This is a genomic window from Hyphomicrobium sp., from assembly GCF_036262015.1.
Lineage (GTDB): Bacteria > Pseudomonadota > Alphaproteobacteria > Rhizobiales > Hyphomicrobiaceae > Hyphomicrobium_C.
The window spans coordinates 1-55,388 of record NZ_DATAJR010000004.1 but is presented as its reverse complement, the minus strand read 5'-3'; the positions used below and the strand labels follow the sequence as shown (position 1 = coordinate 55,388).

General features: G+C 63.2%; 55 protein-coding genes and 1 tRNA gene (1 of these 56 running past the window's edge). 32 read left to right on the top strand and 24 right to left on the bottom strand.

The window, feature by feature from the left end:
- From rfbD to VHO05_RS01225, 4 genes are all read right to left on the bottom strand, one after another.
- Positions 1-803, bottom strand: partial view of a dTDP-4-dehydrorhamnose reductase gene (rfbD, locus tag VHO05_RS01240; protein WP_329644791.1) — the 5' portion only. Its footprint begins 79 nt before the window's first position; 803 of the gene's 882 nt are visible here — the first part of the coding sequence; the start codon lies at positions 801-803; its stop codon lies beyond the left edge, outside the window.
- Positions 804-938: 135 nt separating this feature from the next.
- Positions 939-1,322 (bottom strand): hypothetical protein, encoded by a 384-nt coding sequence (locus VHO05_RS01235; protein ID WP_329644790.1) that lies wholly within the window; start codon positions 1,320-1,322, stop codon positions 939-941.
- A 159-nt stretch (positions 1,323-1,481) separates the two neighbouring features.
- Entirely contained in the window at positions 1,482-3,077 is a 1,596-nt protein-coding gene (locus tag VHO05_RS01230; protein WP_329644789.1) for an NAD(P)/FAD-dependent oxidoreductase, read from the bottom strand.
- 50 nt (positions 3,078-3,127) lie between these two features.
- On the bottom strand, positions 3,128-3,412 hold the full coding sequence (locus VHO05_RS01225; RefSeq protein ID WP_329644788.1) for a hypothetical protein: 285 nt from the start codon (positions 3,410-3,412) through the stop codon (positions 3,128-3,130).
- Positions 3,413-3,634: 222 nt separating this feature from the next.
- On the opposite strand from VHO05_RS01225, the gene VHO05_RS01220 reads away from it, so the two are divergent.
- On the top strand, positions 3,635-4,030 hold the full coding sequence (locus VHO05_RS01220) for a nuclear transport factor 2 family protein (RefSeq protein WP_329644787.1): 396 nt from the start codon (positions 3,635-3,637) through the stop codon (positions 4,028-4,030).
- A 151-nt stretch (positions 4,031-4,181) separates the two neighbouring features.
- Here VHO05_RS01220 and VHO05_RS01215 read toward each other — a convergent pair whose 3' ends face one another.
- Positions 4,182-5,078 carry a branched-chain amino acid aminotransferase gene (locus VHO05_RS01215; protein ID WP_329644786.1) on the bottom strand — a complete coding sequence of 299 codons (897 nt, stop codon included), beginning with the start codon at positions 5,076-5,078 and terminating at the stop codon, positions 4,182-4,184.
- 171 nt (positions 5,079-5,249) lie between these two features.
- On the opposite strand from VHO05_RS01215, the gene VHO05_RS01210 reads away from it, so the two are divergent.
- The 5 genes from VHO05_RS01210 (at position 5,250) to VHO05_RS01190 (ending at position 9,829) form a co-directional block, all read left to right on the top strand.
- Positions 5,250-5,843: a MarR family winged helix-turn-helix transcriptional regulator gene (locus VHO05_RS01210; RefSeq protein WP_329644785.1), complete on the top strand. Its 594-nt coding sequence runs from the start codon at positions 5,250-5,252 to the stop codon at positions 5,841-5,843.
- 2 nt (positions 5,844-5,845) lie between these two features.
- On the top strand, positions 5,846-6,568 hold the full coding sequence (locus tag VHO05_RS01205) for a response regulator transcription factor (protein ID WP_329644784.1): 723 nt from the start codon (positions 5,846-5,848) through the stop codon (positions 6,566-6,568).
- Between the two features lie 196 nt (positions 6,569-6,764).
- Positions 6,765-8,102, top strand: coding sequence for an ATP-binding protein (locus VHO05_RS01200; protein WP_414653681.1), 1,338 nt, complete (start codon positions 6,765-6,767; stop codon positions 8,100-8,102).
- Positions 8,103-8,114: 12 nt separating this feature from the next.
- Positions 8,115-9,374, top strand: a complete 1,260-nt coding sequence (locus tag VHO05_RS01195) for an MgtC/SapB family protein (RefSeq protein ID WP_329644782.1) — start codon at positions 8,115-8,117, stop codon at positions 9,372-9,374.
- A 164-nt stretch (positions 9,375-9,538) separates the two neighbouring features.
- Positions 9,539-9,829, top strand: coding sequence for a hypothetical protein (locus VHO05_RS01190; RefSeq protein ID WP_329644781.1), 291 nt, complete (start codon positions 9,539-9,541; stop codon positions 9,827-9,829).
- Positions 9,830-10,220: 391 nt separating this feature from the next.
- Here VHO05_RS01190 and proC read toward each other — a convergent pair whose 3' ends face one another.
- From proC to VHO05_RS01175, 3 genes are all read right to left on the bottom strand, one after another.
- On the bottom strand, positions 10,221-11,045 hold the full coding sequence (proC, locus tag VHO05_RS01185; protein ID WP_329644780.1) for a pyrroline-5-carboxylate reductase: 825 nt from the start codon (positions 11,043-11,045) through the stop codon (positions 10,221-10,223).
- A gap of 45 nt (positions 11,046-11,090) precedes the next feature.
- The gene (locus VHO05_RS01180; protein WP_329644779.1) at positions 11,091-11,588 is read right to left on the bottom strand and encodes a YbjN domain-containing protein; all 498 of its coding nucleotides are present in this window, start codon (positions 11,586-11,588) and stop codon (positions 11,091-11,093) included.
- A gap of 427 nt (positions 11,589-12,015) precedes the next feature.
- Positions 12,016-12,291 (bottom strand): accessory factor UbiK family protein, encoded by a 276-nt coding sequence (locus VHO05_RS01175; protein ID WP_329644778.1) that lies wholly within the window; start codon positions 12,289-12,291, stop codon positions 12,016-12,018.
- Between the two features lie 236 nt (positions 12,292-12,527).
- On the opposite strand from VHO05_RS01175, the gene lgt reads away from it, so the two are divergent.
- From lgt to VHO05_RS01150, 5 genes are all read left to right on the top strand, one after another.
- Entirely contained in the window at positions 12,528-13,379 is an 852-nt protein-coding gene (gene lgt / locus VHO05_RS01170; RefSeq protein ID WP_329644777.1) for a prolipoprotein diacylglyceryl transferase, read from the top strand.
- On the top strand, positions 13,376-14,488 hold the full coding sequence (locus tag VHO05_RS01165) for a class I SAM-dependent methyltransferase (RefSeq protein ID WP_329644776.1): 1,113 nt from the start codon (positions 13,376-13,378) through the stop codon (positions 14,486-14,488). Before lgt ends, VHO05_RS01165 begins: the two co-directional genes overlap by 4 nt.
- Positions 14,489-14,535: 47 nt before the next feature.
- The gene (gene pgeF, locus VHO05_RS01160) at positions 14,536-15,309 is read left to right on the top strand and encodes a peptidoglycan editing factor PgeF (RefSeq protein WP_329644775.1); all 774 of its coding nucleotides are present in this window, start codon (positions 14,536-14,538) and stop codon (positions 15,307-15,309) included.
- A 200-nt stretch (positions 15,310-15,509) separates the two neighbouring features.
- Entirely contained in the window at positions 15,510-16,592 is a 1,083-nt protein-coding gene (locus VHO05_RS01155; protein WP_329644774.1) for a hypothetical protein, read from the top strand.
- Positions 16,593-16,775: 183 nt separating this feature from the next.
- The gene (locus tag VHO05_RS01150; RefSeq protein WP_329645417.1) at positions 16,776-17,708 is read left to right on the top strand and encodes a ribose-phosphate pyrophosphokinase; all 933 of its coding nucleotides are present in this window, start codon (positions 16,776-16,778) and stop codon (positions 17,706-17,708) included.
- Positions 17,709-17,773: 65 nt separating this feature from the next.
- Here VHO05_RS01150 and VHO05_RS01145 read toward each other — a convergent pair whose 3' ends face one another.
- Complete coding sequence (locus tag VHO05_RS01145) at positions 17,774-19,996, bottom strand: TonB-dependent receptor (protein ID WP_329644773.1); 2,223 nt, start codon at positions 19,994-19,996, stop codon at positions 17,774-17,776.
- Between the two features lie 411 nt (positions 19,997-20,407).
- Here VHO05_RS01145 and VHO05_RS01140 point away from each other — a divergent pair, with 411 nt between their 5' ends.
- Positions 20,408-20,749: a YidB family protein gene (locus VHO05_RS01140; protein ID WP_329644772.1), complete on the top strand. Its 342-nt coding sequence runs from the start codon at positions 20,408-20,410 to the stop codon at positions 20,747-20,749.
- A 448-nt stretch (positions 20,750-21,197) separates the two neighbouring features.
- A complete protein-coding gene (locus VHO05_RS01135) occupies positions 21,198-22,067 on the top strand; it encodes a hypothetical protein (RefSeq protein WP_329644771.1) in 870 nt (289 codons plus the stop codon).
- Positions 22,068-22,084: 17 nt separating this feature from the next.
- On the opposite strand, the gene VHO05_RS01130 is transcribed toward VHO05_RS01135, so the two are convergent.
- Positions 22,085-22,582 (bottom strand): septal ring lytic transglycosylase RlpA family protein, encoded by a 498-nt coding sequence (locus VHO05_RS01130; protein ID WP_329644770.1) that lies wholly within the window; start codon positions 22,580-22,582, stop codon positions 22,085-22,087.
- 357 nt (positions 22,583-22,939) lie between these two features.
- Here VHO05_RS01130 and VHO05_RS01125 point away from each other — a divergent pair, with 357 nt between their 5' ends.
- From VHO05_RS01125 to VHO05_RS01115, 3 genes are all read left to right on the top strand, one after another.
- Positions 22,940-23,560, top strand: a complete 621-nt coding sequence (locus tag VHO05_RS01125; RefSeq protein WP_414653650.1) for a class I SAM-dependent methyltransferase — start codon at positions 22,940-22,942, stop codon at positions 23,558-23,560.
- Between the two features lie 107 nt (positions 23,561-23,667).
- Positions 23,668-24,024 carry a metalloregulator ArsR/SmtB family transcription factor gene (locus tag VHO05_RS01120; RefSeq protein WP_329644768.1) on the top strand — a complete coding sequence of 119 codons (357 nt, stop codon included), beginning with the start codon at positions 23,668-23,670 and terminating at the stop codon, positions 24,022-24,024.
- A complete protein-coding gene (locus VHO05_RS01115; RefSeq protein ID WP_329644767.1) occupies positions 24,011-24,529 on the top strand; it encodes an SRPBCC domain-containing protein in 519 nt (172 codons plus the stop codon). The genes VHO05_RS01120 and VHO05_RS01115 overlap by 14 nt, the downstream gene beginning before the upstream one ends.
- A gap of 27 nt (positions 24,530-24,556) precedes the next feature.
- Here the strand turns inward: VHO05_RS01115 and VHO05_RS01110 are convergent, their stop codons facing one another.
- Positions 24,557-26,095 (bottom strand): P-loop NTPase, encoded by a 1,539-nt coding sequence (locus tag VHO05_RS01110; protein ID WP_329644766.1) that lies wholly within the window; start codon positions 26,093-26,095, stop codon positions 24,557-24,559.
- A 230-nt stretch (positions 26,096-26,325) separates the two neighbouring features.
- On the opposite strand from VHO05_RS01110, the gene VHO05_RS01105 reads away from it, so the two are divergent.
- From VHO05_RS01105 to VHO05_RS01095, 3 genes are all read left to right on the top strand, one after another.
- The gene (locus tag VHO05_RS01105) at positions 26,326-26,940 is read left to right on the top strand and encodes a TRAP transporter small permease subunit (RefSeq protein WP_329644765.1); all 615 of its coding nucleotides are present in this window, start codon (positions 26,326-26,328) and stop codon (positions 26,938-26,940) included.
- Between the two features lie 44 nt (positions 26,941-26,984).
- Positions 26,985-28,919: a TRAP transporter large permease gene (locus tag VHO05_RS01100; protein ID WP_329644764.1), complete on the top strand. Its 1,935-nt coding sequence runs from the start codon at positions 26,985-26,987 to the stop codon at positions 28,917-28,919.
- A 288-nt stretch (positions 28,920-29,207) separates the two neighbouring features.
- Positions 29,208-29,963 carry a SprT family zinc-dependent metalloprotease gene (locus VHO05_RS01095; protein ID WP_329644763.1) on the top strand — a complete coding sequence of 252 codons (756 nt, stop codon included), beginning with the start codon at positions 29,208-29,210 and terminating at the stop codon, positions 29,961-29,963.
- Between the two features lie 66 nt (positions 29,964-30,029).
- Here VHO05_RS01095 and VHO05_RS01090 read toward each other — a convergent pair whose 3' ends face one another.
- A complete protein-coding gene (locus VHO05_RS01090) occupies positions 30,030-33,635 on the bottom strand; it encodes a mechanosensitive ion channel domain-containing protein (protein WP_329644762.1) in 3,606 nt (1,201 codons plus the stop codon).
- 150 nt (positions 33,636-33,785) lie between these two features.
- Positions 33,786-34,463, bottom strand: coding sequence for a L,D-transpeptidase (locus VHO05_RS01085; protein WP_329644761.1), 678 nt, complete (start codon positions 34,461-34,463; stop codon positions 33,786-33,788).
- A 273-nt stretch (positions 34,464-34,736) separates the two neighbouring features.
- Here VHO05_RS01085 and VHO05_RS01080 point away from each other — a divergent pair, with 273 nt between their 5' ends.
- Positions 34,737-35,096, top strand: coding sequence for a hypothetical protein (locus VHO05_RS01080; protein WP_329644760.1), 360 nt, complete (start codon positions 34,737-34,739; stop codon positions 35,094-35,096).
- 15 nt (positions 35,097-35,111) lie between these two features.
- Here VHO05_RS01080 and VHO05_RS01075 read toward each other — a convergent pair whose 3' ends face one another.
- On the bottom strand, positions 35,112-37,211 hold the full coding sequence (locus VHO05_RS01075; protein WP_329644759.1) for a penicillin-binding protein 1A: 2,100 nt from the start codon (positions 37,209-37,211) through the stop codon (positions 35,112-35,114).
- Positions 37,212-37,341: 130 nt separating this feature from the next.
- Positions 37,342-37,623, bottom strand: a complete 282-nt coding sequence (locus VHO05_RS01070) for a hypothetical protein (protein WP_329644758.1) — start codon at positions 37,621-37,623, stop codon at positions 37,342-37,344.
- Between the two features lie 141 nt (positions 37,624-37,764).
- Here VHO05_RS01070 and VHO05_RS01065 point away from each other — a divergent pair, with 141 nt between their 5' ends.
- Both VHO05_RS01065 and VHO05_RS01060 read left to right on the top strand, forming a co-directional pair.
- A complete protein-coding gene (locus VHO05_RS01065; protein WP_329644757.1) occupies positions 37,765-38,256 on the top strand; it encodes a DUF4112 domain-containing protein in 492 nt (163 codons plus the stop codon).
- A gap of 189 nt (positions 38,257-38,445) precedes the next feature.
- Positions 38,446-38,790, top strand: coding sequence for a hypothetical protein (locus VHO05_RS01060; protein ID WP_329644756.1), 345 nt, complete (start codon positions 38,446-38,448; stop codon positions 38,788-38,790).
- A 6-nt stretch (positions 38,791-38,796) separates the two neighbouring features.
- On the opposite strand, the gene VHO05_RS01055 is transcribed toward VHO05_RS01060, so the two are convergent.
- Positions 38,797-40,341, bottom strand: coding sequence for a DUF2779 domain-containing protein (locus VHO05_RS01055; protein ID WP_329644755.1), 1,545 nt, complete (start codon positions 40,339-40,341; stop codon positions 38,797-38,799).
- Positions 40,342-40,585: 244 nt separating this feature from the next.
- On the opposite strand from VHO05_RS01055, the gene msrP reads away from it, so the two are divergent.
- The 3 genes from msrP to msrB are packed head-to-tail and all read left to right on the top strand — an operon-like array spanning position 40,586 to position 42,592.
- Positions 40,586-41,533 carry a protein-methionine-sulfoxide reductase catalytic subunit MsrP gene (gene msrP / locus VHO05_RS01050; protein ID WP_329644754.1) on the top strand — a complete coding sequence of 316 codons (948 nt, stop codon included), beginning with the start codon at positions 40,586-40,588 and terminating at the stop codon, positions 41,531-41,533.
- A gap of 16 nt (positions 41,534-41,549) precedes the next feature.
- Positions 41,550-42,203, top strand: a complete 654-nt coding sequence (msrQ, locus tag VHO05_RS01045; RefSeq protein WP_329644753.1) for a protein-methionine-sulfoxide reductase heme-binding subunit MsrQ — start codon at positions 41,550-41,552, stop codon at positions 42,201-42,203.
- Between the two features lie 2 nt (positions 42,204-42,205).
- Positions 42,206-42,592, top strand: a complete 387-nt coding sequence (msrB, locus tag VHO05_RS01040; RefSeq protein ID WP_329644752.1) for a peptide-methionine (R)-S-oxide reductase MsrB — start codon at positions 42,206-42,208, stop codon at positions 42,590-42,592.
- 153 nt (positions 42,593-42,745) lie between these two features.
- On the opposite strand, the gene VHO05_RS01035 is transcribed toward msrB, so the two are convergent.
- Together VHO05_RS01035 and VHO05_RS01030 are read right to left on the bottom strand one after the other, a co-directional pair.
- Positions 42,746-43,330: a YcgN family cysteine cluster protein gene (locus VHO05_RS01035; protein WP_329644751.1), complete on the bottom strand. Its 585-nt coding sequence runs from the start codon at positions 43,328-43,330 to the stop codon at positions 42,746-42,748.
- Between the two features lie 32 nt (positions 43,331-43,362).
- A tRNA-Leu gene (locus tag VHO05_RS01030) sits at positions 43,363-43,449 on the bottom strand.
- 251 nt (positions 43,450-43,700) lie between these two features.
- Here VHO05_RS01030 and VHO05_RS01025 point away from each other — a divergent pair.
- The gene (locus VHO05_RS01025) at positions 43,701-44,105 is read left to right on the top strand and encodes a Spy/CpxP family protein refolding chaperone (protein ID WP_329644750.1); all 405 of its coding nucleotides are present in this window, start codon (positions 43,701-43,703) and stop codon (positions 44,103-44,105) included.
- 115 nt (positions 44,106-44,220) lie between these two features.
- Here VHO05_RS01025 and VHO05_RS01020 read toward each other — a convergent pair whose 3' ends face one another.
- The 4 genes from VHO05_RS01020 to VHO05_RS01005 all read right to left on the bottom strand — a co-directional run bounded on the left by VHO05_RS01020 (position 44,221) and on the right by VHO05_RS01005 (position 47,659).
- Complete coding sequence (locus VHO05_RS01020) at positions 44,221-44,571, bottom strand: hypothetical protein (RefSeq protein ID WP_329644749.1); 351 nt, start codon at positions 44,569-44,571, stop codon at positions 44,221-44,223.
- An 80-nt stretch (positions 44,572-44,651) separates the two neighbouring features.
- A complete protein-coding gene (locus VHO05_RS01015; protein WP_329644748.1) occupies positions 44,652-45,056 on the bottom strand; it encodes a hypothetical protein in 405 nt (134 codons plus the stop codon).
- 124 nt (positions 45,057-45,180) lie between these two features.
- Complete coding sequence (locus VHO05_RS01010) at positions 45,181-47,184, bottom strand: protein meaA (protein ID WP_329644747.1); 2,004 nt, start codon at positions 47,182-47,184, stop codon at positions 45,181-45,183.
- Positions 47,185-47,278: 94 nt separating this feature from the next.
- Entirely contained in the window at positions 47,279-47,659 is a 381-nt protein-coding gene (locus VHO05_RS01005) for a hypothetical protein (RefSeq protein ID WP_329644746.1), read from the bottom strand.
- 322 nt (positions 47,660-47,981) lie between these two features.
- Here VHO05_RS01005 and ccrA point away from each other — a divergent pair, with 322 nt between their 5' ends.
- Both ccrA and VHO05_RS00995 read left to right on the top strand, forming a co-directional pair.
- Positions 47,982-49,283 carry a crotonyl-CoA carboxylase/reductase gene (gene ccrA, locus VHO05_RS01000; RefSeq protein ID WP_329644745.1) on the top strand — a complete coding sequence of 434 codons (1,302 nt, stop codon included), beginning with the start codon at positions 47,982-47,984 and terminating at the stop codon, positions 49,281-49,283.
- A 42-nt stretch (positions 49,284-49,325) separates the two neighbouring features.
- Complete coding sequence (locus tag VHO05_RS00995; RefSeq protein ID WP_329644744.1) at positions 49,326-51,023, top strand: acyl-CoA dehydrogenase family protein; 1,698 nt, start codon at positions 49,326-49,328, stop codon at positions 51,021-51,023.
- A 9-nt stretch (positions 51,024-51,032) separates the two neighbouring features.
- Here VHO05_RS00995 and VHO05_RS00990 read toward each other — a convergent pair whose 3' ends face one another.
- Positions 51,033-51,269: a hypothetical protein gene (locus VHO05_RS00990; protein ID WP_329644743.1), complete on the bottom strand. Its 237-nt coding sequence runs from the start codon at positions 51,267-51,269 to the stop codon at positions 51,033-51,035.
- 300 nt (positions 51,270-51,569) lie between these two features.
- On the opposite strand from VHO05_RS00990, the gene VHO05_RS00985 reads away from it, so the two are divergent.
- Positions 51,570-52,469, top strand: a complete 900-nt coding sequence (locus VHO05_RS00985; RefSeq protein WP_329644742.1) for an SDR family oxidoreductase — start codon at positions 51,570-51,572, stop codon at positions 52,467-52,469.
- 54 nt (positions 52,470-52,523) lie between these two features.
- Here the strand turns inward: VHO05_RS00985 and VHO05_RS00980 are convergent, their stop codons facing one another.
- Positions 52,524-53,291, bottom strand: coding sequence for an SDR family oxidoreductase (locus VHO05_RS00980; RefSeq protein WP_329644741.1), 768 nt, complete (start codon positions 53,289-53,291; stop codon positions 52,524-52,526).
- Between the two features lie 107 nt (positions 53,292-53,398).
- Here VHO05_RS00980 and VHO05_RS00975 point away from each other — a divergent pair, with 107 nt between their 5' ends.
- From VHO05_RS00975 to VHO05_RS00965, 3 genes are read left to right on the top strand one after another with little or no spacing between them, the layout of a single operon-like run.
- Positions 53,399-54,043 carry an HAD-IA family hydrolase gene (locus VHO05_RS00975; protein WP_329644740.1) on the top strand — a complete coding sequence of 215 codons (645 nt, stop codon included), beginning with the start codon at positions 53,399-53,401 and terminating at the stop codon, positions 54,041-54,043.
- A 27-nt stretch (positions 54,044-54,070) separates the two neighbouring features.
- Positions 54,071-54,751 carry a helix-turn-helix domain-containing protein gene (locus VHO05_RS00970; protein ID WP_329644739.1) on the top strand — a complete coding sequence of 227 codons (681 nt, stop codon included), beginning with the start codon at positions 54,071-54,073 and terminating at the stop codon, positions 54,749-54,751.
- 2 nt (positions 54,752-54,753) lie between these two features.
- Positions 54,754-55,188 (top strand): cupin domain-containing protein, encoded by a 435-nt coding sequence (locus VHO05_RS00965; protein WP_329644738.1) that lies wholly within the window; start codon positions 54,754-54,756, stop codon positions 55,186-55,188.
- The last annotated feature ends 200 nt before the right edge of the window (positions 55,189-55,388 follow it).

Below are 55,388 nucleotides of genomic sequence, written 5' to 3'. Positions count from 1 at the left end.
TCGAACTTCTCGCAATCGAGTTCCGAATTGAGCGGGCGCGGCGCGACAGCCGGATATTCGCTGCTTGTTATGGGCTCGATCAACCTGGGTAGGGCGTTCGGCGCTTGGATGACGATCTCGCGGGCAAAATCATGCCAGGACGCCGTGCCTGATCCTGCGGCGTGGTATGTGCCCCACGCGGGCTCCATCTCCGATGTGCCGATGCCGCGCGCCACATCGAGAATCGCGGACGCCAGATGTGGCGCGTAAGTTGGGTTTCCGTGCTGATCGGCGACAACACGCACGATCTCCCCGCGATCGGCGGCTTCCAGAATTTTCTCCGCGAATGTCCCTTTGGCAGGACTGAACACCCATCCGGTGCGAATGATGATGTGACGGGGATTTGCCCCCCGGACGGCGCGCTCCCCTTCGAGCTTGGACCGGCCAAAGACCGTCGCGGGGCAGGTCTCATCGGACTCGATATAGGGCGAGGGCTTCGCGCCGTCGAAGACGTAGTGCGTTGAAAGGTGGATGACCGGCACGTTGCGGCGTGCTGCTGCGCGCGCCAAAAGCGCCGCGCCATCGCGGTTGAGCGCGAACGCCGCATCCTCGTCGGCCTCGGCCTGATCGACGGCGGTATAGGCTGCCGAGTTGATCACGATATCCGGCGAGATGTCGCCAAACGCCCGCTCGATGGAGCGGGGGTCGCGCACATCCAGTGCGGGACGGCCTGCCGCGAGCGCTTTGATCTCGGGGCGAGACGGCGCCGCTTCTATCAATGCGCGAGCCACTTGCCCGCGCCAGCCGGCAATCAACAATCGCATGTTCGGCCCTCAATGCTGGTGGCGCATTCCAACAGTTGGCCAGACGCGTGGCAAACTCAGGGCGCCATGGGGTAGAACATGGTGCCCGTTTATCATCATTGCTCTAATCGCAGGGCTTTGCTGCCCTTGGTCGATCTAGGCGCAGACGGGGAATCTGATCGTGTTGTTGCCGTCAGGCGCGATGTTTGCCGGCGCCTGCCGCATCGACTGCGGAACAACCGGTCCGCCCAGGGCGCTGCTGACGATTTCCTGATCCAGGCCATGCTCAAGGCATTCGTGGGCCAACTCGTGAGCGTACCGCACCAGGGAATCGTGAACCGCTGCCTGAAACGAGGCTACGAAAACAGCGCGGGCGCGACTGCCTGAGATGAACCCATCCGACGTCGCGAGATCAATCGTATATTCCGAACCCGATACGCGCGTGACTCCAAGGATGAGACTGCGCACGGCTCTAAGCTCGCGCTCGAATTCAAACGCCAAGTCCCGCTTCATTGCTACGTAAAGTGCCAGTTTTCCCATGGTGGGCCCCCTGCCGGAAAACGCCGTGCAAGGATGAAGTTCGACTTATTCGCTTTACGAGAGGTTAAGGCCCCTTTTCGATTTCTTATTTTTACTCATTAGAATCATAATGTTGGTCTATCGATCCACCGTCCTTCAACGTTCATCCGCGCTTCTCTGTCACCACCACCCCTTGAAATCACGAATGATTTCGCGCGCTGCGTTGTGTCCGGGCACGCCGGTGACACCTCCGCCGGGATGAGCACCAGATGCGCAGAGATATAGTCCAGGAACCGGCATCCGGTAGTCCGCGTGGCCCAGAACGGGGCGCATGGAAAAGAGCTGATCGAGCGAGAGTGCGCCGTGGAAAATGTCGCCGTCGATCATGCCAAAGCGCTGCTCGATATCGAGCGGCGAGAGAATCTGTCGACCCAGAACCGACGTTTTGAAATTCGGCGCGTAGCGCGTCACGGTCTCGATGACGAGATCGGCGAAAGCTTCCTTTTCCGTGGGATCGGACCAGGACCGGGGCGCAGGTAAGTGCGGGGCCACGTGTTGGACGAAGAGGCTCGCGACATGCCGTCCGGGCGGAGCCAGCGTCTCGTCCAGCGTGGACGGGATCAGCATTTCGACCACAGGTTCCCTCGACCAGCCGTCGCGGCGTGCGTCGAGGTAGGCACGCTCTAGGTAGTCCAGCGTCGGGCCGATGACGATGCCCGATGCAAGGTGATCCGTACCCTCGCGATTTGGGCGGCACGTGAAGTCCGGCAGCTCAGACAGAGCGACATTCATGCGGAAGGTGCCCGACCCCGATTTTAGGCTCGCGAGGCGCTTGTGGAGCGCGGGCTCCGCAACGCCTTCCGGCACCAGGCGCGAAAACAGGAGCTTGGGCGGCACGGCGGCCGCGACTGCGCGGGCTTGCACCACCTCGCCGTTTGCAAGCACCACACCTGTGGCGCGGCCGTTCTTGATCGCCACTTCGCGCACGGCGACGTTGGTGCGGATTTCTGCGCCCTTCTCGCGGGCTGCGCTGGCAATGGCCGCGCTGATCGCGCCCATGCCGCCGACCGCATGGCCCCACATGCCCGCCTTGCCGTTCACCTCACCGAAGCAATGATGCAGCAGGACATAGGCGGTACCGGGTGTGGAAGGCGCCGCATACGTTCCGACGATGCCGTCGAATGCGAATGCGGCCTTTACGGTCTCATTCTCGAACCAGCGCGCGAGGAAGTCGGAGGCGCTTTCGGTGAACAGCGCAGCGAGGTCCCGTTGCGCTTCACGAGGCAGCGCCAGGATCGAACGCGAGAGGCGCGCGCCTTTCCAGAGTTCCAGCAAACCACCGCCTGCGTTGGGCGGCGTTTCCAACACGAGCCGCTTCAAAACGCCGGCGGCTCTATCAAGCGCCGCGTCGTACTCGGGAAGTCGCGCGGCATCGCGCTCGGAGAATGCCGCAATCGCCTTCTGCCGTGCCGCAAGGCCGTAAGGCATCAACAGAGCGCGTCGCTCGTCGACAGGCCAGAAATTCGCCACGGGGCGAAGAACGATGCGCAGACCGTGGCGATGGAGGTCGAGGTCGCGAATGACTTTCGGATTGAGCAGGCTCACTGTGTAAGCCGCCACCGAGTTCCGGAACCCAGGATGAAACTCCTCGGTGAAGGCTGCGCCACCCACGTTGGCGTTTTTTTCCAGCACCACGACCTTGAGTCCGGCCGCAGCCAGATAAGCTGCAGCAGTCAGGCCGTTGTGGCCCCCACCGATGATCGCAACGTCATGCAAAGCTGGTCGTCCTCTCGAAAGCACTGTTCCGGCAGAGGACTACATCCAGGTTAACCCCAGGTGCAAACGGACTTGTAACAGCGTTTGCGCACCCCACTGATCGTGCAGCTCGAGGCGACGAAGCGGCAGACGCGGCAACTGTAGGACGACAGGCATCCGCGATAGCTGCCGCCCTTGGTATAATTGCAGGTAACGATGGTCTGGCAGTCGCGGCCGGGATTGATGGCGCCGCCGGGGCCTTCCTGAGCCTGACCAGGACCGGCAGCCAGTGTGGACGCACCGAAGACGACCAGGAAACTGGCGAGGCCAATCAAAGCTTTGCGCGCTGTCGTCATGGCATTGACCGCGTAGCTCGATGCACGTTGCCAACTTTCTGCCACTTTTTGCCGTCTGGCAACGGATGAATTGGCCGGTCAGGTCAAACCGGCGGGTGGACGTTCGTTCCGAGGCGGAGGGGGACGAAATCTGACTGGCGCTATCGGCAATGGCTCCCCACGTCTAGCGCATGAATTCGGTGATCCCGAAATGAAGGGCGGAAGCACATGTGGGAGGTTGAGATGGATGATCGAACCGTGCGGGCAGCGCTGAAGCGCCATTGGGATGCTTCGGACGCGGGCGATTTCATGGTCGAACATGAAATCTACCGCGAGGATGCTGTGCTTGAATATCCGCAATCGGGCGAGCGGATCCGCGGCCGGCACAACATTCAAGAGAGCCGCTTCGTCCAGCCAAACAAGAAGCGTTTTTCGGTCCAGCGGACTATCGGCAGCGGCGATCTATGGGTCACTGAATTCGTACTGAGCTATGACAGCGTGCCATCTTACGCAGTGAGCATCATGGAGTTCCGCGAAGGACTGGTGGCCAACGAAACGCAATATTTCGCCGATCGGTTCGAGCCCGCGCCCTCGCGCGCGCAGCTTGTCGAGCGAGGAGGCGAAATCGCGTCGTCCTGACTGCAGCGCCGAGGAGAACCGGATTGGCGTTGCTGCAGGCGAGATGTCATCACGCCTGTCTCGACGAGTGCTTCTGGCCTTAAGGGGAAACGAAAAGCGGGGCACCTCGTGGAAGGCACCCCGCTCAACTTTCCAATTCTGCAGCCGCGACCTACTCGGCGGCGGCCTTCTTCTTCGGCTGCACGAGCGACATGTAGTCGTTGAGCAGCGCCTCTGTGATCTGAGCCGGCTTGAACTTGAAATCGCCGATCTCGGAGACCGGAGTGACCTCAGCCGCAGTACCCGTGATGAAGCATTCCGAGAACGAGCCAAGCTCGTCCGGCATGATCGCGCGCTCGCGCACCTCGAAGCCGCGCTGCTTCGCAAGCGCGATGACTGTACGGCGCGTGATGCCGTCGAGGAAGCAATCCGCCTCCGGCGTGTGGATGACGCCGTCCTTGATGAAGAAGATGTTTGCGCCCGTGCACTCGGCGACGCGGCCGCGATAGTCCAGCATCAGCGCGTCGGCATAGCCGCCACGCTCCGCACGGTGCTTTTCGATGGTGCAGATCATGTAGAGGCCAGCGGCCTTCGCCTTGGTGGGCGCGGTCGCAGGATCCGGCCGGCGGTACTTTGCAAAACCGATGCGGATGCCCTTGAGGCGCTGCTCCATGGGGAAGTAGGAGCCCCAGTCCCAAGCGGCGACAGCCAAATGAATCTTGGTTTGCTGGGCCGAAACGCCCATCTGCTCGCTGCCGCGCCAAGCGATGGGGCGGACGTAGCAGTTGACGAGCTTGTTGGCCGCCATCACGTCGCGGCAGGCCTGATCGATCTCAGCCACGCTCTGGGTGATCTCGAATTCGAGAATACGTGCGCTCTCGACAAGACGCTCAGAATGCTCGGTGAGCTTGAAGATCTCGCCACCGTAGGCGCGCTCGCCCTCGAAGACCGCGCTGCCGTAGTGCAGCGCATGAGTCAGGATATGGACGTTGGCCTCGCGCCAGGGGACGAGCTTGCCGTCCATCCAGATGAAACCGTCGCGATCGTGGTAGGGAACGATCTCAGCCATGATGACGTCCTGTTCGGCTCCTGGTTTTGGGCTCGCCGCATGCCGCGCGGCCGCCGAGCCGCGCGCTTTATCGAATTTCGACGCCGAGCGCGGGCTTTTGGAGCCTCGCGCTCCTCTCGGCGCCCGGTCGAATGCGGGCGGCTCCTTGAAAATGACTTGCCAGGAGTATCAATGGCCTTCAAATATGTCAACATGGCTGACATAACTCGCGACCCGTCCGTACCCCGCCGAAACAGTCCGTCCCGCGACGGCGCTGCCGGTGAGGCTGATGCCGTGAGCGAACGCCTCGATCTCATTACGCATGTCGAGCTGCTCTTCTTTGCGTATCGAGACTTTACGGGCGATCCGGACGCTGTCCTCGAACAATACGGCTTTGGGCGGGCCCACCACCGCGTGCTGCATTTCGTCCATCGCAACCCCGGCCTCAGAGTTGCCAACCTTCTTGAGATTCTGAAGATTACAAAGCAGTCGCTGGCGCGCGTGCTGAAACAGCTCATCGGCGAAGGCTTCATCACGCAGCGGGCGGGGGCGGAAGATCGCCGCGAGCGGCTGCTCTACGCTACATTGAAGGGAACGCGGCTCGCGGAAAAGCTGACGGCGCTACAGGTCAAACGCATTGAGGCTGCGCTTCAGACTGCCGGGCCCGAGGCGGAAGCCGCGACCAAACGCTTTTTGCTTGCCATGATTTCCGACGAAGACCGTGCACAAGTGGAGGCTCTGGTCCGGGTGTCACGTCCGGGCGACGTGATCTCCCAGGAGGACTGACAATGACCTCGATGTCCGGTCAACGCCCGGAACCTTTGCCGGATGACGCACCGCACGTGCTGATTGTCGACGACGATCTCAAGATCCGAGATCTTCTGGCACGCTACCTCTACTCGCAGGGTTTCCGCGTCACGACAGCGGCGGACGCCGAAATGGCCCAAGCTTCGCTTCGCGGACTGGATTTCGATATCGTTCTCCTCGACGTCATGATGCCCGGTATCAGCGGCCTCGAACTCGCACGCCAGATCAAGGCCGTGCGCGACATCCCGATTTGCATGCTGACCGCGCGTGCGGAGCCGGAACATCGCATCGAAGGTCTCGAAATCGGTGTCGATGACTACGTGCCGAAGCCCTTCGAACCGCGCGAGTTGCTGCTGCGGCTCAAGAACATCCTGCGACGGGGGCAATCCGCTCCTGCGGCACCTCCTCCTCAGGAAGAGGTGCGCATGGGAACGCTCGTGTTCCACATCGCGCGCGGCGAGCTCAAGCGCAACAACGAGACCATCAAGCTTACGGAGCGCGAGCGCGATCTCTTGCGCCAGTTCGCCCAAAAGCGCGGCGTGCCGATCCAGCGACATGAACTAGCGACCGATGACACGACCGGAAACGACCGCGCCATCGACGTGCAGATCAATCGCCTACGGCGCAAAATTGAAACCGATCCCTCGAACCCGGTCTACCTTCAGACCGTGCGTGGCAAGGGATATATCTTGTACGCAGACTAATGTGATGATCGAGAAATTTGCCATACCGTGCCGCGCGGTCGCTCAGGGACCTCGTGTCGGGCACAGGCGAACTTCGGAATCGGGACGCTAGCCCTTGGACCTCCTTGGCCCCTTCACCAATGCGTCGGACCGCGCCGGCAAGGCGTTCAGGTCGTTCGCGGAGGTGTCGAAGCCGTGGTTCGCAGGGTTCAAGTCGCTGTATCAAGGATTTGTCGGCCTGTTCGCCGAGATGATGCCTAAGGGCCTCTACGCTCGCGCGCTGATCATCATCATCGCGCCGATCGTGGTGCTCGAAGGCGTGATCGCCTTCGTTTTCATGGAACGCCACTGGCAAAACGTCACGCGGCGCCTCTCCGAAACCACTGCTCGTGACATCGCGGCGCTAATCGACATCTACGAGGGGTCTAAGCCCGACAAATACGACGACATCATCCGCATCGCGCGCGACCGTCTGAACCTGTCGATGCAAATTCTGCCGCCGGGCGATTTGCCTGAAGCGCGTCAGAAACCGTTCTTCGATCTTCTGGACCGGGCGCTGTCACGCGAGATCTCGCGTCAGGTCAAGCGCCCGTTCTGGATCGACACGGTTGGACAATCCCGTCACGTCGAGGTTCGCGTCCGTGATACCGACGCGATCCTGCGTTTCCTCGCCGTTCGCACGCAAACCTATGCCTCCAACTCGCATATCTTTCTGCTGTGGATGGTTGGCTCGTCGGTGATCCTGCTCACGGTCGCCATTCTGTTCCTGCGCAACCAGATCCGGCCCATTCTACGGCTGGCCGAAGCGGTGGATGCCTTCGGTAAGGGCCGGCCCGTGCCGGACGATTTCCAGGTCCGTGGCGCGCGTGAGGTCCGTCAGGCCGCAGCCGCATTCATCGAGATGCGCAACCGCATCCGCCAGCACGTGGAGCAGCGTACGACGATGCTCGCGGGCGTAAGCCATGACCTCAGAACCGTGCTGACGCGCTTCAAGCTCGAGCTGGCTTTCATGGGCGAGGGACCTGAGGTCCAATCGCTCAAGTCGGACGTCGACGAAATGCAGCACATGCTCGAAGACTATCTGGCTTTCGCGCGCGGCGACGGCGGCGAGGAGGCGACGCCCACCAATCTCACCGAGCTTCTGGAAGATATCCTCGAGGAGTCGCAGGTCTACGGCACCGCGATCGAGCTCAAGCTACGCCGCCGGAAGGGAGACATCATCCTTCCGCTCAAGCGTCAGGCTTTCAAGCGCGCCATCACGAACCTCGTCTCGAATGCGGTACGCTACGGCGATCAGATCGTCATCCGCGCCGCAACGGAAGGCCGATGGCTGCGCATCGAGGTCAATGACAATGGCCCGGGCATCCCCGCGTCCGAGCGGGCCAACGTATTCAAACCGTTTTACAGGATCGATCGTTCGCGCAACCAGGACGACGGCAATAGCGGCCTGGGCCTTGCTATTGCGCGCGACATCGCGAAGAGCCACGGCGGTGACATCACGCTTGGCGAAAGCTCAATGGGTGGTCTCAGAGCCATCATTTCGGTGCCTCTGTAAGGAAGAGTTCCGATGGATCAGGAAGAACTCTTCCGCCGCCTTGCCGTCGCCCTCGCGATCGGACTTCTCATCGGCCTCGAACGCGGATGGCAAACGCGCGAGGAAAAGGATCATCAGCGGACGGCAGGGCTGCGCACGTTCGCGTTGGCCGGTTTGCTCGGCGGCGTTTGCGGCCTGATATCGACTGTCAGCTCTCCCCTTGTTCTCGCCGCGGGCCTTCTGGCATTCACCGGCGCGCTAACACTCTTCAGTTTTCACGAGGCCACTGTCGAACAGAACTTCAGCGTTACCGGTGTGGTTGCCGGAATTCTGACATTCGTCCTTGGTGCCTACGCGACACTCGGAAACGAAGCGGTCGCGGTCGCGGCTGCCGTCGCGATGGCCATCCTACTCGCGCTGCGAGAGCCGCTGCACAGCTGGGTTCGCAACCTGACCTGGCCGGAGATGCGCAGCGCGCTCATGCTGCTCGCGATGACGTTTCTCCTGTTGCCGATCCTGCCGGACCGGCCCGTCGATCCATGGAACGTCGTCAATCCGCGCGAGATCTGGCTGCTCGCCATTCTGATCGCGGCCATTTCCTTCGCGGGCTACATCGCAATCCGGGTTTTCGGCGACCGGCACGGGATTGCCGTGGCTGCGGTTGCCGGAGGTTTGGCGTCCTCGACCGCGGTGACGCTGTCCTTCTCGCGGCTCGCCCGCGAGCACCCCGAAAGCACGCGTCTCCTGGCAGGAGGCATCCTGCTTTCGGGCGCAACGATGCTGGTGCGGGTCGTCGCCCTCGCTGGCGCTCTCAAGCCGGAGCTGCTCGGTACGCTGCTTTGGCCAGCGTTGGCGGCGAGTGCCGTTACGTTAGTCGGCAGCGCGGTTCTGCTGTGGGCCGGACAAGCGGGCGGAAGCCAGAGCTCGGGGTTAGAGCTCCGCAATCCTTTCGACCTCGGCACTGTGCTGAAGCTTGCTGGCCTCATCGGCATCATCATGCTCGTCGCCAAACTTCTCACTGAGAAGGCCGGAACTGCAGGGCTCTATCTGCTGGCGGCGGCGTCGGGCATCGCGGATGTCGACGCTCTGACGCTCTCGATGGCGCGTTTCGCCGGTGGACAAGTCGGTCTAATCGAGGCGGGGACGGCCATCCTCATCGCCGCGAGCGTCAACACAGTCGCCAAATCGGCGATGGCGACCTCAATCGGAGGCGCGCGGCTTGGACTTCTGGTCGGTGGCGTCAGCGCCGCCTCGTTGGCCGCGTTGGCTTCTGCGTATGTGATTGCGACCTAGCACAGGTCCTGCCTTTCCGATTTTTGGCGCGCCGGCTAACAGCAACTCCGCGGGCTTGCGTCCCTCACGAGATGTTGAGTTACTTTGTATCATATTTATTCGTAACGTTATTTCGTGCCACTTCGGCGTGAAGGGGCACCCCTGTTCAGTGGAGGTTTTGCCCGATGACCTCAGGATCCAATCCGATCCGCGCGGCGTTCGCTGCACTCACGATCACTTTCTCCCTGCCTGCTCTCGCGGCTCCCGACAAAGTCTCCCAAGAGACGCCCAGCGCAGACGCCTGCACCAAGACCGTCAACGCCATGGGCGCCGCTATGGGACACAAGGCCGAAGTCGCCCCTGACGGGCGCCCCATTTATCGTTTCGTGCTGCGGCAGAACGGACTCGATTACGAGGTCGTCTGTGACGCAGCGTCCGGCGTGGTGGGCGATGTCGTGCCACGCGCGACGCACTAAACGCTGTAAGAAAAGACAAAATTTTATTTTTTCTGAGCGGGTTAGTCAGAGGCTAGCCCGCTCTTTTGTTTGCGCCGCAGCGCTACACAAGTGCGTGATTGGGAAAAATGCCGCGTTGCGCCAACTGTTACAGTATAGCATACCTAAGTGCGTGAGGGTGATGCTGCACTTGCAGCGGCGTCGATACCCGAGCAGCCGGATCAGCAGGCCGCCACTTGCTCTCCGGTGCGACGCGAAGTGCGATGGTTGCGAGACCGAGCCGGCTATCCTCCTTGCTGGCAAACGTCTCACACCGCACCGAGGTCAGGATCCGATCGCCGGAGCCTTCGGGCTCATTCGGATCTAAACGAGGTCACGTAGCCGCGGGCGTGTGCGCTTTGACACGCCATGATCACTTCGCCAGCTCGCGGCTGCGCCCCTCTCCAGCCAGCACAGCCTTCGTCAATAGCTCTTCCATCCCGCCTTCGGCCATCAGGACGCCGAGCGCCGCTGCCGTCGTGCCGCCGGGCGACGTCACGTTCTGACGGAGTACGCTTGCGTCAAGATCGGACCGATGCAGCAGCTCGCCTGAGCCCGCAACCGTCGCGCGCGCGAGCTGCCTTGCGAGTGCCGGCTCCAAACCGGCAGCCGTTGCGGCTTTCTCCAGGCATTCGGCGAGGAGGAAGACATAGGCCGGGCCGGAGCCAGAGACAGCCGTCACCGCGTCCATCGCGGACTCGTCTTCTACCCACGCCACGCCCCCCACGGCGGCCATCAGGTCCGAGCAAAGCTGCTTCTGCGTCGCCGACACATTGGTGTTCGCCGCGCAGACGGTAATGCCACGCCCGATCGCGGCTGGCGTGTTGGGCATGGCGCGCACAACCGCTGCCCCCGACGGGAGGTGCTTTTCAAAGCTATTGAGGGTGCGCCCAGCCGCAATGGAGATCGTCAGCGTTCCCGGCCCCGCCAGGCTGGCGACGGGGGGAAACACTGCGTCCATGACTTGCGGTTTGACTGCCGCGACGATGACACCCGGCGGCTCCGACAGATCTTCGATCTTCGGCTCTGCTTTCAGCCCGTGCTTGGCGAGCAGGGCCGTAATCTCCGGCGGCGGGGACGGGTCCTGAACGCGTACGCGATGGGGATCGAGACCGCGCGCGATCAGGCCTTCGAGCAGCGCGCCGCCCATCTTGCCTGCTCCGACAAGGAGGAGCGGACCATCAAATTTGAATGACATGTGCCTATCGACCAGCTTGCGGGCCCGCCGCAAGGATCGATGCGGTTAGGCCTGGCCCTCGGTCTGAAACATGGTCGACACGAGAGCTTCCCGGCTCTCCTTACCTGCCCAGACGACGAACTGGAAGGCCTGATAGTAGCGCTCGCAGGATTCGAGCGCGGCTTTGAGGATCGCCTCACACTGGCCCGGCGTCACGACGGCGCCATTGAGCAGCAGCGCATGACGGAACATGACGAGACCTTCCTGGGTCCAGAGATCGAAGTGGCCAAGCCAGAGCTGCTCATTGATCTGTGCGATCAGGCGGTACATCTCGTTCAGGCGCGTCTCGGGCACGCGGAAGTCGAAGGCGCAGGCCAGATGCATCGCTTCGAGATCGCCGCGCCAGTTGAGCGAGATGTGATAGTCCGTCCAGTTGCCGCCGACCACCAAGGTCAACTCATCATCACCGGTGCGATCCGTCGCCCAATCGTAAGTGGCCGCAAGCTGCTCCACGAGATCGATCGGGTGGATCACACGCTCGTAGGCCTGGTCGGACGATGCCATTCTGGCTCCTTAAACCCTTTCGACGCGCTTGCGCCCGCCGCTTTCCTCATCCCGCCACAGCATGATCTGCGCATGACGGGAATGGGGCGAACTTCGGCTTGTCCCGATCTTTAACTTGCTGGAAGGCCGTTCGTTCTGTTCGCCGCGACGAAAACAGAGGGGCGTGCGAGTCGCAAGGCAATGGCGTTCTTGTCCACGATCAATGTGTCCGCGGAGCGCGGCTTTCGGCCGTAGACGCAGCGTTTACGCAACTCTTTGGCGTGAAATGTTGAAAAGTCTGCTTTGGATGTGGAAACGGCGCGCGTGCACTCGACAACGTCTTCAAAGCGCGATCTTCGCATTGCGCGCGACGCCGCTGCACGCTGCGGACTTTTGCTGCGCTGCCGATTCACGCCGCGCCTGATAGGCGGCGCGACGATCGGAGCGTCTAGACCGTCGTATTGCGCCCTTCGAGTGCGACGATGCGCGCCTCCAGCGCCGACACCAACTCGGCAAGGCGTTCGTTTTCGGTCCGCGCCTTCTCCGCCATCGCCTTCACGGCCTCGAATTCCTCGCGCTTCACAACATCCATGCTTTGCAGAATGCGCTCGGCTTGTGCGCGCATGACGCCCTCGGCCTCGCGACGAAGTCCCTGAGCGGCGCCGGCGGCATCGGTCATCAGCTTGGCGAACTCATCCAGCAAGCGGTTCGAGGTTTGGGTCATCTGTTTTCCTTCGCTTTGGCATTCTTGATGCCGATGGGACAGGAGCCGCCCTGGGGCAGAACGCCTTCTCCTGTCGCGTGAGCGGACTATGGTGGCTTGGAGCCCGGCGTTCAAGCGGGGCTCGCTGTCGCTTGACTCACATGCCCGGACCCGGCAGCGTCCCGCCGCGAATTCGGGTGAACCAGCCAAGATTGCCTTTCTGCCGACTGTCCTACTCCCCCTTATCCAGGCACGCCATGAACCTCCTCGCCATTCCCTTTCCGGATTTCGACCCCGTCGCCGTTTCGATCGGGCCGCTCGCCATCAAGTGGTACGGCCTTTCTTATCTCGCGGGGCTCGTCCTCGGATGGGTCTATATCCGCCGCCTACTGAGCCAGCCGAAGCTGTGGCGCAATGAAACGCCCCCCTTCAACCTGGCCAAGGTCGACGATCTGCTTCTCTATATCACGCTCGGCGTCATCCTCGGCGGGCGGCTCGGATACGTGTTTCTCTACGAGCCCAGCACCTACCTCGCCGCGCCGCTCGACATTCTCGCGGTCTGGAAGGGCGGCATGAGCTTTCACGGCGCCTTTATCGGATGCGCCCTGGCCATGTGGGCTTTCGCGCGGAACAATGGCGTGAGCCTGCTGAGCACGACGGACCTCGTGACCGCGGCGGTTCCGATCGGACTTTTCTTCGGGCGGCTGGCCAACTTCATCAACGGCGAGCTGTTCGGGAGGGTGACGGACGCGCCATGGGCCATGGTGTTTCCACACGCCAAATACCTCTATCCTGATGTCGAGCCTGCCACGCGCCATCCAAGCCAGCTCTATGAAGCGGCGCTCGAGGGCCTGGTGCTGTTCGTCATCCTACGCTTGTTGACGCACAGCTTCGGGGCGTTGAAATCGCCAGGTCTCGTGACGGGCACGTTCCTCACCGGCTACGCGCTGGCGCGGTCCTTCTCTGAAGTGTTTCGCGAGCCGCACGCAGTCCATTTCTTCAACATCGGACCTTTCACGGCCGGGCAGGTTTATTCGCTCCCGATGCTGTTGGGTGGTCTCTACCTGATTTGGCTCGCGCGGCAGCAAGCGGCTTCGTCCAGACCATGAGCGCGGCTAGCGGAGGGACGCCCCCGGAGACACCGCTCGCCTCCAAATTGAAGGATCGCATACGGCGCGAAGGACCGATATCGGTCTCCGAGTACGTGCGGGCCTGTCTCTATGATCCCGACTGCGGCTATTACCGTCGCAAGCCCGCAATTGGCGCGGGGGGAGATTTCATAACGGCCCCCGAGATCAGCCAGGTCTTCGGGGAGCTGATTGGGCTGTGGAGCGCAGTCGTCTGGCAACACATGGGCTCGCCGCCGCGGCTGGATCTCGTCGAACTCGGCCCGGGCCGTGGCACGTTGATGGCAGACGCCCTCAGGGCAACGCGGATCGTTCCCGGCTTTCATCAGGCGCTCCATCTGCACCTGGTCGAAAGCAATGTAACGCTCGTCCCGCTACAACGCACCGCCATCGCCGCACATGATGTGTCTGCGTCGTGGAGCGAAACCATCGAAGCCTTCGTGGATGCAGTCGGCGGCACCCCAGCGCCGATGATCGTGATCGCCAACGAGTTCCTGGATACCTGCGCGGCAGATCAATACGAGGCGCACAACGGCGAGTTCGTTCTGCGCGGGGTCGGTCTAGATGCGGACGGCGAACTCACCTTCACGCTTCTTCCCGATCGCAGGGCCGAACCCGCGCAAGCGCCTCCGCGCGACGGTAATTTTCTCGAGATACAGGATTTTGGTTTTTTCCGTCCGCTCGCGCGTCTTATGGCCGATCGGCCTGCGGCTGCGCTCTTCATCGACTATGGGTCTGCTTCGGCGGCCTCGGCCGATACCCTTCAAGCCGTGCGCGGACAAAAGAGCGAGCCGCCTCTGCGATCGCCCGGCGAAGCCGATCTGTCGTTTCAGGTTGATTTCGCACGTTTCCGCCGCTTGGCACTCGAGACGCCTGGGCTTGCCGTCGACGGGCCTGTGCCCCAAGGGCAGTTTCTAGGGCAGCTCGGCGTCGTCGAACGCGCTTCGCGGCTCATGGCTGCCAATCCGGCGAAGGCGGCCGCGATCGAACTCCAGATCCAACGGCTGATGGCTCCCACCGGAATGGGGTCGCGGTTCCTGGCGCTCGGCGTGCGCTCGGCGTACCTTGCGCCGCTTCCAGGCCTTGCCTAAATCCGACCGACGCAACTGCTTCGACGCCAACCGGCAAAGCGAGCCCCATGCTGACACCTCTCGAAGCCGACAGTCTTTCCATCCTGCCCGGCATCCGCCACGGGTTCTTCACACGTCAGGGCGGGACGTCGCGCGGGCTCTACGCGAGCCTCAACTGCGGTGCGGGCTCGAAGGACGATCCGGTCGCCGTCATAGAGAACCGCTCGCGCGTGGCGCAGCATCTCGGCAGCTTCGGCGACGACGTGCAGACCATTTACCAAGTTCACAGCGCTGACGCGCATGTGGTCGACCAGCTCGTGCCGCGCGAGAGCCTGCCCAAGGCGGATGCGCTCGTCACCCGCACGCGCGGGTTGGTTATCGGCGTGCTGACCGCTGACTGCGCACCGGTCCTTTTTGCAGACGCCGAGGCGAAGGTGGTGGGGGCCGCGCATGCCGGATGGCGTGGCGCGATCGGCGGAGTTCTGGAAGCCACAGTCGCGGCCATGGAAGGCTTGGGCGCTGAACGCTCACGGATTTTTGCCGCGCTCGGCCCCTGTATCGGACCCAAGTCCTATGAGGTCGGCCCCGAGTTCGTTGCCGAGTTCGAGCAAGCGGAAGCCGGAAACGCCCGCTTCTTTGCCATACCGAAGGGTCGCAAAACGCCTCACTTCGATCTGCCCTCGTACGTCATGCACCGGCTCAATCAGCTTGGACTACGCAAAACCGAGCGCCATGCCCCGTGCACCTATGAGAACGAATCGATGTTCTACAGCTTTCGGCGAGCAACACATCGAAAAGAGCCCGATTACGGGCGCCAAATCTCCGCCATTGTTGTGGCCTAACTGCAAAATCCACAATCTGGTTGTGGATGTAGCGGATAGAATTAGCCACGAACCCGTTTTCACCTCGATTCCGTCTGGACGCCTGGCTGATGGGTGGCTACAGGACTCTGAGAGGGTACCGGCAGCGTTGGAGAAGATGGCCGCAAAGTTTGTACGCCGGCCGCCGGATAACAGCGGATCATTCAGAGGGGGACGTCGTCGTGACGACCATTGATTCTGCTGCGGCATGGCGTGGAAACAAGTCAGTCGTGCTTGCAGTTTTCGCAACTTTTCTAGGTTTCGGCCTAGCCGGATGCGAAACGGGTGCGAACTTGTTCGCGAATAACGCCGACCCGAACGCAACGACTGTCGCCGGATCGCCGCCCGCAACGACTTCGCAAGGTGCCAAGATCGCAGTTGCTCCGGTGATCGGCGCACCTGAGACGGTTGCCAAGCAGCTCGAAACGCAGCTTGCAAGCGCGATCGAAGCGCAAAAGATTTCCGTCGCGAAGAATGCAAACGACAAAGCCGAGTTTACGCTCCGTGGCTATGTCGTTTCTGCACGCGAAAAGGGCCGGACGAAAGTTTCCTACATCTGGGACGTCACCGATCCGTCGGGACGTCGCGTGAATCGCATCACCGGCGAAGAAGTGCTCTCAGGTGCACAGTCCAAAGATCCTTGGGCTGCCGTCACGCCGCAGGTTGTCGATACGATCTCGAGCAAGACGGCCGGATCTCTCGTGACATGGCTGCCGACGCAGAGCGCGGGAGCCGTCGCGATGGGTAACCCGGCAGCTGCCGCTGCTCAGCAGCCGCCTCCGGCAGTTGCCGGCTCGGTCCAATCAGCTGCAGCCGCTCCGACCGCCTATTCGCCACCCGCTGGCGGCGCACCCTCGGCGGCCGGCGGCCCCACCACGGGAAGCATCGCGGCGCGTACCGGTGCCATTACAGCCATGGTGCCGAACGTTACCGGCGCCCCCGGCGACGGCAGCGTGACGCTGACCAGCGCGATCCAGCGTGAACTGACCCAGAGCGGCTTGGCGCTCACGACAGCGCCTTCGGCTCAGACCTACCGGGTTGAGGGCAAGGTCATCGTCGGCGAAGGCCAGAACGGCAAGCAGCCGATCCAGATCGACTGGGATGTAAAGGACCCGCAAGGCAAAAAGCTGGGCACGGTGTCGCAGAAGAACGAGATCCCGCAGGGCTCGCTCGATGGCGCCTGGGGCAAAACAGCCGATGCTGCTGCATCTGCCGCAGCCCAGGGCATCCTGAAGCTTCTGCCGCCTCAGACGAAGGTAAACTAAAGTCGGAGCGTCGAGCGCCGATGAGTGGCTCTGGCCACACTTAAACAGAGTCTGCTAAACATGCCGGGCCCGGGTGGTTTACACACCCGGGCCCGCGCGTTAGAAGGCGCGTCATCGAAGTGTCGCATGAGGATGTCCGTGCCGTTCGATACGCGTGAAGACAGTCGCAGGGGCGGCCAGACCATGAAGATCGTTGCCGGAAACAGTAACCGGCCGCTGGCGGATGCCATTGCGCAATACCTCAAGATTGCGCCTGCCAAGTCCCAGGTTAAGCGCTTCGCGGACATGGAAGTGTTCGTCGAGATCCAGGAGAACGTGCGCGGCCAGGACGCGTTCGTGATCCAGTCGACGTCGTTTCCGGCGAACGACAACATGATGGAGTTGCTGATCCTCATTGATGCGCTGAAGCGCTCCTCGGCGCGGCGCATCACGGCGGTCATCCCTTACTACGGCTATGCGCGTCAGGACCGGAAGCCCGGCCCGCGCACGCCCATCTCGGCGAAGCTCGTCGCCAACCTCATCGAGCGTGCCGGCGCCGACCGCGTACTAACCGTGGATCTCCACGCCGGGCAGATCCAGGGCTTCTTTGATATTCCGACCGACAACCTCTTCGCGGCGCCCGTTATGGTGCGCGACATCGAGGAGCGATACGACACCAAGAACCTCGTCGTGGTCTCGCCGGACGTCGGCGGCGTCGTACGTGCGCGCGCGCTTGCCAAGCGCATCGACGTGCCGATTGCGATCTGCGACAAGCGGCGCGAGCGGCCGGGTGAATCCGAGGTCATGAACGTCATCGGCGACGTCAACGGCAAGCAGTGCATTCTGATCGACGACATCGTCGACAGCGGCGGCACGATCGTGAATGCGGCCGACGCGCTGATCGAGAAAGGCGCGACGGAGGTGAGCTGCTACGTCACGCACGGCGTGCTTTCGGGCGGAGCCGTCTCGCGCATCCAGAACTCGAAGCTCAAGTCGCTCGTCATCACGGACTCGATCCTGCCGACGGCGGCCGTACAGGCGGCGCGCAACATCCGCGTACTTTCGATTGCTCCGCTGCTCGGCGAGGCGATCCTGCGTACGTCGCGCGAAGAGAGCGTCTCGAGCCTCTTCTACTGATCCCAATTTTTCTTGGCCGGCCGGCCCGGCACATGCCGGACCGGTGTCGTCGTGCGGGCTCACACTCAGTTCAGTCTGATTGTGCCAAACAGGCGAACGCTCGCGCCGGGCTCAAGAACGCCCTCGCGCCGCTTGAAGGAGGCATGGTTCAGCACCTCCTCGTCCGCCAAGTTCTCGCCCTTGAGGCCGATGGTGTAACCCGGGTTGTGTAGGCCATCGCCCTCGACGGTGTAGCTGATCTCCGCCGAGACGAGCGTGTAGCCGGGCGTCGCGATCTCCTCGATACCGATCTTGTCCTGATCGAAGGCGTGCAGAACGCCGGCGCGCGCAAACCAGTTGATGTCGCGATAGTAGAGCCCGCCGCCCAATCGATGGGGCGGGATGCGTGGCACGTTCCCGCCGCCTTCGAACTCGGCGCGCACGAAGTCGTATTGACCCTCGATGCCCCAGACACCGCGCCAGATCGGCGCCACGTCGTACTGGCCGGCGGCTTCCAGGCCGTAAAAGGTGGCGTTGCGCTGATCGAAGAAGACGAGATCGAATACGTGGCCTTCGCCATCTCCGTGATCGTGGCCACCGTGTTCCTCCGTGCAGTCGAACTCGCCGCCGTGGGGCTCGGCATCACAGGCTAGGCCTTGCAGCTGGCGATAGATGAAACCGTTGTAGCGGGTATAGTAGGCGGAGGCATCGAAGCGAAACGCACCCGTGGCTTTCTTCAGGCCGACCTCAGCCGTGGCTGCCTTCTCTTCGTCGAGGAACGGATTGCCGACCTCGAAAGTGCCAGTGGCCTCGTGCATGCCCTTGGAGAACAGCTCGGCGGCATCGGGAGCGCGTTCCACATACTGGCCGGTCAGGCGTGCAACTGTCTGGAACGGCAATTGGTAGAGCAGGCCGAGGCTCGCGCTGACAGGCGTAAAGCTGCGCTCGCCCTGGAATTCGTGGGCGTGGAAATGGCCGTGGTCGCCATGAACCTCGCCGTGGAAGTCCTCCCAGCCCGTGCCGTCCACGGTCGTATGCTCGATGCGCGCGGCCGCTTGCAAGCGCAGCGTCCGTGTCAAATCAAGCTCCTCGAACCAGAACGCTGCGGCGCTCTGCGTGTGCGCCGGCTCGAGAAGGGATTCACCTTCGAAACTTTGACCGCGCGTATTGCGGTTCACGACGTGCACGCCAAAGGCGCCGTTGGCATCGCCGAGCGCCGTACTGACCGGCAGATGCTGCAGCTCGACGCGGGCCTCCTGCTCCTTGTTCGTAAAGCGCGAGCCGAGCGAGAAGCCTTCGTCGTGATCATCGTCGTGGCCGCCGCCGTCATGCTCGTGCATGGCGAGCTCGCTGTGGGCATAGTCCGATGCGCCGAACCAGAAGCGCACCGCTTCAAGGCCATAGTCGCGCAGGCGCCATTCGCCTTTGGCAAGCACCTTATCCTGCGCCATGTCGATGCGGGGCAGCGCACCGTCACGCGCTTCTTCGCCGGGAATGCCGTACAGGCTTTCAATGTGCGCGAACGAAACACCGACGAAGCCGTCGCTCCAGACACGCGAGAGACCCACGGATCCGCCCTGGCTATCGACGAATGTGTTCAGTTCTTTGCCCTTCGGCGTGTCGTAGTCCTCCGCTCGACGAATGAAACCGTCGGCGTGCACGGCAAATCCTGTCGCCTTCGATCCCGCCGTCACCTTGAACGCGCCGTCGCGCCCCTCGTCGACCGAGGTCAGGCCGCCTTTGATCGCGCCGTTGATGCCGCCCTGCGGAATGAACGTCGGAATACGCTCGTTCTCGACCGAGACGACGCCGCCGATGGCCTGGGAACCGTAGCGCAGCGTCGCCGGACCGCGGACGACCTCGATGCGATCGGCTGCGTTGGGATCGACCGGGATGGCATGATCCTCGGAGATGGCCGCCACGTCATGCGTGCCGATGCCGTTCTCCTGGGTCCGCACGCGATAGCTGTCGAGGCCGCGAATGATCGGACGGTTGGCGCCAGGGGCGAAGTTGGTGCCGACGATGCCGGGCTTCGTGTCCAGAGTGTCGGTGATCGTTTGACCGTTGGTGGCGGAGATTTCTCGCTCCGTGGCGACGGTGACAGGAACGAAGGCCTGATCGCCGAAATCGAGCGTCGTGCCCGGCGGGATTGCGTCCGTCTCTGACGGGGCGGACTCAGACGTCTGCGCAGCGCCCTGTCCGGACGGCTTCGTCGCGCGCTTGGGTTTCACGACGGGGCTTGGGGTCGTGACCTCGATGGCCGGCAGCTCGGTGGTCACCGGTTCCTGCGCCAGAGCGGGCGCTGCCATGATTATTGCCGCGACTCCGGTCCCCCACTGGCACCCCATTCTGCCGGCCCGTACCCCAGACTTTCCCACCCACTCACCCGACATGCACAGCCCTTTCACTTTTGGATGTTATATTATATTATCCGTTAGAGAGGTGGGGGCCGCCGGGCAAGGACGTTCGGGGCTCAGCGCAAGGGATCAGAAGCTAACGTGGCGGCGCGGGCACAGGCACCGCGGCGCGATTTGACTTGCCTGATTGCGTGCAAAAAGACCGTGACGGATTCTTCGATCGCGCTTGTTCCTCGGTCGCCGCTCCGCCGCATCGGGACCCCGACTTACGGATTTTTATACTCGTACGCCCCTTGCCCGGCTTGCGCGTCGCTCCCAAGAGAACGTCGGCGGCATACGCCAATTCTATCTGGAGGAACGGCCATGAGCTGGAGCGATACTTTGAAGGGTCTTGTCGCTAGTGCAGAGCAGACTGCATTGCCCGGTCTCGTCCAAAATCTTCTCGGTGCGGAAGGGCTTCAGGCCGTTCTCGGCAAACTTCGCGACGCAGGGCTTGGCGATCAGGTCGCGTCGTGGCTCGACAGCAACCGGGCCAATCTCCCGATCAGCGTCGATCAGCTTCGCGCGGCACTCGGCGATGAGCACATCCGCAGCATCGCCACTTCGCTCGGCCTGCCGGTCGATGCCGTGCTCGACGGACTGGCGAAGTATCTTCCTGAGGCCGCTGCTGCCGCGCCGGAAGCCACTCAACAACCGAGTAGCTGAACCTGCGCCCTGAGCGCGGCGACCTTGAGTTTCGCAATTCCCGATTTGGGTAAAACCGAGTTGTTCGGCTTCGGCGCGCAGGACGACTTATTCCGTTTGCGAAGATTTGCAGTGTCTATTGCACTTTTGCGCCGAGTTTCAATTCATTGCTCGTGCTTTTTCCAAAATCGGACAGGACTTTCGAACGCTCGTCCGGCCACACCTGGAGCACCAGCGCAAAGCGCGAACCTCAGATCCGTCCGCGATCAAGATAGAAATTATGCAGAGTTCGAGACCTCGCCCCGGCTTGCGGATTTAAATCCTGTTAATCCGAATCTGAAAACTCCCATGGAATCGCGTTCTTCATTCCAGAGTCGCGTTTGCGTCACAGCCGTTCTTCCCGGCCAGAATTAGAATACGGCTGATTATCGAGACGATTGTGCACTTCCACTGGGGAGGGCGGAACGGAATGATCAGAAACTCAAGAATCCATTTTTCAGCGCTGGTTGTGATTTGGGCCGCGGCGGTTGCCTCGGGAAGCGCAGGTGCCGCAGAGCCGCTCGCTTCCTCTGCATCCGCATCGGGTTGGACGTTCAATTTTACTCCGTATGGTTGGATAACGTGGCTCGACGGCACCGAGACTGTGCGAGGGCGCTCCGTCGACGTCGAGGTCGACCCGATCCAGCTCATCGACCATTTGGAAAGCCTGCCCTTCATGGGCTACGGCGAAGCCCGGAAAGGGCCCTTCGCGTTCTACGGCGACCTTGTCTACGCCAACGTCGGGCTCGACTCCGATAGCGTGAAATCGCGGGGGCTCCGCCCTGGTATCAACGGCGCGCTCAGCGCATCGCTCGGTCTCGATTACAAGCAGACGATTGCCGAAGCCGGAGCTGTCTACGAAATCGCCGGGGGCCAGACAGCGATCGACGTCCTCGCCGGGGCCCGATACTGGCACCAGGAGGCCAACCTCAAGCTGGCTGTGGATGCAAATTTGGACATCAGCGATCTCGTCGTGTCGCGCGGCATTGCCGTTGCACGCAGCGGCGGAATCGATTGGGTCGATCCGGTCATCGGCGCGCGGATCCGGCATCGGATCGCACCCGGCCAGGAGCTAGTTCTGCGCGGCGATATCGGTGGCTTCGGCGCGGGCAGCCAGTTCTCGTGGAATGTGCTTGCGGCTTACAGCTTCGATATCTGCGTAAGCGACGGCGTCACCTACTCCGGCGTTTTGGGCTATCGCCTGCTCGATGTCGACTACGAGCAGGGGTCCGGCAGAACACGCTATGAGTACGACGTGCTGCAGCACGGTCCGTTGAGCGGCCTCACCATCAAGTTTTGACGGGCTCGCAGCGGCGCTTAGCCCAAGGGCCCGCTGAGCACGGTGACTTTGAGCTTCGCGATGCCCGATTTGATGAAGCCGAGTTGCTCGGCTGCGGCACGCGACACGTCGAGCATGCGACCTTTGACGTACGGCCCGGAGTTGTTGACGCGAACGAGGATCTTGGCCTCGGTCTTCGGATTTACGATCACCAGCAGCGTGCCATTCGGATAGATCGGGCTCGCGGCGTTGTCAGGCAGGTCGGCGCGCATCTCTTCGCCGGACGATAGGAGCTGGCAGGGATTGTGACGATCCACCTTGCAGTCGTCATAGAATGACGCGGTGACCGTTTCCTCAAAGCCGACGAGAGCTTCCATCTCGGCCGCCGTCTTCACGCGGTGACAGACGCCGTTGTAGCAGTAGGTCTTGCCGGGAGCCTTGGCGGATGCTGCACCGGCGAACGTCGAGGCGCCGACGGCCCCTGCGATCAATCCTGCTGTTACGACAAAAGACACGTTGCGCAACTGGGGCTTCATGAGGCGTCCTGGTGATTATTAGCTGCAGAACGCACCAAGTGTCTGATTCGTTGCCAAAATGTGGCGACGACGATCCGTGATCCGACTTGCTTAGGATTTTTTCCCAAGATCTGATGATATTGCGCAGTGATCGGGCCAAGCGTGGCCACCCATAGCGGCGAAATCGCCAAGCTGCACGGTGCCATCGATTTTTTTGCAACGCGCCCGGGGATGAGACACGATTTCGTCTTGTTTTACCCCCGATGTCTGGTGCTACGGAAAAGTACGTACGCAGTTGCGTAGCGCTTCGCTCCCACTCTCTATGCCCGCTGCTTGTCGGCGGTGCAGTCGCGAATGCTTTAGGGCCTGACCATCGCCATGACGGAATGCCGTTCTCAAGACTCCCTGCCCTTCCTGCGTGCATGGGCCGCCGATCCGGGGCGGGTGGGCGCGATCATGCCGTCGGGACCGGCGCTCGCGGAGCTCATCACGAGCGAGATCAGCGCCTCGACTGGACCGATCGTCGAGCTTGGACCGGGCACCGGTGTGTTCACGCAGGCGCTCATTCAGCGCGGGGTCGCGGAAAGCGATCTGACGCTGATTGAAACGGCGCCGGATTTTGCAGACTTGTTGCGCGCCCGGTTTCCGAGAGCCCGCGTTCTGCAGATCGATGCCGGAAAATTGCCGGTGCATCGCCTCTATGACGAGGCGCCGGTGGGTGCCATTGTGAGCGGGCTTCCCCTTCTCAACATGGGCCCGCGGAAAATCATGGCGATCCTTTCGGGCGCCTTTTCCTACGCGCGGCCGCGCGCCGCCTTCTATCAGTTCACCTACGGCCCGCGGTGTCCGGTGCCGCGGTTCCTGCTCGACAGGCTGGACCTCAAAGCGAAGTTCATCGGCCGCGCGTTTTTCAATATGCCGCCGGCTGCGGTCTATCGGATCACGGCCCCGACGTCCGCGCGTGCCTCGAGCCCTCGGCGCATGCTGATCGACGCCTAAATGACACCGATTGCCGGCTGATCGAAGCCCAAGTCCGATTGGCTTGGTTGACTCTAGATTTTTTGGTCCATATATTACCTATTAGCTATATAGCTATATGGTGATTTATGTCCGCACCACAGTTCGACGCGACTTTCGCGGCCCTCTCTGACCCTACGAGGCGCGCGATCCTGGCCCGACTTGCCAAAGGCGAGGCGACGGTCTCGGAGCTTGCCGCGCCCTTCGACCTCACTCAGCCCGCGATCTCGAAACACCTCAAGGTTCTGGAACGCGCGGGCCTGATCTCCCGTGGACGCGCGGCGCAGACGCGTCCCTGCCGACTGGAAACCGCGCCGCTCAAGCAGCTCGCGCGATGGATCCAGGAATACCAGCATCTCTGGGAACACAGCTTCGACCGGCTCGATACACACCTCAAAGCTGCTCAATCCAGCGAGACGAAAGGCAAACGTCATGTCCGCAAGTAAGCAGAAGTCCATCCCGGCGCATGTCGTCTTCGAGATTGACAGGATTTACGACGCGCCGTTGGCGCTCGTGTGGGCTGCGTGGAGCGAACGCGAGCAGTTCGAGACGTGGTGGGGGCCAAAAGGCTGCACGATCTGCGCGACCCGCTTCGAATTCCGGCCCGGCGGCTTCTTTCACTACGCCATGCAGTTCGAGAATGGACCGCACACGTGGGGACGGTTCGTCTATCTCGACATCTCGGCGCCGCAGCGCATCACGTGGCTCAACTCATTTTCAAACGAAGGTTGCGGAATTGCGCGCGCGCCGTTCGATCCGGCGATCCCACTCGAAATTCTCAATGAGGTGACACTCAGCGAGCGCAACGGGAAGACGACCGTCGCGCTGCGCGCGTGGCCTCACGGCGCCGAAGACCATGAACGCGCGGTCTTCGAAGGCATGTTCGCGTCGCTGAAGCAGGGCTATGGGGGCACGCTGGACCAGCTTGGCGATGTGCTGTCTGATCGCTAGCGCGCCCGATCGCGGATCGCCCGAATTCTAGCGCGAAAGCCCCTTCGCCTTCAGCTCGGCGAGGTATTCGCCCCAGCGCTTGTCCCTCTGCAGCGAAAGCATGTGAAGGTAAGACCAGGTGAAGAGCCCGGTGTCGTGGCCGTCGTCGAAGACGATGCGGACGGCGTAATTGCCGACACCGCGCAGCTCCTTGATCTTGACGTTCTTCTTGCCGCCGACTGTGACGCGCTGTTCCTTCGAATGGCCCTGTACCTCGGCCGACGGGCTCAATACGCGCAGAAACTCAGCCGGCAGCTCGTGCTCGTCCTTGGTGGCGAACGACACGCGCAGCGCTTCGCCGCCGTGGACGACGTCGAGCTTCGGCGGCTTCATGCCGCGACCTTCTGCCTTCTCCAGCTCCGCCCATGCCTTCGCGGCAATCTCGCGGAAGGCTTGCGCGCTCGGGCTGTCCGGGGCGGTAGCGGTGACCGGGCGTCCGGTATCGGACGTCTCGCGCACCTCGATGGTGAGCGGTACCTCACCGAGGAAGGGAATGCCGATCTTGTCGGCTTCGGCCTTGGCTCCGCCGTGGCCGAAGATGTCGTAACGCGCCCCCGTGTCGGGGGCGACGAAGTAGCTCATGTTCTCGACGATGCCGAGCAACGGCACGCTCACCTTCTTGAACATGGCAATACCCTTACGGGCGTCGATGAGCGCGAGATCCTGAGGCGTCGACACGATGACGGCGCCCGCCAGCGGAACCTGCTGGGCGATGGTCAATTGTACGTCGCCAGTACCGGGCGGCATATCGATCACGAGCACATCGAGATCGCCCCACAGCACCTCGCGCAGCATCTGGTTCAAGGCGCCGACGACCATCGGACCGCGCCAGACAATCGGCGTTCCCTCCTCGACCATGAAGCCCATGGACATAGCTTTCAGGCCATAGCCTTCCATCGGCACGAGCTTCTTGCCGTCGGCCTGGACAGGTTTGCCGCTGATGCCGAGCAGACGCGGCTGCGAGGGGCCGTAGATGTCGGCGTCCATGATGCCGGCCTTGAGGCCGATGGCCTGGAAGCCGAGCGCGAGATTGGCGGCAACGGTCGACTTGCCCACGCCGCCCTTTCCTGAGGCGACGGCGACAATATGCTTTACGCCTGGAACGCCCTGCGTCTGGCGGATGGGTGCGGCGGGAGCGGACGCGGCAGCAGGGCGCGCGCCATCTCCGGTCGCGCCTCGCGTGCGGGCTTCCGTCACTCGCGGATGCTCGCGGGTATTGCCGCCAGGTGGGACGGCGGATGCGGTGGGCCGCGCGGCCGGGCGGGCGGACTGGCCTGGACCGGCTTCCGCGGTCAGTACCGCGACGACGCCGGCCACACCCTCGATCTCTTTCACAACCTTTTCGGCTGCTCCGCGCAGCGGCTCCAGTTCCTCAGCGCGCGCGGCGGGAACGGTGATGGAAAAATAGACGCGGCCGTCCTTGATCAGGATATCCGACACCAAGCCGAGATCGACGATGTTGCCGTTGAGATCCGGGCCTTTTACGCGGCGCAGCCGTTCGACAACCTGCGCCTTCAATTCGGACATGCGTTGCTCCTGGTTCATCGTTCGCGGCGGCGGCTGCATGGCTGCGGGCCGGCAGTTTCACACCAGCACCGTTGGCCTGCGCCTCGGGGGATCGAGTCTCCGGTCTGCCCTACGGCATGCGCGAGAAACTCGCAATGGTGGATCTCCGGAGTTCTCCCACGTCCCCCTATGGGATATAGGAAGGCGGCGGACGCTTCGCCAAGGGCTTTCGCATTTGCGAAGGGGGAGGAATGAACGGACTGCTTGCCGCAAGCCGTGTGATCGACAGGGTATCGGGCACCATCGGGCGCTCGGTGGCATGGCTGATCGTGGCCGCAGCCGTGATCAGCGCCGCGAATGCCGTTGTTCGCAAGACCTTCGACTGGAGCGCCAACTCGCTGCTCGAAATCCAGTGGTGGCTGTTCGCTGCCGTCTTCCTGCTCGCTTCTCCCTGGACTCTCGCCGCCAACGAGCACATCCGCATCGACGTCGTGAGCAGCCGCCTTTCGACGAGGACCCGCAACCTCATCGAACTCATGGGCCACGTGTTCTTTCTGCTGCCGACTGCGGCGATGATCGTCTACACATCGTGGATCTTCTTCGCCACATCGTTCGCCCAGAACGAGCAATCCCCCAACGCGGGCGGTCTGCCACTGTGGCCGATCAAGGCCCTGATCCCGATCGCCTTCGCGTTGCTCTTCGTGCAGGGGCTGTCCGAACTCATCAAGCGCATCGCGATCATGCGCGGCGACATGGCGGCCACCCCACCGCACGACGGCTATCGCGACCTCGCCGTGGCGATGGACGCCGACCTCAACAAACAAGTGCGTGATGCGCCGGACAACCCGGCGGGCGACCAAAAATAACCGCCAGCAACCGGATCGAGCGACAACGAGGGTATTGAAGCCGCATGACTGCCTTTCTGGCTCAGAACCTGGCGCCGATCATGTTCGCGTCGCTGGTTCTCTTTCTGCTGCTCGGCTACCCGGTCGCCTTTTCGCTCGGCGCAGTGGGCCTCATGTTTTTCGTGGTCGGCGTCGAGCTGGCCCCGCACTCCGACGGCGTCATCACGCTGTCCTGGCATCTCCTGCAGTCCATGCCGGGACGCATTTTCGACGTGATGCGCAACGACACGCTGCTCGCGATCCCCTTCTTTACCTTCATGGGACTGATCCTCGAACGGTCCGGCATGGCCGAGGATCTGCTCGATACGGTCGGGCAGTTGTTCGGAACGGTGCGAGGTGGTCTGGCCTATGCGGTGATCTTCGTCGGCGCGCTGCTCGCTGCGACGACCGGCGTCGTGGCGGCCAGCGTTATCTCCATGGGCCTCATCTCACTGCCGATCATGCTGCGGTACGGCTATGACCGGCGTCTGGCGTCCGGCGTCATCGCGGCATCCGGTACGCTTGCACAGATCATTCCGCCGTCGCTCGTCCTGATCGTTCTTGCGGACCAGCTCGGCCGCTCTGTCGACGACATGTACAAGGCCGCCATCGTACCTGGCCTGATGCTGGCCGGCTTCTACGCCACCTACGTGTTCATGGTGTCGCTGATCAATCCCGACGCGGCGCCGGGACTGCCACCGGAGGAGGTCGGCTACCGGGAGCCCGACGGGTCACGCGGGCTTGGCTCGCTCGCAGGGCTCACCGTGCTGTCCGGACTGTTTGCCGCCTGGATGATGTACGGGTCGTCTTACGCGGGTATCGACCGAGCGGTCCTGCTCATGGCTTGGGGGATCGCATTCGCCCTTGGCGCAGCACTCCTGAACCGAGCATTTCAGTATTTCACTGGCCGCAGTCTGCTTTCGAGCATCGCGGAACGCGTCACCTTTATCATGGTGCCCCCGCTCCTGCTCATCTTCCTCGTGCTCGGCACGATCCTCGTCGGCCTCGCGACGCCCACGGAAGGTGGTGCGATGGGTGCGGTCGGTGCGCTACTGCTGGCAGCGGGTAAGCGCTACAGCGACGGCGATGCCCGACGCTTTAACTTTCATATCGTCCGACAAGCTGCAGAAGCGACAGCGAAGCTTGCGGCGTTCGTGATGTTCATCCTGATCGGCGCGCGCATCTTCTCACTGACGTTCTATGGAGTGAACGGCCACATCTGGGTGGAGCATCTGCTCACGTCCTTGCCGGGCGGCATGTACGGCTTCCTCATCGCCGTCAACGTCATGATCTTCCTGCTGGCCTTCTTCCTCGACTTCTTCGAGCTGTGCTTCATCCTGGTGCCGCTGCTCAAGCCTGCAGCGGAGGCCATTTTCCGCTCGGCTCCTGAGGCCGTCGCGATTGCCAAGAGCTTCGGGTTTGCCGTGATCACGACAACGGACGCTTCGGGTGTCGTGACCGAGACGGTTGCGGATGTGACGCCGTTCGTCATCTGGTTTGGTGTTTTGCTGGCCGTGAACATGCAGACCAGCTTCATGCATCCGCCGTTCGGGTTCGCACTGTTCTATCTCCGGAGCGTAGCGCCCAAAGAGCCCTACCCGGACAAGGTCACCGGGCGTATCATGGCGCCGGTCAAGACGAGCGACATCTACTGGGGCGCCGTTCCTTTTGTCGGCATCCAGCTTCTCATGGTGGCGCTGCTCATGGCCCTGCCGGCGCTCGTCATGACCAAGCCGGACGAAATCAAGCGGCCCATGCCTGCCGCGACGTCAACGCCCTCGCCTTGGCCTCGATCGGGAACCGGCTCGCACGGCTTTGCGCTCGATCCCTCGCCGCCGCAGATCGAAGGCGCGCCAAACGCGCCGTTGGACGGGCCTGGCGCTCCGAGCCTCGATATGCTGGAACTGCCCAGTTTCTCCGCGCCCGAACGTTCTCAACCGCACTCCGCGCGTGAGCGTTGATACTCTGTTGCTTACTCGAACGCGCGAGCCACAGCCGTTCTGAAGAGATCCGACCTCCTCCGACTTCAGGGCGCGCTATAAAATTCATGGGGCCGTTCCGCAACAGTTGTGTTGCTGGATAGGTGGCGGTCACAATTTCAGACTGGTGATAGGCTTCACTCTGTTGCTAAGTGAGATGGTGATCGAGCTCGCGTCCATGGGGCGCCCCGCAAAGAGCAGTAGCTCGATCCTCTCGCATCCGTCATAACGTTATGCGTCTCCATTCAACGCGTGCTCCGAAAGTCATTCATGCGGAAGACAAGAACGATCTCTTCGCCAAAACTCGGAAACGAGAAGATCGATAGTCTCGGAGCGCCTGTAGAAGTCCGCCGCCACCCTGGCGCGCGCCGTCTCACTCTGCGCGTCAGCCGTACGCGGCGCGCCGTTATCGTAACGCTGCCGGTGCAGTGCGATCTCGACGAAGCGGGCTCGTTCATCACGCGCAACATCGAGTGGGTGCGCGAGCATTTGAACCGGCTTCCCTCGGCCGTTCCGTTCATCGACGGCGTATTCATTCCGCTTCGCGGCGAAGCCCATCGGGTGGTGTTTGCTGGACCGCATCGCCGCGGTGTCGTGGAGCGCAAGGAAACGGCGTCCTATCCGGAGCTGCACGTTTACGGCCGCGCAGAACATGCACCCCGCCGCCTCAAGGATTGGCTCGCAAGGGAGGCGCATCGCGATCTCGCAGAGCGCGTTGCCATTCACGCGAAACAGCTCGGTGTCGCGCCGAAGCGGATTGCCGTTCGCGACCAGACGAGCCGCTGGGGTTCCTGCTCGACGACCGGCGTGCTCTCCTTCTCCTGGCGCCTCATCATGGCTCCGTCGGAGATCCTCGACTACGTGGCGGCGCACGAAGTCGCTCATCTTAGGGAAATGAACCACGGTCCGCGCTTCTGGGCCTTGGTCGCGAAAACCATGCCCAGCCTCGACGAGGCGAAGAAGTGGCTGCAGATCTATGGTATGGATCTGCATCGGTACGGCGACTTCGCGAGCGAAACCCGCTAGCCCTGTGCCGCTCGTTCCGAGCGGCCCCACTCACCAAATCGGATTGGCAGGCCTGCTGCCACCCCCTCAAGACATCGTAATTTCCTGCTCGCGCAGAGCCCGCTCGATCGCGACATGAAGGTCGTTGATGACCGTCGAACGATGGGCGAGCTGCAGGACGAACGCGCGTACTTCGAACTCCAGCGCCGAGGCCCCGAAGCCAATGAAAAACACGCTCGGAGGCGGGGTATCGAGAACCTGCGGGGTCGCTTTGACCGCCTCAAGAATCGACATCTGGGCCCGAAGCGTATCGGTGCCGTAGCGCACAGCAACCTTGAGCGTCACGCGCGTAATGCTGTCGGTCAGCGTCCAGTTGATGACCTTTTCGGTGATCAACGATTTGTTCGGGATGATGATCTCGCGGTTCTCGCCATCGGTCATGCTCGTCGCGCGGATGTGGATGCGCGAGACGGTGCCCGTCAGATTTCCGATCGTCACCGTGTCACCCACCCGAACCGGCCGCTCGAACAGAATGATCAAGCCGGAGATGAAGTTCGCAACGATCTCCTGGAGACCGAAACCGACACCGACGCCGAGGGCGGCCACGATCCACTGCACCTGGCTCCAGTCGAAGCCGATGCTCCGGAACGCGAAGATGATGCCGACAATGGCAATGAGATAGCGGCTCACGGCGCTAACAGCGTAACGCGTGCCGGCTTCGACTCTCAGCCGATGCAAGGCCGTGATCTCGAGCAAGCCGGGCAGATTACGCGCGGCGATGAACGTGATGACGGCCGTTGCAAGCGCCACCATGACATTCGACACCGTGATCGGCACGGTTTTCGGCGCACCGTCGATGGTGACGGTTTGCAGCCACAGCGGGACGTCCAGCAGCGCAAGCGAGGGAAGCGCCTCGCGCCAGAAGAAGTAGAGGGTCGCGGCGAGCAGAAGGAATGCCGCAAGGCGCACGAGCTTGCGCGTCTGCTCGCTGATCGAGGCGATATCCACCTCGGGTTCCTCAATGACGGCGGGCTGTACTTCACCCGTAACCTGGCTGGCCTCCTGGGCCGCAGCCTGCGCACGCGCCTTCTCCCGCCGTTCGTAGGCGCGGCGAATTTCGAGCCGCCGGCGCGTCACCAGCACCTGTCGCATGACGACGTTGTAGGCAAGGAACGCGCCCACGACGATCGCGATTGTGAGAACGAGACCGTCCTGAATCTGAGCCGCGCCGTCGTAGTAGCCCCAGAGTGCAAGGCCTGCGATGGCCAGCGGCACCAGAACGACCAGCGGATACCAGATCATTCGCGTGACGAAGAGCAGATGTCCGGGGTTGAGACGTTCGGAGAATATACCGCGGCGTGGATCCAGGATGCGAGCCAGGAATATCGAGACTGCGACGCCGCCTGCCAGGAAAGCGAAGCGTCCCAAGCCGTCGCGGAGGTTCTGGGCGCTGCTGACATTAATCGCACCGAGCAGGAAGGCGAACGGGATGATCGCATACTTCAGCCAGATGATGTTTCGCCAGAGCACCTCTCTCGCGCGCTCCGGCCATCCGAAGTGAACCGAGAAGAGGCCGTGCTCGACGCAGACGTACTGCATGAACCGGAGGAACGTCACGATCGACGCGACCGAGAGCAAGCCCGCGCCCACAGCGGCAGAGAACTCGGAAGCGGTCGGCGTCTGCGACAACAGCCATCCGGCATAGCCGAAGATGATCGGCGTCTTGATGGCGAGGAGGCCTGAAATGATCAGCGCTTCCGGCGTGCGCCAATAGTTGTCGGTCGAATACCGGCCAACTGCCGACGAGATCGCGGCGAGCCGCGCAAAGAGCCGGCGCCAGAGAACCGTGAGCGTGCCAACGATGAGCAGAACCAGCGCCGTCAATGCAGGCCGCTCGAGCGCTCGGTCGAGCAGCGCCAAACCGGTCGCTTTCCATGCGTCAAGGTCTGCAATCCAACTGAAACTGGCGCGGACCTGGTTGAACCAGCCAGCGCCGACCGGCTCGGCACTCGGCAGCCACAACAGACGGCTGTTGAGCAACGCCCGCAGCTGAGTTGTCTGATTGAGAAGGTCGCGTTCGGCGCCATTCAGCTCCGCGAGCTGGGCGATGCGCGTCACCAGTGAATCGTGAAGCTGCACATAAAGATCGCGGCGTGCGGCGACCAGTTTCTCCAGAGCCGGCTTGACGTCTTCCGGCGGCGGGGGATCGCCTGGCTTCACGCCACTTGCAAGAACGCGCTCGGCCATTCCGCCCGTGTCCGAAAGGGCGCGCCGGGCTTCATCGGCCTGAAGGCGCTTCAAGCGCGCGTCGACGATCGCCTGGTCGCGATCCCAGATGCGTCGTTCGAGCCGCGATGGCGACGGCAGTTGAGCGCGCATGGCTCGCAATAGCTCGCTGAACTCGCCGCCGATGCTGCCGATCTCGAGAACCTGCTGAGCCGATGCCTTGGCATCGCGGACGCGGCCAATCTCGCTCTGAACGTCGGAGAGCTTCGACTTGCCTTCATCGATAAGCCGGGTCGTCTCGGCTTGGCGGTCGCTAATAACCTGCGTGTCCTTGACGTAGGCCTCCAGCACCGGGTGCTGAGCCGCAAGCTTGCGGGCCTCCCGTGCAGCTTCCTCCTGCTTCTTTGCGGTCTCCTGCTCCTTCAGGTAGTTCAAGCGCGCCTGGATGATCGGAATACGCTTCGTAAGCTTCTCCAGCTTGGCCGCCGCCAGATCGCGCCGCGCCGTCGCGGAGGCCTGGCGAGCCGGAAGACTGATCAACTCCTGTTCCAGCAAATTGAGCTTGGACGAACGTCCCCGCCGTTCCGCGCTCAAAGCCGCACGCCGTGCGTCGATGATAGCGGGATCCTGGTCACCGGCTTGAGCGGCGTCCGGATTTTCGAGTGCATCGAGCGCCTGCTTCTCGGCCGACTGTTCCTCGCGTGCCGCGGTTGAGCGCGTGCCCATGTCGCGCAGGCGCGTTTCGAGCTGGTCGAGATCGGTCTTAATGGTCGCGGCTTCGCCGCTGGTAGCGTCGAGCGCCTGCTGCGCCTCTGTCAGCGGAAGCTTTTCCGCCCGCTTGGCGAACTCTTCAATGCTCGGTTCGCTTTGCAGGGCTTCGAGCTGTTGCTTGGCTTCAGCAACACGCTCCGGGGACCGCTGCGCCGACTCCTGGAACCGTGTCGCGGCCGCGGTGTTCGCCGCCGCTGCTTCAAGATGACCAAGCGCGGTTCGGAGAAGGTTTAGAGCCTGATCGCGGATTGCAGGCGCGACATCGGTGCGTGCTTCGAGTTCCTGAATTCGTGCTTTCGCGCGCTCGATGGAGCGCTCCGGACCGGCAGCCGGCGCTTCGGCCGGCTCGGCTGCGGGCTGTTGTTGATCCGCAGGCGCGGCGGGCGCGGGCTGCGCTTGTGCCGGGGCAACCTGGGCCGGGGGATTTTGATTTGGCGCGGGTGGCGATGCAGCCTGCTGGGGCGCTGGTGGGGGTGCCGCCTTCTGCGCAGGTGCCGCTGTTGCGGGCGGAGCGGCTTGCTGAGCGGGCGCAGGCGCCTTCTGCGCCGGAGACGCTTTGGGCGCGGGCGCGGTCTGCGCTGCCGGTGCCGATTGGGGTGCAGGCGGGGTTGCAGGCGGCGTCTGAGCCGCTGCGTGCATGGCTGAAAGCGCGAGCATGATCGCGCCGGTGAGGCTCAAACGAGAGAATGTCATCATGGCGCCGGAGTAGCTGTATCGGTTGTGGCAATCAACCCGCGTGGCGCCGGAATGTCGCAAACCCGTCGGCGCCCGCGTCTGCCCCCCCTAGATTTTGGCTCTTTCTGGCTTTTGTACGGCACGCCGAAGTCCCACAGGGGACTGCAAGGTTTAGGCTTCACCTCCAGGCGGCTTCTGCGCGGGCGCCTTGCTCAGCAACGGATCGGGCAAAACGACCGTTTTTGTCCCGACAGGAACGCGGTTGAACAAATCGATCGCGTCGTGATCGAGGAGCCGGATGCATCCGCTCGATGTCGCCTTGCCGAGCGTCGTGGGTCTGCCGCCGCCGTGAATGCGATAGAGCGTGTCGCGTCCGCCCTGGTAGAGATAGAGCGCGCGTGAGCCGAGAGGATTTTCCGGCCCGCCCGGCATACCGCGCGCGTAGGGCGCCGTGCGCGGATCGCGCGCAACCATTTCTGCTGGCGGTGTCCATGTCGGCCACTCGGCCTTTCGGGCAATAGTCGCCGACCCGTTCCACCCGAACCCTTCGCGACCAACCTCGATGCCGTACCGCGTGGCACGCCCATTGCCGCTTACAAGATAGAGGTAGCGCCGAGGCGTATCGACCACGATCGTGCCCGCGGGCTCGCTCGTCTGATACGAAACCTGCTGCCGGCGATATTTCGGGTCGAGCTTTGCGAGATCCACGGCGCGGATCGGAAAGCGTTCGCGATCCAGTGCCGCATAGTTCCTCAGGTCGGTGTCGTTGACGTCATACGACAGCCCAAGCCAATCCAGATTATCAGTCGCGCATCCCGAGAGAGACGCCGCCAGACCCACAACAAACATCCGCCGACACAACATCGTACGGTCCCCCATCCTCAAATTGCATGTTGAGGGCCATGCCTAACGGCTCACATTATGGGAATCTTAAGGGACGCATCCGGGCGCCTCGGCGGGCAATTTTACCGCGCCAATCGAGGCAGATTCGCCACATCCCTGCGTTCGTTGGCGATCGGCCCTTTTGCGAAGGCATCAACAATAACGGCGGGTCTGATGGGTGGGGAACCAATCCCGGAATCTCGCATTTCCGGAAAAAAGGAAGACTGAAAGGACATGACAATGGGACGATTATTCGGATCGCTTTTGCTTTTGTCCGTGACGGCCGTTGGTGCGTTGGCCGCCGAAGAGGGCAGCGTGACGATTGGAAAAGCCCAGGGCGTAAAGGTGGCTCATGACCAGTGTCAGAGCCTCTGGGAAAAGGCGAACCCCGCTAAAAAGCCGAGGATCAGCGCGGGCCAGGCGCAGCCCTTCATCGCCGACGTCAAGGCAGCCAACACCAACGGTGACGCTGCCATCGATCAGAACGAATTCATGGCGGCCTGCGACAAAGGCCTCATCAAACAGTCCGCAAGCACCGGGGGTTCCGCAACCACTGGCGGTAGCACCGGTACCGAAGGCGCTGCGTCCACAAGCAAGTAAGCGCGATCAATCTTCTCAGCGCACCGGAGGCCGCACGATGATGCGACCTCCATCCGTCACGGTCGTTTCGCCCCGCGCTGGCGCGCCTTCACCGCCCTCGGCCGAAACCTTAGTCAGCGCTTTCTCAATAAAGTCCGGCTCTATCGACTTCTTGGGGTGGCTCGGCGCATTCGCTGCGACGGGAGGCGGCGTTTGCATTGCGGCGTCAGGCAGCGACAACGGCACCTTACCGGTGTGCGCAGCCATCATCACGTCGTGCCAGATCTCGGCGGGCAGACTTCCGCCCTTGACCTTGTTCATGGTGCGGCCATCGTCATTGCCTACCCAGACGCCGCCCGTCAGGTACGATGTGTATCCCACGAACCAGGCGTCGCGGTAATCCTGCGAGGTTCCCGTCTTTCCGGCGACGGCTTGGCCGGGCAGCGCGGCCTTCTTCGCCGTACCGGATGCCACGGTTGCTTCGAGCATATCGTTCATGGCCGCAACCGACGCACGCGGAATTGCGGGATCGGATTTCGCATCGAAACGCTTGAAGAGGACTTTTCCGGCGCCGGTCGTCACACGACGAATGGCATAGGGCTCGTTCACGTATCCGCCGTTGCCAAAGGCTGCATAGGCCCCGGTGAGATCAAGCAGTGACACTTCGGATGTGCCGAGCGCGAGTGAAGCGTCCTTGCGCAGAGGCGATTTCATGCCGAGACGCCGCGCCGTGGCCGTGACCTTCTCGACACCGGCATCGAGAAGAAGGCGCACGGCGACGGAATTGATCGAGTGGGACAGCGCATAGCGCAAGGTCGTTGGGCCGACATAACGGCCGTTCTCGTTCTTCGGCGTCCATCGCCCGGCTTTGATCGGCGCGTCCTCGACGATGCTATCGGGGGTCATGCCCATTTCGAGGGCGGTCAGATAGACCACCGGCTTGAATGCTGAGCCGGGCTGGCGGTGCGCCCGTACCGCGCGGTTGAATTGGCTGTCGGCGTACGAGCGTCCTCCGACAAGCGCACGAATACCGCCATCGGGGGCCAGCACAACGACGGCTGCCTGGCTCGCATCGAGGGTTTGCCCTTTTTCGGCCAACGTGCGCTCGACAATTTCACCGGCGTGACGCTGAAGTGTCGCGTCGAGTGTCGTTTCGATGATGACTTCGTCACGATCTGCGTCCTCGAAGCGGGCCGCTGCGTCGAGAACATAGTCGACTGCGTAGGCCATATCGGCCTGCTCGGGCACGCGCATTAAAGACGAGAAGCGAATCTCCGTCGCGCGAGCTGCGTCCGCCTCCCGTTCGGTGATGAAACCGGCTTCCTGCATCTTGCCGACAACTACACGTCCTCGATCGATTGCCTGAACAGGACTTGCGCTCGGGGCGTATTTCGATGGTGCTTTCAGCAAGCCCGCGATGACAGCGCCTTCAGCGACCGTCAGCAAGCGTGCGGACTTGCCGAAATAGCGCTGCGAGGCGGCTTCGATGCCGTGTGCGCCGCCGCCGAAGTAGACCCGGTTCAAGTAGAGCTCGAGGATTTCCTGCTTCGACAGCCTGAGCTCAAGCCACAGAGCCAGGACAACTTCTTCCGCCTTTCGGCTGAAGGTGCGTTCAGAGGACAGAAAGATGTTCTTGGCGAGCTGCTGCGTAATGGTCGAACCGCCCTGCGCCAAATGGCCGGCCCGCAAATTCGCGATCGCCGCGCGCAACACGCCCCATGGGTCGAGGCCTGGGTGTTCGAAGAAGCGCCGGTCCTCGATGGCAACGACCGCATGCGCCACATGCGGTGGCACCATGTCGAGCGGGATATAGGCGCGCGATACGCCGCGTTCGGCGATTGGGCTGCCGTCGCGTCCCAGGATGCGGATGACAGGGCCAGTCGCCTTTAGCCGCATCGAGAGCGGATCCGGAAAGACGACGGTGTAATACATGAAGAGCGCGCCGATCGCGACCGCGGCCATTGAGAGTGCGAGGATCGGCCCCATCAGCAAAAGGCGAATGCGAAGAGGCAGCTCGGAATAGCGCCCCGACCACGCCGGCGCGCGCGCGCTATCCGGTGCCGGATGCGGTTCCCAATCGGGATATCGCGGTGGATCCTGATACGGTCCCCGCGGGTCTCGCCCGTCGTACCCCATGCTCGCTCGAGCCCCTCACGCCAAGCGGACTGCCACGGCTTTCGGCCGCGAGACAGCGCGGCCCCCTTTGAGGGTGACTATGGAGAGCGTTGGCTAACGGCGCGTTAAGTTGCAGGCGCCGCGCCTAGGTCTAGCGGCTCTGGAACGGCGCGGCGAGGAGCGCGAGGAAGATGCGCGCGCCGATCGTGAAGAACATGAAGAGGAGCTGACGCTCTTCCAGTAAGAGCTCAACCCAAATGTTGTATTTGGGGTCGATGCCTGTGCCGGTGATGACAGATTTGAGATCGCGCGCCCACCCGAGCATCATGGATAGCGTCTCGGGCGAATTGTAAGCGACAAGAGCGAGCGCGAACGCACCGACGATCATCGACAGAAAGATCGTGCTGGTGCTCACCAGAAGACGCAGGAACATGCCGGAACTTCCCCCTTCGCCCGCGGCTCCAGATCATGCAGACGCACGGATCTTGACCTCGGGCCTTCTCATCACAACATGACGACCTCGTTCAGCCTAAGTCGGGAGGCGGGGCGATACAAGGTGCTGCGGTCCGGCGAAATGGCTAGCTCAGGCGAGCAGGCGCTCCGTTTTCAGGTGCGTTTCAGAAAAGTGATCAAGTCCAATACTGTCGAACGCTATTCCGATCCCGCCATCGAAGCGTCTGTCGCCCGGATCGAAGCCGTGGCGCATCTGATGGACGACCTATTCGCAGTTCCAGGCACAAAGATTCGTGTCGGGCTCGATTCCATCATCGGTCTCGTGCCGGTGGTCGGCGACCTCATCTCGCAGGCGATCTCGAGCTACATCATCTGGGAAGCCCGTCAGCTCGGCGTTTCGCGGTTCACGATGGGACGCATGATCGCCAATTCGGCAATCGATACGGTCGTCGGTATCGTACCCTTTGCGGGCGACGCCTTCGACGTCGCGTTCCGGGCCAACCGCAAAAATCTCACGCTTCTCAAGGGGCATCTCGCCAAGCACGGCCATGTCCGGCGCAGCGGTGCAGGCGTGGGCCCGGTGATCGACGTCACGGCGCGGCGGGTCGCCTGAACGCCGCTTCCCGCTGCTTCACTCAACAAATTCCATCCTTGCAGTCGCAAGCCTCGAAAAGCGCTGTGGATTTCCTGTTGAGAACATAGTCCGCCCCACCCGACTCAGCCCATAGGTGGAGATGGTTTTTCCGTCACACTGTCGTGACGCTGGTGTTGCGTAGGCACACAGCCACACTCAAGGATCGCAATGCCAAACTATTTTCGCGCCGCTCTCTTCGTTGCAGCTGTGACACTCCTCGGTGGCTGCTGCCGCGACACCATTCGCGAGATGGCTTCGCTCAAGGATGGCGTTGCCCCTCGCTCCTCCCATCAACGCGCCGCCCATGCGCCGTCAGAGCGGAGCCCGCAGTCGGCGAAAGTCGAGCGGGAGGATGATGAGGAAGCGATCGAAACCGGCTCGATCCGTAAGCAGCCGGACTGCCAGGGTCAGCACATCGCCTATCAGGCGACCAAGGAGTACCTGAAGAACTTCGGTCCGAAGCCGCCGGATCTGCCGGGCGAGCGTGGACCGTGCAAGGCCGAGGCGCAGTAAAGCGCCTCAACCGGCTTCCCGGATTTCTCCGGCGGCTCCGGTCGCCAGGAGAACGCGCCAGATCTCGACCATCGCCAGGGAATCGAGGCCGCAGTAGGTGAGCAGATTTTTGCGCGCCTCTGCGGCTTCATCTGTTTCCAGTTCGCCGGTCACGATGGCGTTCCAGGTTTCGCTGGCCGTTGCGCCTTCCTGGATTGCCAGTCCTTTGTAAGAGAGCCGCGGCACTAGAGCGGGCAGCACCCACTTGATCGACGTCTTGCCTCTGAAGCCCGGGTGCACGAGCATCTGCTCGGTGAAGACGTCCATCAGGTCGACGACGCGCGCATTCACTGCCGCGAGATAAGCCTGCTCGGCCGGAAGGCGCTCGGCGAGCTTGGTGTTGATGCCCTTTTCGAACGGCTTGTTCCAAGCCACGATGGTGCCCTCAGCCGGCAGCGCGGCTTTGAGAGCCGCGACGAACGGCAGGTCGGGGCAGGATGTCTCCGTGAACAGGAATTCGCTGTGAACCGCTTCACCACCCGGCCGGTCGACCACGTGCAGCGAAAACTGGAACGGGATGTGGTTGAAGGGGCCAAAGCCCGAAAAGCGCGGTAAGGCGCAGGGAAACGTCTCGTAATCGAGAAACGCAACCGGATAGCGGAACTCGCTGAGAAAGGCCTCCAGGGGCTCGAAATCCACGAACGGGCGGCGCGACTTCGCGGCCTCAACCTGATTACGCTGCTTGATCGTCAGCTCGAAATCAGCCGGGACGTCCGCAATCGCGAGGATGCCATCATCGACAAGCGCTTTGAGCTTCTTCTGCGAGGCGCCGATGCGCGTCAGATCATGGACACTGTAGTCGGGCACCGACGGATTGATGAACTCGAACGTGGTGCATTGACTGCTGCGGCCTTTGTAAATGCAGGTGCAGGGCGCGGCCGGCATCGCGGGGAGCTGAATGAGGTCGTGCGCAGCGTCCATCTCGGCCGCGACGCGATCCATGATCGCCGTCGCGCGCTCCGTGAAGTCTTCCCGCGTGAAGAGCTGGTCGAGATCGAGGCGGCCGTCGGAGACGTACTCACCGTTGAGGCGCACGAGGTTCAACGATCCCAGCGGAACGCCGTTCTCGCGCAAAACGAGCGCCTGGAAGGCGATGTCGTGTGCGTAAAGGTCATCCTTCGCCTTGCGGTCGTCGCCGCTGGTTGAGGCTTTCACCTCGTAGAGGTCGTAGGCGTCGTGTGCAGCGTTCCAAACGAGGATGTCGCACGCGGTCGTGTAGCGGTCGGTTTCGAACACGGGCTGGTAGAGGACCGGGGTGCGGGGCGCGACGAGTCCCGCTGTGCCCGATGCGTCGCCGCGACGGATGAGGACGCCCCCGGGGAACAACGCGCGTGCACGCACGTCGACGTCGTTGCCAATCTCGATGATGGCCTGCTCAAACACCGAGAGCGGCTCTGAATGATAGACCTCCGGCTTATGGACTTTCACCCAGGCATTGTGGGCGCAGTCGCGGTAGACGAGGTAGTTCGTCTTGCTGAGCTTCATCCCTTGAGCGCGTTGTCGTTCCGTCACGTTGGCAGTCTCCCCCAAGTGTGAGTACGCGCTTCAATCTTTGGTGAGACCGATGATTCACGTTTCGAGCTGATAGGACCCGAAACGATCATGGTCTGCCAGCCGCCCAGGCGGCTGCCCCGATTGCAAGACTTCTCCAAGCGGGTCGCGCTGCCTATCTCTGGCAGGCAGCGCTTGAAACCCGACGCGGGCCCAAACGTACAAAAGGCTGTAGGCTCCCTCAAACGCAGAATGAGGCCTTCCCGTGCTTATCCGCAAGGCGTCCGATATTCCGTCTTCAGAGATTACGCCGCACAGCGTTTACTTGCGCCGCCGCGAGTTTTTGGGTGCTAGCCTGGGCTTAGCCGCGCTGGCAGCCTTTCCGGATGCGACGCGCGCCGCCCAGATTGCGGCCGCGAAGAGCCCCTATTCGACCGATGAGACGCCCACACGGCGGGCCGATGCGACGTCCTACAACAACTTCTACGAGTTCGGCACAGACAAAGCAGACCCTTCAGCGAAGGCGGGATCGCTCAAGACCTCGCCATGGTCGGTCAAGATCGACGGGCTCGTCGGCAAGCCCGCGACCTACACCCTCGAGGACATCCTGAAGCCGGTGACGCTCGAGGAGCGCATCTATCGAATGCGCTGCGTCGAAGGCTGGTCGATGGTCATTCCGTGGGTCGGGTTCCCGCTCGCCGATTTACTGAAGCGTGTGGAGCCGCAAAACGCTGCCAAGTACGTCGCATTCGAAACGCTTGTCCGGCCGGAGGAAATGCCGGGGCAGCGCGGGCTCTTTCAGCCGCTCTCGTGGCCTTACGTGGAGGGGTTGCGGCTCGACGAAGCCATGCACCCGCTCACGATCCTCGCGACGGGCATGTATGGCGAGACATTACCGAACCAGAATGGCGCGCCGCTCCGGCTCGTGGTGCCGTGGAAATATGGCTTCAAGGGCATCAAGTCGATCGTACGCATCTCGCTCGTCGACAAGGAGCCGCCGACCACCTGGAACAAGCTCGCTGCGGACGAATACGGTTTCTATTCAAACGTGAACCCCGAAGTGGATCATCCGCGCTGGAGCCAGGCGACGGAGCGGCGTATCGGCGAGGGCAGCGGTCTATTCGCCAAGCGGCGGCCGACGTTGATGTTCAACGGCTACGGCGAGCAAGTGGCGCAGCTCTATTCCGGTATGGATCTTCGTGCGAACTACTGAGACCTCCGAGAAATTTATGATAACTGCCGTGCAAACTCGCGAAAACACCTTGGCGTGGCCCTCCTGGCTGGGGCCAGGAAGCTGGGCGCTCTATGGCATCGGGCTCATACCGGCGGCGTGGACGTTCACTCTCGCCGTTTCGGATCAGCTCGGTGCCGATCCGCTGAAGGTTCTCGAGCGCTCGCTCGGCCTCTGGGCGTTGCGGTTTCTCGTCGTCGGGCTCGCCATCACGCCGCTACGGCGCCTCGGCGGCCCGAACCTGATCCGCTACCGGCGCACCGTCGGAGTTCTGGCCTTCCTATACGCGGCGCTGCACGTGACCGTGTACCTCTGGCTCGATCAGGGGCTCGACCTCGGGCTGATCTGGAAGGACATCGTCAAGCGGCCTTATATAACGATCGGGCTCATGAGCTTTCTGATCCTGATCCCGCTGGCCGCGACGTCGAATACGACCATGATCAAGCGCCTCGGCGGGGCCGCTTGGCAGCGGCTCCACCGCTGGGTTTATCTGGCGGCCGCCGCTGCGGCTCTGCACTTCATCATGCTGGTCAAGGCCTGGCCTGCCGAACCGTTCGTCTACGCGGCCGTCGTCGCCGCGCTCCTGCTCTTCCGGGTTGCGGACCGCCTCCGCAAACCCGTCACCCATCGCAACCCGATCCCAAGGGGATGATCATGACCGACACTCACGACGACGCCTACTGGAGGAAGAAGCTCACCCCGGAGCAGTATCGGGTGCTGCGCGAAGGCGGCACGGAGCGGCCGTTCACAGGCGATCACCTCGAGACGCACGAAGCGGGCAAGTTCACGTGCGCGGCGTGCGGCGCGCAGCTCTTCGCTTCGGATACGAAGTTCGACTCCGGCACCGGCTGGCCGTCATTCGATCAGGCACTTCCAGGCGCGATCGAGTATCACAACGACGCGTCGCACGGCATGGTGCGCACGGAAGTGCGGTGCGCGAACTGCGGCTCGCATCTGGGCCACGTCTTCGATGACGGCCCAACCGGAACCGGAAAGCGCTATTGCATTAATTCGGTTTGCTTGAACCACGAGAAGGGTTAGCGGCGCGCTGAGCAGGCCCCAAAAAAGACAGACCCCGTCGGGGAGCCTTGCGGCTCCGGGACGGGGCAGCACCTTTCGGCGCCTGACGGTCGCGATGACTCGCGCCCGTCTATCCGAGACAACGAGGGGCCCTGCAAAAGGTTCCGAAAATTTTCAGCCGGCTTCCCCGATGATGTAGCGCTCGATTTCGCTTTGCGGCACGCCTTTCTCGCTGCGCGCCCAGCCGCGGACCGAAACGCCCGCCTGATGCACCGTATCGGGGTCACCGGACACCAGTGGATGCCACCATGCGAGGCCCCGGCCCTCATGCAGCCGCCGATAACCGCAGCTTTCGGGGAGCCACTTCAGCTTGCGCACGGCTTTCATGTCGATGGACATGCAGTCCGGCATTTTGGCGAAGCGGTTCGCGTAGTCGGTACAGCGGCACGAGTCGAGATCGAGCAACCGGCAGGAGAGACGGGTGAGGTAAATCCGGCCCGTATCCTCCTCCTCGATCTTATTGAGGCAGCACTGGCCGCAGCCATCGCAGACCGCGTCCCATTCGGCCGGCGTCATGTCCTGAAGGCGCTTGGTTTCCCAGAAGGGCTTCTCGCCGCCGTCGCCCGTGGACCAGACCCCGGCGTCGCTGCCCGCCTCGGTCGCAATCTTCAGGCGGTGCTTGGCAGTAAGCTTGGCCGATCGGCGCGGACGCGCCGCATCGCGCTTCGCCGGCTTTTCCCGAATGGTGCGCTTGCTCACGGCGTCATCGCCTTGCGAAGCCTTGAGATAATTGGTGCCCCTGGCCCGACTCGAACGGGCACGTCATTGCTGACAACAGATTTTGAGTCTGCCGCGTCTACCGATTCCGCCACAGAGGCTGTGAGGCTTTTCGATCCCCTGCGTCTACCTGGGCTCCGGCGGCCTTGCAAGCCTCGCTTTGAATGGCAGTCACAGGTCTCCATAGCATTTGGCTGCGCCCAAGCTCACAGATGGGGCCGAGCGCCGGCGATTGCTCAGATGCCGCACCCTTGCTTGATCGAAATCAAACAACACCGGGACTCGACAGTAAAAACTTTTGGTCATCGGCCGACGGACGAGCCGATCAATAATAACGAACAAGGAGAGTGAAATGCGTAGAGTTGTACCGCCGCTGCGCCCGGGTCATCTCTTTCCCCTGAAGGACGTGCTGAACATTTCCGATCGTCAATTGGCTCAATGGGCGAAGTTCCAAGCCACAATCGATGCAGCCATCAGAGTGATGCCGTCGGGAGCACGACAATCCGATCCGCTCCATGAGCAGTACCCGTCGCTGCCGAACGCAATAGACGATGAATTGCGTGGGCACGTGGTGCGGGCGGAAGCGTGCCGGGCTCTAAAAGAACGCGCGGCAGAACTTTATGACGTGCTATCGGACCAGCAGCGCCTATTGGCAAATCGCCTGCTCGTTCCGCTGGTGAGTTCCGTGATGGCCAGTGGCCATGCCTCCTCCGCGAGATCTGAGGATGGGCGGCAGGCGCGTTCGAGATCGGCATGAGCGTTGTCACGGCCGATGTCTCCCACGACGGCCGTGTCAGCAGTATCACGTCCCCGGCGGCGCCCCCTCCTACCCCCGTCGCCGGGGGGCCTCGCTCGGCTACAATTCGGGGCGGCTATTTCCAGGTGTAGGTCACGCGGCCGGTGCCGTGCACATGCTCGGCGACCTCGACGTGATCGCCGACGTGCGGATCGGTCTTCTTGAGCGCCATAACGTGCACGAGGCGCCCATCATCGAGTTTGACGTCGACAGCGAGCCCTTCCTCGATGGCCTTCGTGGTGGTGCCAACCAGCGGACCGACGGTCGCCACGACGCCGGGCACATGATGGGTCTCAACAGTCGCATCGAGGCCAGTGACCCAAAGCCCAACGCCCGCCAACGCTGCCAAGCCCAAGCCCGCTCCGATCCATTTGAGCCGGTCCAGCCAAAGCTGACGTTCAAGCTTGCGTCTTGTTTCGTCGCGCATTTTCTTTTCCCCGGCGGGTCGGCCGACTAGCTGTTCGGGCGTCTATATAGCGATGAACCGGGTGGATGCGAAGGGGACCTTCAGTGCAGGGAAACGGGTGTTGCCCCGGGAGCCACAGTGGCCTTAGCCGGCGTGGGCGCGCGACCGTTCCAATAGTAGGTCGTCATATAGTCGAACAGAACCGAGCGGCGGCGGAGCTTGATACGAGACCCGATCTCCGGCAGGCCCAGCGCAACCGTACCGACCCGCACGATATCACCGCTGTCCAGCCTTGCCTCAATGAAGGGATACTGCTGGCCGGTATCGCTGTTGAGCCGCCAGTTGGCATGCTCGACGGTTCCGAAAACGCTGAGCGTTTCGCGCTTGCCGATTTGGAAAACAACTGCTGAGGCGCCGACTGCCGCCACGACCGCTACTGCTGGAAGCCAAGCAACCAGCTCATGGCGCCAACGGTGAATAGGCCGCTTCCGCGATTCTTTGCGCATGGCCCCCTCCCCCAAGAGCGTATCGCTCTTCCCTGGAGTCGCCCCCCGCGACGTGAACACCGTGCACCTGATTCTTGGCCAAAGTCTGGCGCCGAACTGCCACTTGTCGCGCACAGGAGGCTGCCTAGGCCGCCTTCTCCTGGCCTTCGACCAGACGGACGATGTCAGACATGATGTCGTTGAGCTGGAAATCCTTGGGTGTATAGACTGCCGCGACGCCGAAGCTCTTGAGCTTTACCTCGTCTTCGGGCGGGATGATGCCGCCGACGACCACTGGAATATCGCCGAGGCCTTCCTTGCGCATGCGCTCCATCAGCTCGGAGACGAGCGGGACGTGTGAGCCGGAGAGGATCGACAGGCCGACGACGTGGGCGCTTTCGTCCAACGCGGCGCGCACGATCTGAGCGGGTGTGAGGCGGATGCCTTCGTAGACGACTTCCATGCCGACGTCCCGGGCGCGCACGGCGATTTGCTCGGCACCGTTGGAGTGACCATCCAAGCCGGGCTTGCCAACCAGGAACTTGATGCGCCGGCCGAGCTTGGCAGACGCCGCATCGACGGCTGCGCGCACGCCGTCCAATTCGCCGCTTGCGCGTTCCGGAGCGGCCTGAGCAACGCCGGTCGGCGCGCGGTATTCACCGAAAACCCGGCGGAGCGTGGTGCCCCACTCGCCCGTCGTGACACCCGCCTTGGCGCACGCGATCGAGCTTTCCATGATGTTGCGGCCTTCCTTAGCCGCGCTTTCGAGATCCGACAGGACCTTGCTAACGGCCTTCGCGTCGCGGCCGGCGCGCCAAGCCTTGAGACGCTCGACCTGCTCGGCTTCGACCGCCGGGTCGACGACCATGATGGCGCCTTCGCCTGCCGTCAGCGGCGAGGGTTCTGTCTCCGTCCATTTGTTGACGCCGACGACGATCTGGTCCCCGGTCTCGATCTGGCGCACTCGAGAGGAATTGCTCTCGACGAGGCGCCGCTTCATGTAGTCGATGGCGGCGATGGCGCCGCCCATGCGCTCGATGGTGGCAAGCTCGGCCTTGGCCTCTTCCTTGAGCTGACCCACCTTGCGCGCGATCTCGGCCGAGCCGTCGAAGATGTCGCCGTATTCGAGAAGATCGGTCTCGTAGGCCACGATCTGCTGCATGCGCAGCGACCACTGCTGGTCCCATGGACGCGGCAGGCCCAGGGCCTCGTTCCAGGCCGGAAGCTGCACCGCGCGGGCACGCGCGTTCTTTGACAGCGTGACCGCCATCATCTCAAGCAGGATGCGATAGACGTTGTTCTCGGGCTGCGGCTCCGTGAGGCCGAGGCTGTTCACCTGGACACCGTAGCGGAACATGCGGTTCTTGGCTTCGCTTACCCCGTAGCGCTCGCGCGTGATCTCGTCCCAGAGCTCGTTGAAGGCGCGCATCTTGCAGATTTCGGTGATGAAGCGCAGCCCGGCGTTGACGAAGAACGAGACGCGGCCAACCACCGTACCGAATTCCTGCTCCGGCACTTCACCCGAGGCCTTCACCGTGTCGAGCACGGCGAGGGCGGTGGCGAGGGCGTAGGACAGCTCCTGCACCGGCGTCGCGCCGGCTTCCTGCAAGTGATAGGAGCAGACATTCGTCGGGTTCCATTTGGGAACCTCGCGATACGAGAAGACGATCGTGTCCTTGATGAGCCGCAGCGAGGGCTCGGGCGGGAACACGTAGGTTCCGCGCGACAGGTATTCCTTGATGATGTCGTTCTGGATCGTGCCCGTGAGCTTGGTGCGTGGGGCGCCCGTCTCGTCAGCCGTTGCGATGTAAAGCGACAGCAGCCACGCGGCCGTCGCGTTGATCGTCATCGACGTGTTCATCTGGTCGAGCGGGATGCCGTCGAGAAGACGCTTCATGTCGCCCAGGTGGGACACCGGCACGCCGACCTTGCCGACCTCGCCCTTTGCCAGTTCGTGGTCCGAGTCGTAGCCGGTCTGGGTCGGCAGATCGAAGGCGATCGAAAGACCAGTCTGGCCCTTGGCCAGGTTCTTTCGGTACAGCTCGTTCGATTTGGCTGCCGTGGAGTGGCCGGCATAGGTGCGGAACAGCCAAGGCTTGTCCCGCTCCGGGCCTTTCGCCGCCGCTCCGCCAACCTTCTTATCCGACATTCTCAGACCCTTCGTGCGCGTTCGCGATGTCCCATAGCGTACCGGCCGCCGGGCGCAAGGCAAAAGTCAATTCGTCACGGGGAGGACGGTTCGGCTAGATGCGAACGCGGCGCGGAGCCGGAACAGGGACCGCAGAGCCGGTGGTCAGCGGGTTGCGGATACGCGTCATCGCCTTCACCATACGCGTCAACAAGATCACGACGACAAGCGCGACGAGCATGCCGAGGGTCGACGTCGCCACGACGTTGGAGGCCTTGTCGTGGCTCATGACCAACCCGAAATGGGTGCAAGCGTAAGTGCCTGCGAGCCCACCCCAGAATATGAATGGCGCGAAGACGATGGCGAGAGCTTTCACGGGGAGCATGGCGCGCATGACCGCGAAAACGAGGAGCGTCAGGGCGCCGACGATCCAATAGGTCATGCTGTCGGCCATGGCGATATCGCTCAGGACCTTCAGGGCATCCTCTGCGCTCATCGATTCTCCTTGGCGAACAGCCGGAAAACACTTGTCAAACGGACTTCTTAGCGCTTTTTCATTAACTCTTCGTTGGCTAGCGATGCCGCCTGGGGAAGTTCACAAACTAGGGGCTTCCCCGGTGCGACTATGACAAACCCTTTATTGCGTCGCGAAAAAGTGCTTGAAACGTGCCGAAAGGTACGGTGGGGCGCCTGAGGCCACGGCGTAAAGTCTGATTTTCGTTCTCGATGCGACTGCATTTGCTCGCATTTCAAACGATCAGGCTTTAGGCAGCACCACGGCCTGGGGAGCCTCCATCGCGTCAGGGAGAGACGAGAGCATGTCGAGCCAAAGCGCCGCAACCAAGGGCACCGAACCGAGTGCACCTGCCATTGTCGCGGCCAAGAAGGATCTTTACGAAATCGGCGAAATTCCGCCGCTCGGCCACGTGCCGAAGAACATGTATGCCTGGGCCATCCGTAAGGATCGGCAGGGTGAGCCCGACAAGGCCATGCAGGTCGAGGTCGTGCCGACCTGGGAACTCGACAGCCACGATGTGCTCGTCCTCGTGATGGCGGCGGGCGTGAACTACAACGGCGTCTGGGCCTCGCTCGGCGTGCCGATTTCGATGTTCGACGTACACAAGAACCCGTATCACGTCGCCGGTTCCGACGCGTCGGGCATCGTCTGGGCGGTCGGCTCCAAGGTGAAGCGCTGGAAGGTCGGCGACGAAGTCGTCATCCATTGTAACCAGGACGACGGCGACGACGAGGAGTGCAACGGCGGCGACCCGATGTTCTCGCCCTCGCAGCGCATCTGGGGCTACGAGACGCCGGACGGCTCCTTCGCGCAGTTCTGCCGCGTGCAGGCGCGCCAGCTGATGAAGCGGCCGCAGCACCTGACCTGGGAAGAGAGCGCCTGCTACACGCTGACGCTCGCCACCGCCTACCGCATGCTGTTCGGCCACCGCCCGCACATCCTGCGGCCGGGCCAGAACGTGCTGGTGTGGGGCGCCGCCGGCGGCCTGGGCTCGATGGCGATCCAGCTGATCGCGGTGTCGGGCGCCAACGCCATCGGCGTGATCAGCGACGAGAGCAAGCGCGAGTTCGTGATGAGCCTGGGCGCCAAGGGCGTCATCATCCGCAACAGCTTCGACTGCTGGGGCCAGCTGCCCGACGTCGACGACACCAAGGGCTATGCCGAGTACATGAAGAAGGTGCGCAAGTTCGGCGCCGCCATCTGGGAGGTCACCGGCAAGGGCAACGACGTCGACTTCGTCTTCGAGCATCCCGGCGAGCAGACCTTCCCGGTCTCCTGCTTCATCGTGAAGCGCGGCGGCATGGTCGTGTTCTGCGCCGGCACCACCGGCTACAACCTGACCTTCGACGCGCGCTTCGTGTGGATGCGCCAGAAGCGCATCCAGGGCAGCCACTTCGCCAACCTGCTGCAGGCCGCCCAGGCCAACCAGCTGGTGATCGAGCGGCGGCTGGATCCGTGCATGTCCGAGGTGTTCGCCTGGGAGGACATCCCGCGCGCCCACACCAAGATGTGGAAGAACCAGCACAAGCCCGGGAACATGGCCGTGCTGGTCTCGGCTAAGCGGCCCGGCCTGCGCACGCTTGAGGATGCGCTGGAGGATTGATGGCGGCCGCCTGCCGCCTGTCGTCATTCGCTGGAGTCTGTGATGTCCCTCGCTGAAAAGCGCGACGCGGTCGCGTCGACGCTTGCCCTCGACAATCTCCTCGCCCTGTGCGCCGAAGCCGAGCGCGCGGCGCTCGCCTTCGACGCCGCCGCCAAGGCGGCTGTGCGCCGGCTGATCGCCCCCGCCGGCCGCGTCGATGCCAAGCTGCTGGAGCGTGAGCAGTTCGCGGCCCACGGTTACGCCTGGATCGCCACCTACGTCGCTGGCTTGATGCAGATGCGCCGCTGGGCCGAGACCCTGGCCGCAGGCTCCAAGCTGGGCGAACTCGAGACGCTGCTGCTGCAGGCCGCCTACGGCGAGTACCTCGGCCAGTTGTCGGGCGGCATCGCCATGAGCCAGGTCGAGGTCGTGCGTGGCGCCGATCTCGGGCTGTCGGACGATGAGGTCCAGGCGTTGCAGACGCCTGGTGTGCGCAAGCTCGTGGCGCACGGTAACAGCAACGCTGTGCGGATGCGCATCGCGGCGCTGCTGGCCGATTCGCTGGATACCGGCGATTTCGGCGCGCTCGGCCTCGATGACGAGGCGCTCGAGATGGTGCGCGAGCAGTTCCGCCGCTTCGTCGGCGACGAGGTGCTGCCGCACGCTCATGAATGGCACCTCAAGGACGAGCTGATCCCGCTGCCGGTGGTCGAGAAGATGGCCGAGATGGGTGTCTTCGGCCTCACCATTCCCGAGGAGTGGGGTGGCTCCGGCATGGGCAAGCTCGCCATGTGCGTCGTCACCGAGGAGCTGTCGCGCGGCTATATCGGTGTCGGCTCATTGGGCACGCGCTCGGAGATCGCGGGCGAGCTGATCCGCTCGGGCGGCACCGAGGCGCAGAAGAAGAAATACCTGGCCAGGATCGCGCAAGGCGAGATCCTGCCGACGGCGGTGTTCACCGAGCCCAACACGGGTTCCGACCTCGCCAGCCTGCGCACCCGCGCCGCGCGCGACGGTGATGTCTACAAGGTGCAGGGCAACAAGACCTGGATCACCCACGCCGCGCGCGCCGACATCATGACGTTGCTGGTGCGCACCAATCCGGACAAGCCGGGCTATCAGGGCCTGTCGATGCTGCTGGCCGAGAAGCCGCGCGGCAGCGAGGACAATCCGTTCCCGGCCAAGGGCATGACCGGCGGCGAGATCAAGGTGCTGGGCTATCGCGGCATGAAGGAATACGAGCTGGGCTTCGACGGCTTCGAGGTGCCGGCCGAGAACCTGCTGGGTGGCCAGGAAGGCAACGGCTTCAAGCAGCTGATGGCCACGTTCGAAAGCGCGCGCATCCAGACCGCGGCGCGCGCCGTCGGCGTGGCGCAGTGCGCCATGGAGCTGGGCCTGCGCTATGCCAAGGACCGCCTCCAGTTCGGCAAGCCGATCTTTGCCTTCCCACGGGTGGCCGGCAAGATCGCCTGGATGGCGGTCGAGACCATGATCGCACGGCAGCTCACCTATTTCTCGGCGCGCGAGAAGGACAGCGACCGGCGCTGCGACATCGAGGCTGGCATGGCCAAGCTGCTGGCGGCGCGCGTCGCCTGGAGCAATGCCGACAACGCGCTGCAGATCCATGGCGGCAACGGCTACGCCCAGGAGTATCCGATCAGCCGCGTGCTGTGCGACGCGCGCATCCTCAACATCTTCGAGGGCGCCGCCGAGATCCAGGCCCAGGTCGTCTGCCGCGGCCTGATCGAGGGGCGCAATTAGGCACGGTTCCTAGCGGCGGTACTCCCACCAGTCGCGACGGCCGTCGCGGTCGCGGTCGACCCAGCGGCGCGACTGATAGTAGCCGTCGTTGTAGCCGTACGACTTGTAGCGATAGCCGTAGTCAGGATTGTAGCCGTAGCTGTAGCGGGGCTGCCGGTCATAGCCGTCCGAAACACAGGCGCTCAACCCGAGCCCTGTGATCACGAGCACGGCAGCGGCGAGGATGCGGGTGAAATGGCTGCGCATGGCGTGGCCCTCCTTTCGAGGCCGTCTCGCCTGCTCTTACGTGCAGCTGACGGCCGTGATCCCCGCCGCCCGTCCCATCCCGTCAAATATCTTGGTTCCGCCGCAAAACCGGCCAGCTTGCGCCGCGGTTGTCGCACTTGCGGCATTGTTGGCGGTCCTGGCCGGTCGGTCCGGGTCGAACCGGAGAGCGGAACAATCGCGAGGTAACGGTTCCGCGACGAGCGATGTGATTGGTAGCCTCGCCCGCTGTTGTGGCGGGCGGGCACCGAGGCCCTGCCGGCCGATCACGTGGAGGGAATCATGCCGGGTCTGTGTGAAGGTCGCGTCTGCATCGTAACCGGCGGCGCGCGCGGCGTCGGACGGGAATACGCGCTGATGCTGGCGGAGCAGGGCGCCAAGGTGGTCGTCAACGACCTGGGCGGCGCAGCGGACGGCACGGGCAAGGACACGTCGCCGGCGCAGCAGGTGGTCGACGAGATCCGCAAGGCCGGCGGCGAGGCCGTGGCCAACGGCGACGACGTCAGCGACTGGAACGGCGCCAAGAACATGATCGACCAGGCCGTAAAGACCTACGGCAAGCTCGACGTGGTGATCAGCAACGCCGGCATCCTGCGCGATCGCATGCTGGTGAACATGAGCGAGGCCGAGTGGGATGCGGTGATCAAGGTGCACCTGAAGGGCACCTTCGCGCCGGCGCGGCATGCCTGCGCCTACTGGCGGGACCGCGCCAAGGAGACCGGCGCCCCGGTGAACGCGCGCCTGATCAACACCACGTCGGTGTCGGGCATCTACGGCAATATCGGCCAGACCAACTACGGCGCTGCCAAGGCCGGCATCGCCTCGCTGACCGTGATCGCCGCGCGCGAGATGCGCCGCTACGGCGTCACGGTGAACTGCATCTCGCCTTCGGCGTATACCCGCATGACCGCCGATCTGCGGCAGTACTCGCCCGAGGACATCGAGCGGCGCAGCCCGCGCTGGGTGGCGCCGATCGCCGTATGGCTGGCGAGCGAGGAGTCGGGTGACGTCACCGGCCGCGTCTTCCAGGCCGGCAACGGCATCATCGCCGTCGCCGAAGGCTGGCATCGCGGCCCCACGGTCGATGCCGTGTCCGACCCGACCACGCTCGGCCCGATCGTGAAGGACATGATGTCCCGCGCCCGCAAGAACGCCGGCATGGATGGCCTCGACCTGGATTGATTTTCCGGGTGGGGCCGCGCCGCTCCAGCGGCGCGGGCCCACCGACCAGATCTTCTACTCTCCCAGCATCTTGCCGCGCAGGCGGCGCATGCCGGCGAGCCAGCGGTCGTAGTCGGCGGTCTTGCGGCGCATGTAGTCCAGCACCTGCGGGTGCGGCAGGATCAGGAACTTCTCCTCGTCCATCGTGCGCACCACGCATTCGGCAAGCTCGTCCGGCTCGATGAGCCCATCGACGCTGGCCGAGCCGGCCTCGCGGCCCTGGATCATGGCCGTGCGCACCGCCTGCGGGCACAGCACCGACACCTTCACGCCCTTGTCGCCGTAGGTGATCGCCAGCCACTCGGCGAAGGCGACGGCGGCGTGCTTTGTCACCGCATAGGTCGCCGACGGCAGCGAGGTCAGCAGGCCGGCGGCAGACGCCGTGTTGACGATGTAGCCCGAGCCGCGCTCGGCCATCTTCTTGGCCACGGCGCGTGCCGCGTAGACATGCGACATCACGTGCACCGACCAGTTCAGCGCCCAGTCGCCGTCGGGCGCATCCTCGTCGCCCGAGCGCACCAGGCCGGCGTTGGAGCAGAACACGTCGACTGGCCCGAAGCGCTCCTCGGCGCGCGTCACCAGGGCGAGGATATCGACCTCCTTGGCGACGTCGCAGGGGACCGCCAGCCCGCCGATCTCCTTGGCCAGGGCGTCGAGCGGTCCCTGGTGCAGGTCCGCCACGACCACGCCCTTGGCGCCTTCGCGCGCGAACCGCCTTGCCATGGCCGCGCCGATGCCGCCTGCCGCACCCGTCACGATCGCGACCTTGCCCGCTAGCTTCATGGTTTCCTCCGGTATTGATGATGCGGACATGCCAGATGACGAAGCGCCGTGGTAGTGGTGTCTGTTCGACGCATCGCACAGCGAGCCAGGACCCTGGCTGAGGTATCATGCTCATCATCTTCGATTGTGACGGCGTGCTGGTGGACACGGAGCCTGTCTCGAACCGCTGCTTCTCGGCGGCGCTCAACCGTGAGGGCCTGGCATGGGACGTGCCGCAGACCATGCGCGAGCTCATGGGGCGCTCGCTGAAGAGCTGCGTTGCCATCGCCGAGGCAGCGCTGGGCCGGGCGTTGCCTGCCGACTTTGTCGATCGTCTGCAGGCGGAGACGTTCGCCGCCTTCAGGCGCGAGGGGGTCAACGCGATTGCCGGGGTGGCCGAAGCGATCGATGCGCTCGAGGCCGCCGGACACCGTACCTGCGTTGCGTCGTCGGGCGATATCGGCAAGATGCGGATCACCCTGGGCGGCGCCGGCCTTTGGGACCGCTTCGAGGGCCGCATCTTCAGCGCCACACAGGTGGCGCGCGGCAAGCCTTTTCCCGACCTGTTCCTTCTCGCTGCGCGCGAGATGAAAGCGGCTCCCGACGCGTGCCTCGTCGTCGAGGATGCGGTCGCCGGCACCGAAGCCGCCGTCGCCGCCGGGATGCGCGTGCTCTGCTACGCCGCAGCGCCTTACGCCGACCGCGACGGCATGGCGGCTGCGGGCGGCGAGGTGTTTGCCGACATGCGTCAGCTGCCCTTGCTGGTCGGCTGAGTTTCTCTATATGCAAATCGACTTGCATTGTATGAAGAAGCGGATACGCTGGCCGGCATGTCGGATCCGGCAGGTCTCGCGCGCGCCCTGGGCGAGCAGCTGCGGCAGGCACGCCAGCGGCGCGGCCTGACGCTGGGCGATGTCGCGGCGCGCACGGCGTTGTCCGTGGGCTTCCTGTCGCGGCTGGAGCGCGGCGGCGCCAATGCCTCGATTGCCAACCTGATCCGTCTGTCGACCTGCCTGGATGTGCCGCTGGCGCAGCTTTTCGGCGAGGCGCAGGCCGCGCCCCCACCCACGCACGTGATGATGCGGCGTGCCCGCAGCACCGCCGACTGGATCGCCAGCCCCAACGGCTACGCCTGGCGGCGCCTGGGCGGCGACCTGCGCCAGCCGCTGCTGGACGCCTTCGAGCTGGAGTTTCCGCCGACGCGGCGCCGTGAGATCGCCCTCGTGGCGCATGAAGGCGAGGAGTTCCTGCTGATCCTGTCGGGCTGCATCGAGTTCCAGATCGGCGCCGAGCGCCTGACGATGGAAACCGGCGATTCCGTGCATTTCGACGCCGGCATCCCGCACATGGGACGCAACGCCGGCGACAGCCCGGCCCGCATGCTGATGGTGCACACCCGCTCGGGTGCGGAGGCGCAGGCGCCGCCGCTTTTTCTGGCCATGGCCGGGGCCGACATCAAGACCGTCAGAAAGGGAGGATGATCATGAGCGACGCGGCGCAGCGGGATCATGCACCGGCCATCGTGCGGCATGTCGATGACATCGAGTGGGAGACGATCCGGTGGCCGGGCGAGACCGGCAAGATGCTCTTTCACCCACGGCCCGAGAGGCCGACCGAGCCCAACGCCGGCCTGCTGCGGCTGGCGCCAGGCGCCTGGCATCCGCTGCACAAGCACGACTTCGCACAGGTCTGGTACGTGCTGGAAGGCGAGTTCGAGGTCGCCGGCAAGGTCTGGGGGCCGGGCACCATGATCTGGCACGCCGATCCGCACTACGAGGACGAGCTGCGCACCACGAGCGGCGGGCTCATCCTCATCGTCCAGTATCCCGGCCCAACCACCGGCGGCCGTCCGATCTACGACAAGCGCTTCAACATGGCCGAGCGCAGGGCGGTGGCCGAGGAGCGGACCGACATATGACGGTGCAGGCATTGCGGCGCGGGTGCTGTATCGCGTCGGTGCCGTCATGCTGTAGAGGAGGGCGGCCATGCCGACCCTCCTCATCTTCGACTGCGACGGCACGCTGATCGACAGCGAGCGCCTGTACAACCTTGCCTGGGCCGACGTGCTGGGCCGGCACGGCTTGCCGTGGACGGTGGACGAATGCGCCCGGCGGCTGA

Excerpts from the sequence above, each read along its gene's own strand:
- VHO05_RS01145 (WP_329644773.1), bottom strand. The coding sequence starts at position 19,996 with ATGGCAGCGCCCGCTCTGGCGCAGGAACCGGTGACCACCGAGCTGCCG.
- VHO05_RS01090 (WP_329644762.1), bottom strand. The coding sequence starts at position 33,635 with ATGATGACATTCTCTCGTTTGAGCCTCACCGGCGCGATCATGCTCGCG.
- VHO05_RS01215 (WP_329644786.1), bottom strand. The coding sequence starts at position 5,078 with ATGGCTGAGATCGTTCCCTACCACGATCGCGACGGTTTCATCTGGATG.
- pgeF (WP_329644775.1), top strand. The coding sequence starts at position 14,536 with ATGCTGACACCTCTCGAAGCCGACAGTCTTTCCATCCTGCCCGGCATC.
- VHO05_RS01135 (WP_329644771.1), top strand. The coding sequence starts at position 21,198 with ATGATCAGAAACTCAAGAATCCATTTTTCAGCGCTGGTTGTGATTTGG.
- VHO05_RS01085 (WP_329644761.1), bottom strand. The coding sequence starts at position 34,463 with ATGTTTGTTGTGGGTCTGGCGGCGTCTCTCTCGGGATGCGCGACTGAT.
- VHO05_RS00990 (WP_329644743.1), bottom strand. The coding sequence starts at position 51,269 with ATGCGCAGCCATTTCACCCGCATCCTCGCCGCTGCCGTGCTCGTGATC.
- VHO05_RS01165 (WP_329644776.1), top strand. The coding sequence starts at position 13,376 with ATGAGCGCGGCTAGCGGAGGGACGCCCCCGGAGACACCGCTCGCCTCC.
- VHO05_RS01180 (WP_329644779.1), bottom strand. The coding sequence starts at position 11,588 with ATGGCATCGTCCGACCAGGCCTACGAGCGTGTGATCCACCCGATCGAT.
- VHO05_RS01015 (WP_329644748.1), bottom strand. The coding sequence starts at position 45,056 with ATGCGCAAAGAATCGCGGAAGCGGCCTATTCACCGTTGGCGCCATGAG.
- VHO05_RS01115 (WP_329644767.1), top strand. The coding sequence starts at position 24,011 with ATGTCCGCAAGTAAGCAGAAGTCCATCCCGGCGCATGTCGTCTTCGAG.
- VHO05_RS00965 (WP_329644738.1), top strand. The coding sequence starts at position 54,754 with ATGAGCGACGCGGCGCAGCGGGATCATGCACCGGCCATCGTGCGGCAT.
- VHO05_RS01010 (WP_329644747.1), bottom strand. The coding sequence starts at position 47,184 with ATGTCGGATAAGAAGGTTGGCGGAGCGGCGGCGAAAGGCCCGGAGCGG.
- VHO05_RS00995 (WP_329644744.1), top strand. The coding sequence starts at position 49,326 with ATGTCCCTCGCTGAAAAGCGCGACGCGGTCGCGTCGACGCTTGCCCTC.
- VHO05_RS01025 (WP_329644750.1), top strand. The coding sequence starts at position 43,701 with ATGCGTAGAGTTGTACCGCCGCTGCGCCCGGGTCATCTCTTTCCCCTG.
- VHO05_RS01140 (WP_329644772.1), top strand. The coding sequence starts at position 20,408 with ATGAGCTGGAGCGATACTTTGAAGGGTCTTGTCGCTAGTGCAGAGCAG.
- VHO05_RS01095 (WP_329644763.1), top strand. The coding sequence starts at position 29,208 with ATGCGGAAGACAAGAACGATCTCTTCGCCAAAACTCGGAAACGAGAAG.
- VHO05_RS01065 (WP_329644757.1), top strand. The coding sequence starts at position 37,765 with ATGGCTAGCTCAGGCGAGCAGGCGCTCCGTTTTCAGGTGCGTTTCAGA.
- proC (WP_329644780.1), bottom strand. The coding sequence starts at position 11,045 with ATGTCATTCAAATTTGATGGTCCGCTCCTCCTTGTCGGAGCAGGCAAG.
- VHO05_RS01220 (WP_329644787.1), top strand. The coding sequence starts at position 3,635 with ATGGATGATCGAACCGTGCGGGCAGCGCTGAAGCGCCATTGGGATGCT.
- VHO05_RS01120 (WP_329644768.1), top strand. The coding sequence starts at position 23,668 with ATGTCCGCACCACAGTTCGACGCGACTTTCGCGGCCCTCTCTGACCCT.
- VHO05_RS01020 (WP_329644749.1), bottom strand. The coding sequence starts at position 44,571 with ATGCGCGACGAAACAAGACGCAAGCTTGAACGTCAGCTTTGGCTGGAC.
- lgt (WP_329644777.1), top strand. The coding sequence starts at position 12,528 with ATGAACCTCCTCGCCATTCCCTTTCCGGATTTCGACCCCGTCGCCGTT.
- VHO05_RS01075 (WP_329644759.1), bottom strand. The coding sequence starts at position 37,211 with ATGGGGTACGACGGGCGAGACCCGCGGGGACCGTATCAGGATCCACCG.
- VHO05_RS01175 (WP_329644778.1), bottom strand. The coding sequence starts at position 12,291 with ATGACCCAAACCTCGAACCGCTTGCTGGATGAGTTCGCCAAGCTGATG.
- msrQ (WP_329644753.1), top strand. The coding sequence starts at position 41,550 with ATGATAACTGCCGTGCAAACTCGCGAAAACACCTTGGCGTGGCCCTCC.
- VHO05_RS01005 (WP_329644746.1), bottom strand. The coding sequence starts at position 47,659 with ATGAGCGCAGAGGATGCCCTGAAGGTCCTGAGCGATATCGCCATGGCC.
- VHO05_RS00975 (WP_329644740.1), top strand. The coding sequence starts at position 53,399 with ATGCTCATCATCTTCGATTGTGACGGCGTGCTGGTGGACACGGAGCCT.
- VHO05_RS01070 (WP_329644758.1), bottom strand. The coding sequence starts at position 37,623 with ATGTTCCTGCGTCTTCTGGTGAGCACCAGCACGATCTTTCTGTCGATG.
- VHO05_RS01195 (WP_329644782.1), top strand. The coding sequence starts at position 8,115 with ATGGATCAGGAAGAACTCTTCCGCCGCCTTGCCGTCGCCCTCGCGATC.
- VHO05_RS01125 (WP_414653650.1), top strand. The coding sequence starts at position 22,940 with ATGACGGAATGCCGTTCTCAAGACTCCCTGCCCTTCCTGCGTGCATGG.
- VHO05_RS01150 (WP_329645417.1), top strand. The coding sequence starts at position 16,776 with ATGAAGATCGTTGCCGGAAACAGTAACCGGCCGCTGGCGGATGCCATT.
- VHO05_RS01130 (WP_329644770.1), bottom strand. The coding sequence starts at position 22,582 with ATGAAGCCCCAGTTGCGCAACGTGTCTTTTGTCGTAACAGCAGGATTG.
- VHO05_RS01235 (WP_329644790.1), bottom strand. The coding sequence starts at position 1,322 with ATGGGAAAACTGGCACTTTACGTAGCAATGAAGCGGGACTTGGCGTTT.
- VHO05_RS00980 (WP_329644741.1), bottom strand. The coding sequence starts at position 53,291 with ATGAAGCTAGCGGGCAAGGTCGCGATCGTGACGGGTGCGGCAGGCGGC.
- VHO05_RS01100 (WP_329644764.1), top strand. The coding sequence starts at position 26,985 with ATGACTGCCTTTCTGGCTCAGAACCTGGCGCCGATCATGTTCGCGTCG.
- VHO05_RS01060 (WP_329644756.1), top strand. The coding sequence starts at position 38,446 with ATGCCAAACTATTTTCGCGCCGCTCTCTTCGTTGCAGCTGTGACACTC.
- ccrA (WP_329644745.1), top strand. The coding sequence starts at position 47,982 with ATGTCGAGCCAAAGCGCCGCAACCAAGGGCACCGAACCGAGTGCACCT.
- msrB (WP_329644752.1), top strand. The coding sequence starts at position 42,206 with ATGACCGACACTCACGACGACGCCTACTGGAGGAAGAAGCTCACCCCG.
- VHO05_RS01225 (WP_329644788.1), bottom strand. The coding sequence starts at position 3,412 with ATGACGACAGCGCGCAAAGCTTTGATTGGCCTCGCCAGTTTCCTGGTC.
- VHO05_RS01205 (WP_329644784.1), top strand. The coding sequence starts at position 5,846 with ATGACCTCGATGTCCGGTCAACGCCCGGAACCTTTGCCGGATGACGCA.
- VHO05_RS01080 (WP_329644760.1), top strand. The coding sequence starts at position 34,737 with ATGGGACGATTATTCGGATCGCTTTTGCTTTTGTCCGTGACGGCCGTT.
- VHO05_RS01210 (WP_329644785.1), top strand. The coding sequence starts at position 5,250 with ATGGCCTTCAAATATGTCAACATGGCTGACATAACTCGCGACCCGTCC.
- VHO05_RS00985 (WP_329644742.1), top strand. The coding sequence starts at position 51,570 with ATGCCGGGTCTGTGTGAAGGTCGCGTCTGCATCGTAACCGGCGGCGCG.
- VHO05_RS01190 (WP_329644781.1), top strand. The coding sequence starts at position 9,539 with ATGACCTCAGGATCCAATCCGATCCGCGCGGCGTTCGCTGCACTCACG.
- VHO05_RS01110 (WP_329644766.1), bottom strand. The coding sequence starts at position 26,095 with ATGTCCGAATTGAAGGCGCAGGTTGTCGAACGGCTGCGCCGCGTAAAA.
- VHO05_RS01105 (WP_329644765.1), top strand. The coding sequence starts at position 26,326 with ATGAACGGACTGCTTGCCGCAAGCCGTGTGATCGACAGGGTATCGGGC.